Origin of the sequence: Janthinobacterium sp. LPB2021202312-11-4, assembly GCF_037049705.1 — a bacterium.
In the GTDB taxonomy this organism is placed as follows: Bacteria; Pseudomonadota; Gammaproteobacteria; order Pseudomonadales; family Pseudomonadaceae; genus Aquipseudomonas.
The window spans coordinates 1-56,884 of the sequence record NZ_JBAGKV010000008.1 but is presented as its reverse complement, the minus strand read 5'-3'; the positions used below and the strand labels follow the sequence as shown (position 1 = coordinate 56,884).

At 60.1% G+C, this 56,884-nt stretch carries 52 protein-coding genes (1 of these 52 cut by a window edge); 28 read left to right on the top strand and 24 right to left on the bottom strand.

Annotated elements, in window-relative coordinates:
- The 3 genes from V5E99_RS10935 to hrpB all read left to right on the top strand — a co-directional run.
- Window positions 1-735: the 3' portion of a hypothetical protein gene (locus V5E99_RS10935; RefSeq protein WP_499802476.1), read on the top strand. Its footprint begins 267 nt before the window's first position; 735 of the gene's 1,002 nt are visible here — the last part of the coding sequence; the start codon falls outside the window, past its left edge; it ends in the stop codon at window positions 733-735.
- Window positions 729-1,481: a hypothetical protein gene (locus tag V5E99_RS10930; RefSeq protein ID WP_499802475.1), complete on the top strand. Its 753-nt coding sequence runs from the start codon at window positions 729-731 to the stop codon at window positions 1,479-1,481. Before V5E99_RS10935 ends, V5E99_RS10930 begins: the two co-directional genes overlap by 7 nt.
- A 69-nt stretch (window positions 1,482-1,550) precedes the next feature.
- The gene (gene hrpB, locus V5E99_RS10925) at window positions 1,551-4,070 is read left to right on the top strand and encodes an ATP-dependent helicase HrpB (protein ID WP_499802474.1); all 2,520 of its coding nucleotides are present in this window, start codon (window positions 1,551-1,553) and stop codon (window positions 4,068-4,070) included.
- Between the two features lie 78 nt (window positions 4,071-4,148).
- Here the strand turns inward: hrpB and V5E99_RS10920 are convergent, their stop codons facing one another.
- Window positions 4,149-5,228 (bottom strand): endonuclease/exonuclease/phosphatase family protein, encoded by a 1,080-nt coding sequence (locus V5E99_RS10920; protein WP_499802473.1) that lies wholly within the window; start codon window positions 5,226-5,228, stop codon window positions 4,149-4,151.
- A gap of 74 nt (window positions 5,229-5,302) precedes the next feature.
- Window positions 5,303-5,977, bottom strand: coding sequence for a YciC family protein (locus V5E99_RS10915; RefSeq protein ID WP_499802472.1), 675 nt, complete (start codon window positions 5,975-5,977; stop codon window positions 5,303-5,305).
- Between the two features lie 177 nt (window positions 5,978-6,154).
- Between V5E99_RS10915 and V5E99_RS10910 the strand changes: the two genes are divergently transcribed.
- The 6 genes from V5E99_RS10910 (at window position 6,155) to rhlE1 (ending at window position 11,866) form a co-directional block, all read left to right on the top strand.
- Window positions 6,155-6,934 carry a DUF2076 domain-containing protein gene (locus tag V5E99_RS10910; RefSeq protein ID WP_499802471.1) on the top strand — a complete coding sequence of 260 codons (780 nt, stop codon included), beginning with the start codon at window positions 6,155-6,157 and terminating at the stop codon, window positions 6,932-6,934.
- 138 nt (window positions 6,935-7,072) lie between these two features.
- Complete coding sequence (locus tag V5E99_RS10905) at window positions 7,073-7,552, top strand: LabA-like NYN domain-containing protein (protein ID WP_007946629.1); 480 nt, start codon at window positions 7,073-7,075, stop codon at window positions 7,550-7,552.
- Between the two features lie 22 nt (window positions 7,553-7,574).
- Complete coding sequence (locus V5E99_RS10900; protein ID WP_133837620.1) at window positions 7,575-8,186, top strand: 3'-5' exonuclease; 612 nt, start codon at window positions 7,575-7,577, stop codon at window positions 8,184-8,186.
- Between the two features lie 583 nt (window positions 8,187-8,769).
- Window positions 8,770-9,264 (top strand): BRO-N domain-containing protein, encoded by a 495-nt coding sequence (locus V5E99_RS10895; RefSeq protein ID WP_499802470.1) that lies wholly within the window; start codon window positions 8,770-8,772, stop codon window positions 9,262-9,264.
- Window positions 9,265-9,552: 288 nt separating this feature from the next.
- Complete coding sequence (yedA, locus tag V5E99_RS10890; protein WP_499802469.1) at window positions 9,553-10,479, top strand: drug/metabolite exporter YedA; 927 nt, start codon at window positions 9,553-9,555, stop codon at window positions 10,477-10,479.
- Window positions 10,480-10,531: 52 nt separating this feature from the next.
- Window positions 10,532-11,866 (top strand): RNA helicase RhlE1, encoded by a 1,335-nt coding sequence (gene rhlE1, locus V5E99_RS10885; protein ID WP_499802468.1) that lies wholly within the window; start codon window positions 10,532-10,534, stop codon window positions 11,864-11,866.
- Between the two features lie 135 nt (window positions 11,867-12,001).
- Here rhlE1 and V5E99_RS10880 read toward each other — a convergent pair whose 3' ends face one another.
- Window positions 12,002-13,240 carry a TIGR03862 family flavoprotein gene (locus V5E99_RS10880; RefSeq protein ID WP_499802467.1) on the bottom strand — a complete coding sequence of 413 codons (1,239 nt, stop codon included), beginning with the start codon at window positions 13,238-13,240 and terminating at the stop codon, window positions 12,002-12,004.
- Window positions 13,241-13,517: 277 nt separating this feature from the next.
- A complete protein-coding gene (locus tag V5E99_RS10875) occupies window positions 13,518-14,438 on the bottom strand; it encodes a histone deacetylase family protein (RefSeq protein ID WP_499802466.1) in 921 nt (306 codons plus the stop codon).
- An 84-nt stretch (window positions 14,439-14,522) separates the two neighbouring features.
- On the opposite strand from V5E99_RS10875, the gene V5E99_RS10870 reads away from it, so the two are divergent.
- From V5E99_RS10870 to V5E99_RS10860, 3 genes are all read left to right on the top strand, one after another.
- Window positions 14,523-15,092: a GNAT family N-acetyltransferase gene (locus V5E99_RS10870; protein ID WP_499802465.1), complete on the top strand. Its 570-nt coding sequence runs from the start codon at window positions 14,523-14,525 to the stop codon at window positions 15,090-15,092.
- A gap of 104 nt (window positions 15,093-15,196) precedes the next feature.
- Window positions 15,197-16,066 carry an acyl-CoA thioesterase II gene (gene tesB, locus V5E99_RS10865; RefSeq protein ID WP_499802464.1) on the top strand — a complete coding sequence of 290 codons (870 nt, stop codon included), beginning with the start codon at window positions 15,197-15,199 and terminating at the stop codon, window positions 16,064-16,066.
- Window positions 16,063-16,656, top strand: coding sequence for an HAD family hydrolase (locus tag V5E99_RS10860; protein WP_499802463.1), 594 nt, complete (start codon window positions 16,063-16,065; stop codon window positions 16,654-16,656). The genes tesB and V5E99_RS10860 overlap by 4 nt, the downstream gene beginning before the upstream one ends.
- A gap of 118 nt (window positions 16,657-16,774) precedes the next feature.
- Here V5E99_RS10860 and V5E99_RS10855 read toward each other — a convergent pair whose 3' ends face one another.
- Together V5E99_RS10855 and ypfJ are read right to left on the bottom strand one after the other, a co-directional pair.
- Entirely contained in the window at window positions 16,775-17,734 is a 960-nt protein-coding gene (locus V5E99_RS10855) for an alpha/beta fold hydrolase (protein ID WP_499802462.1), read from the bottom strand.
- Window positions 17,735-18,628 carry a KPN_02809 family neutral zinc metallopeptidase gene (gene ypfJ / locus V5E99_RS10850; RefSeq protein ID WP_499802461.1) on the bottom strand — a complete coding sequence of 298 codons (894 nt, stop codon included), beginning with the start codon at window positions 18,626-18,628 and terminating at the stop codon, window positions 17,735-17,737. It abuts the gene before it with no gap.
- A 351-nt stretch (window positions 18,629-18,979) separates the two neighbouring features.
- On the opposite strand from ypfJ, the gene V5E99_RS10845 reads away from it, so the two are divergent.
- A complete protein-coding gene (locus V5E99_RS10845; protein WP_499802460.1) occupies window positions 18,980-19,756 on the top strand; it encodes an IclR family transcriptional regulator in 777 nt (258 codons plus the stop codon).
- A 198-nt stretch (window positions 19,757-19,954) separates the two neighbouring features.
- Window positions 19,955-20,833, top strand: coding sequence for a DMT family transporter (locus V5E99_RS10840; RefSeq protein ID WP_499802459.1), 879 nt, complete (start codon window positions 19,955-19,957; stop codon window positions 20,831-20,833).
- Between the two features lie 49 nt (window positions 20,834-20,882).
- Here the strand turns inward: V5E99_RS10840 and V5E99_RS10835 are convergent, their stop codons facing one another.
- Window positions 20,883-22,184, bottom strand: coding sequence for an MFS transporter (locus tag V5E99_RS10835; protein ID WP_499802458.1), 1,302 nt, complete (start codon window positions 22,182-22,184; stop codon window positions 20,883-20,885).
- A 395-nt stretch (window positions 22,185-22,579) separates the two neighbouring features.
- On the opposite strand from V5E99_RS10835, the gene quiC reads away from it, so the two are divergent.
- Together quiC and V5E99_RS10825 are read left to right on the top strand one after the other, a co-directional pair.
- Entirely contained in the window at window positions 22,580-24,481 is a 1,902-nt protein-coding gene (quiC, locus tag V5E99_RS10830) for a 3-dehydroshikimate dehydratase QuiC (RefSeq protein ID WP_499802457.1), read from the top strand.
- 102 nt (window positions 24,482-24,583) lie between these two features.
- Window positions 24,584-25,261 (top strand): TetR/AcrR family transcriptional regulator, encoded by a 678-nt coding sequence (locus V5E99_RS10825; RefSeq protein ID WP_499802456.1) that lies wholly within the window; start codon window positions 24,584-24,586, stop codon window positions 25,259-25,261.
- A 58-nt stretch (window positions 25,262-25,319) separates the two neighbouring features.
- Here V5E99_RS10825 and V5E99_RS10820 read toward each other — a convergent pair whose 3' ends face one another.
- From V5E99_RS10820 to V5E99_RS10810, 3 genes are all read right to left on the bottom strand, one after another.
- On the bottom strand, window positions 25,320-26,174 hold the full coding sequence (locus V5E99_RS10820) for a shikimate dehydrogenase (RefSeq protein ID WP_499802455.1): 855 nt from the start codon (window positions 26,172-26,174) through the stop codon (window positions 25,320-25,322).
- On the bottom strand, window positions 26,171-26,620 hold the full coding sequence (aroQ, locus tag V5E99_RS10815; protein WP_499802454.1) for a type II 3-dehydroquinate dehydratase: 450 nt from the start codon (window positions 26,618-26,620) through the stop codon (window positions 26,171-26,173). Before aroQ ends, V5E99_RS10820 begins: the two co-directional genes overlap by 4 nt.
- Window positions 26,621-26,794: 174 nt before the next feature.
- A complete protein-coding gene (locus V5E99_RS10810; RefSeq protein WP_499802453.1) occupies window positions 26,795-27,706 on the bottom strand; it encodes a LysR family transcriptional regulator in 912 nt (303 codons plus the stop codon).
- A 240-nt stretch (window positions 27,707-27,946) separates the two neighbouring features.
- Between V5E99_RS10810 and V5E99_RS10805 the strand changes: the two genes are divergently transcribed.
- Together V5E99_RS10805 and V5E99_RS10800 are read left to right on the top strand one after the other, a co-directional pair.
- The gene (locus V5E99_RS10805) at window positions 27,947-28,375 is read left to right on the top strand and encodes a DUF4160 domain-containing protein (RefSeq protein ID WP_499802452.1); all 429 of its coding nucleotides are present in this window, start codon (window positions 27,947-27,949) and stop codon (window positions 28,373-28,375) included.
- A 35-nt stretch (window positions 28,376-28,410) separates the two neighbouring features.
- Entirely contained in the window at window positions 28,411-28,818 is a 408-nt protein-coding gene (locus tag V5E99_RS10800) for a DUF2442 domain-containing protein (RefSeq protein ID WP_499802451.1), read from the top strand.
- 57 nt (window positions 28,819-28,875) lie between these two features.
- Here the strand turns inward: V5E99_RS10800 and trmA are convergent, their stop codons facing one another.
- The gene (gene trmA / locus V5E99_RS10795; RefSeq protein ID WP_499802450.1) at window positions 28,876-29,955 is read right to left on the bottom strand and encodes a tRNA (uridine(54)-C5)-methyltransferase TrmA; all 1,080 of its coding nucleotides are present in this window, start codon (window positions 29,953-29,955) and stop codon (window positions 28,876-28,878) included.
- Window positions 29,952-31,247, bottom strand: coding sequence for an NCS2 family permease (locus V5E99_RS10790; RefSeq protein ID WP_499802449.1), 1,296 nt, complete (start codon window positions 31,245-31,247; stop codon window positions 29,952-29,954). The genes trmA and V5E99_RS10790 overlap by 4 nt, the downstream gene beginning before the upstream one ends.
- 207 nt (window positions 31,248-31,454) lie before the next feature.
- Here V5E99_RS10790 and V5E99_RS10785 point away from each other — a divergent pair, with 207 nt between their 5' ends.
- On the top strand, window positions 31,455-31,916 hold the full coding sequence (locus V5E99_RS10785) for a DUF4879 domain-containing protein (protein WP_499802448.1): 462 nt from the start codon (window positions 31,455-31,457) through the stop codon (window positions 31,914-31,916).
- A 67-nt stretch (window positions 31,917-31,983) separates the two neighbouring features.
- Entirely contained in the window at window positions 31,984-32,535 is a 552-nt protein-coding gene (locus tag V5E99_RS10780; RefSeq protein WP_499802447.1) for a DJ-1 family glyoxalase III, read from the top strand.
- A gap of 6 nt (window positions 32,536-32,541) precedes the next feature.
- Here V5E99_RS10780 and V5E99_RS10775 read toward each other — a convergent pair whose 3' ends face one another.
- From V5E99_RS10775 to V5E99_RS10765, 3 genes are all read right to left on the bottom strand, one after another.
- Entirely contained in the window at window positions 32,542-32,829 is a 288-nt protein-coding gene (locus V5E99_RS10775) for a HigA family addiction module antitoxin (protein ID WP_499802446.1), read from the bottom strand.
- A 14-nt stretch (window positions 32,830-32,843) separates the two neighbouring features.
- Entirely contained in the window at window positions 32,844-33,122 is a 279-nt protein-coding gene (locus V5E99_RS10770; protein WP_499802445.1) for a type II toxin-antitoxin system RelE/ParE family toxin, read from the bottom strand.
- 196 nt (window positions 33,123-33,318) lie between these two features.
- Window positions 33,319-34,557, bottom strand: a complete 1,239-nt coding sequence (locus tag V5E99_RS10765) for an MFS transporter (protein WP_499802444.1) — start codon at window positions 34,555-34,557, stop codon at window positions 33,319-33,321.
- A 449-nt stretch (window positions 34,558-35,006) separates the two neighbouring features.
- Between V5E99_RS10765 and V5E99_RS10760 the strand changes: the two genes are divergently transcribed.
- The 3 genes from V5E99_RS10760 to V5E99_RS10750 all read left to right on the top strand — a co-directional run bounded on the left by V5E99_RS10760 (window position 35,007) and on the right by V5E99_RS10750 (window position 37,690).
- Window positions 35,007-36,446: a cytochrome ubiquinol oxidase subunit I gene (locus tag V5E99_RS10760; RefSeq protein WP_499802443.1), complete on the top strand. Its 1,440-nt coding sequence runs from the start codon at window positions 35,007-35,009 to the stop codon at window positions 36,444-36,446.
- A gap of 2 nt (window positions 36,447-36,448) precedes the next feature.
- Window positions 36,449-37,456 carry a cytochrome d ubiquinol oxidase subunit II gene (cydB, locus tag V5E99_RS10755; protein WP_499802442.1) on the top strand — a complete coding sequence of 336 codons (1,008 nt, stop codon included), beginning with the start codon at window positions 36,449-36,451 and terminating at the stop codon, window positions 37,454-37,456.
- 66 nt (window positions 37,457-37,522) lie between these two features.
- Window positions 37,523-37,690, top strand: a complete 168-nt coding sequence (locus V5E99_RS10750; protein ID WP_499802441.1) for a DUF2474 domain-containing protein — start codon at window positions 37,523-37,525, stop codon at window positions 37,688-37,690.
- A gap of 77 nt (window positions 37,691-37,767) precedes the next feature.
- On the opposite strand, the gene V5E99_RS10745 is transcribed toward V5E99_RS10750, so the two are convergent.
- Window positions 37,768-38,892: a methyltransferase gene (locus V5E99_RS10745; RefSeq protein ID WP_499802440.1), complete on the bottom strand. Its 1,125-nt coding sequence runs from the start codon at window positions 38,890-38,892 to the stop codon at window positions 37,768-37,770.
- A 179-nt stretch (window positions 38,893-39,071) separates the two neighbouring features.
- Window positions 39,072-39,785 (bottom strand): autoinducer binding domain-containing protein, encoded by a 714-nt coding sequence (locus V5E99_RS10740; protein ID WP_499802439.1) that lies wholly within the window; start codon window positions 39,783-39,785, stop codon window positions 39,072-39,074.
- A gap of 352 nt (window positions 39,786-40,137) precedes the next feature.
- On the opposite strand from V5E99_RS10740, the gene V5E99_RS10735 reads away from it, so the two are divergent.
- The gene (locus V5E99_RS10735) at window positions 40,138-40,914 is read left to right on the top strand and encodes a ferredoxin--NADP reductase (protein ID WP_499802438.1); all 777 of its coding nucleotides are present in this window, start codon (window positions 40,138-40,140) and stop codon (window positions 40,912-40,914) included.
- Window positions 40,915-40,959: 45 nt separating this feature from the next.
- Here V5E99_RS10735 and mscL read toward each other — a convergent pair whose 3' ends face one another.
- Window positions 40,960-41,373: a large-conductance mechanosensitive channel protein MscL gene (mscL, locus tag V5E99_RS10730; protein WP_499802437.1), complete on the bottom strand. Its 414-nt coding sequence runs from the start codon at window positions 41,371-41,373 to the stop codon at window positions 40,960-40,962.
- 824 nt (window positions 41,374-42,197) lie between these two features.
- Here mscL and radA point away from each other — a divergent pair.
- On the top strand, window positions 42,198-43,565 hold the full coding sequence (gene radA / locus V5E99_RS10725; protein WP_499802436.1) for a DNA repair protein RadA: 1,368 nt from the start codon (window positions 42,198-42,200) through the stop codon (window positions 43,563-43,565).
- Window positions 43,566-43,713: 148 nt separating this feature from the next.
- Here the strand turns inward: radA and V5E99_RS10720 are convergent, their stop codons facing one another.
- Complete coding sequence (locus V5E99_RS10720; RefSeq protein WP_499802435.1) at window positions 43,714-44,082, bottom strand: PilZ domain-containing protein; 369 nt, start codon at window positions 44,080-44,082, stop codon at window positions 43,714-43,716.
- A gap of 160 nt (window positions 44,083-44,242) precedes the next feature.
- Here V5E99_RS10720 and V5E99_RS10715 point away from each other — a divergent pair, with 160 nt between their 5' ends.
- The 3 genes from V5E99_RS10715 (at window position 44,243) to yjiA (ending at window position 47,615) form a co-directional block, all read left to right on the top strand.
- Window positions 44,243-46,309: a carbon starvation CstA family protein gene (locus V5E99_RS10715; RefSeq protein ID WP_499802434.1), complete on the top strand. Its 2,067-nt coding sequence runs from the start codon at window positions 44,243-44,245 to the stop codon at window positions 46,307-46,309.
- A 15-nt stretch (window positions 46,310-46,324) separates the two neighbouring features.
- Window positions 46,325-46,522: a YbdD/YjiX family protein gene (locus V5E99_RS10710; protein ID WP_499802433.1), complete on the top strand. Its 198-nt coding sequence runs from the start codon at window positions 46,325-46,327 to the stop codon at window positions 46,520-46,522.
- Window positions 46,523-46,643: 121 nt separating this feature from the next.
- Window positions 46,644-47,615 (top strand): GTPase, encoded by a 972-nt coding sequence (gene yjiA / locus V5E99_RS10705; protein ID WP_499802432.1) that lies wholly within the window; start codon window positions 46,644-46,646, stop codon window positions 47,613-47,615.
- Between the two features lie 99 nt (window positions 47,616-47,714).
- Here the strand turns inward: yjiA and V5E99_RS10700 are convergent, their stop codons facing one another.
- The 5 genes from V5E99_RS10700 to V5E99_RS10680 all read right to left on the bottom strand — a co-directional run bounded on the left by V5E99_RS10700 (window position 47,715) and on the right by V5E99_RS10680 (window position 56,222).
- On the bottom strand, window positions 47,715-48,395 hold the full coding sequence (locus tag V5E99_RS10700) for a GntR family transcriptional regulator (protein ID WP_499802431.1): 681 nt from the start codon (window positions 48,393-48,395) through the stop codon (window positions 47,715-47,717).
- 24 nt (window positions 48,396-48,419) lie between these two features.
- Entirely contained in the window at window positions 48,420-49,124 is a 705-nt protein-coding gene (locus V5E99_RS10695; protein ID WP_499802430.1) for a FadR/GntR family transcriptional regulator, read from the bottom strand.
- Window positions 49,125-49,218: 94 nt separating this feature from the next.
- On the bottom strand, window positions 49,219-50,532 hold the full coding sequence (locus tag V5E99_RS10690) for a C4-dicarboxylate transporter DctA (RefSeq protein WP_499802429.1): 1,314 nt from the start codon (window positions 50,530-50,532) through the stop codon (window positions 49,219-49,221).
- A 367-nt stretch (window positions 50,533-50,899) separates the two neighbouring features.
- Entirely contained in the window at window positions 50,900-52,153 is a 1,254-nt protein-coding gene (gene glyA / locus V5E99_RS10685) for a serine hydroxymethyltransferase (protein ID WP_054051411.1), read from the bottom strand.
- A 220-nt stretch (window positions 52,154-52,373) separates the two neighbouring features.
- Entirely contained in the window at window positions 52,374-56,222 is a 3,849-nt protein-coding gene (locus V5E99_RS10680; protein WP_499802428.1) for a sensor domain-containing protein, read from the bottom strand.
- Window positions 56,223-56,884 lie beyond the last annotated feature (662 nt).

Below are 56,884 nucleotides of genomic sequence, written 5' to 3'. Positions count from 1 at the left end.
TCTTTTGAACGCAAACGTCTTATCGAATCCGGTATTGAGTTCGTTGTGCCTGGCAATCAGCTTTTTGCTCCACGACTTGGATTGGATCTACGCGAGTTCTATAGAAGCCGACCGCTCGAAAAAAACGCCCTGAGCCCTGCGAGCCAGGCGTTGCTCATCGGAGCCATTATTCGTGGCTGGGATGAGGATTATTTGTTTCGAGGTGTAGACCTGGCTGATCTGGAGCGGTACTCCAAAATGACCACGTCGAGGGCGATGAAAGAGTTTCAATCGTTCGGGTTGATAGAGCCCGTCGTCAATGAAAAGTCACCGCGCTGGCGATTTGTCGCGCCTGCGAAAACCCTCTGGGAAACAGCCCTGCCCTTGATGCAGAGCCCGGTAAAACGTGTGGTTTATTCCGACTGGCAGCCTTCGGTACAGCGAACAGCCGGGCTATCGGCGCTCAGCAACATGTCCCTGCTGGAAAAGCCGTCGATCCCGGTTATCGCGTTCACTAAAGAAGAATGGGACCTGGAGCTTCGGCGTTCGGGCCGCAAAGAAGTCGACCCGTTCGATAACGCACTATTCAAGATTGAAATCTGGAGTTACTCACCTGATCACAGTCGCGGCGAAACCTGTGTTCCAGTGTCGAGCCAGTGCGTTGATCCCTTCTCTCTCTTTCTCAGCCTGAGGGACGACGCGGACGACAGAGTCCAGATCAGTCTTGATGAAATGATGGAGAAGATCGAATGGTAAAAGGGTTGGATACCTTTCGCGCAGCCTTCGCCGGCTACGGTGATCGATATGTACTCATTGGCGGCGTTGCGGCTAGCCTGACACTTGAAGAAGCTGGCATTACGTTTCGGGCGACACGGGATCTGGACATCGTTCTGATCATTGAGGCTTTGGATAACGTGTTCGGTGCTGAATTCTGGGCGTTTGTAAGACGTGGAGGTTACACGGAACGTCAGGCGCTTGATGGGCCGACCAGGCGCTACAGATTCGGCAATCCCACCGATGACCGCTACCCCGTACTTCTGGAGTTGTTCTCGCGAGCCCCGGAAGGGTTACTGCTGCCAGGAGACGCACATCTGACGCCACTACCAGTAGACGGAGATATTTCCGATCTGTCCGCCATTTTGCTCGACGACGCCTATTACGCATTCATCGTGGCGGGGCGCAATGACACCGAAGATCTTTCCTATATCGGTGCCGATCGACTGATCCCGCTCAAGGCACAGGCATGGAGCAATCTCAGCCGCCCGGAGTGCGAAGAGCCGAATGCTGCTCGCAAGAGCGGTAAACATCTAAAGGACATCATTGTTCTGTCTGGCCTGCTGTCGGCGGAGACTCAAATCGATCTGCCTGAAAGCATCGCGCAAGACCTGCGGCAGTTTCTGAATGTCATGCCTTCCCTGAGCGTTGACCTGAAAGCCATCGGGCTACGTGGAGTGACGTTGGTGGACGTTGCGGGACGGATACGCAGCGCATTCAATCTCTAGTTTCTGAACACCCGGCTGCTTGGGCCGAGTGCTTCGTCGTTATACTGCGCGGCTTGCCTGGGAGCCAGCATGATTTCTTTGCCGATTGACGACGTTTTACCCGCCCTGCGTGAAGCCTTGGCGACACGCCACGAAGCCGTGCTCGAAGCACCGCCCGGCGCCGGTAAAACCACCCGCGTGCCGTTGGCCTTGCTCCATGAGCCGTGGCTGGCGGGGCAGACGATTCTGATGCTCGAACCCCGTCGCCTGGCGGCGCGGGCGGCGGCGGAGCGCTTGGCCAGTGAGCTGGGTGAGAAGGTCGGGGAAACCGTCGGCTATCGCATTCGCCTCGACAGCAAAGTCGGGCCCACCACCCGCATCGAAGTGGTCACCGAAGGCATTCTTACCCGGCGCTTGCAGGATGATCCGGCGCTGGACGGCGTCGGTTTGCTGATCTTCGATGAGTTTCACGAACGCAGCCTCGACGCCGACCTGGCGCTGGCCCTGAGCCTCAATGGCCGGGAACTGTTTCGCGAAGATCAACCGCTGAAAATCCTCCTGATGTCGGCCACCCTGGAAGGCGAACGCCTGGCCGGGTTGCTTGATGACGCGCCGATCCTGCGCAGCGAAGGCCGGATGTACCCGGTGGTGATGCGCTGGGGCCGACCATTCCAGCCCGGCGAGTTCATCGAGCCGCGTCTGGTGCAAACCGTCCTCGAAGCCTTGAATGACGAAACCGGCAGCGTGCTCGTGTTTCTGCCGGGGCAAGCGGAAATCCGTCGCGTGCATCAACAACTCGCCGATGCCTTGGGCGAGAGCACGCAGGTGCTGCTGTGCCCGTTGCACGGCGAACTGGATCTGGCCGCGCAACGCGCCGCCATCGATCCGGCCCCGGCCGGCAAACGCAAAGTGGTGCTGGCCACCAACATCGCCGAGACCAGCCTGACCATCGACGGCGTGCGCGTGGTGATTGACGCCGGGTTGGCGCGAGTACCGCGTTTCGACCCCGGCAGCGGCATGACCCGCCTCGACACCCAGCGCATCTCCCGCGCCAGCGCCACCCAGCGCGCCGGCCGGGCCGGGCGTCTGGAGCCTGGCGTGTGTTATCGCCTGTGGTCGCAGGATCAGCACGAACAATTGGCGGCGTACGCCAGTGCGGAAATTCTTTCGGCGGACCTCGCCGGTCTCGCGTTACAACTCGGTCGCTGGGGCGTCGCGCCGGGGCAACTGGTATGGCTCGACGTACCGCCCGCCGCCGCGTATGCACAGGCGCAGGACCTGCTCGATCGCCTCGGCGCACTGGACGGCGAAGCGCTGACCCGTCATGGCCAGGCCATGGCCGAGTTGCCGGCGCATCCACGGATCGGCCATTTGCTGTTGCGCGGTCAGGCGCTCGGGTTGGCGGACATGGCGTGCGACGTTGCGGCCCTGCTCGGTGAGCGGGATATCTTGCGCGGTGCCGGGGCGGATCTGCACAGCCGATTGGCGCTGTTGTCCGGCGAAGAGCGTGCCGCACGCGGTGCCCAGGGCGGCGTGCAGCGGGCTCGGCAACTGGCGCGGCAATATCGTGGTTACTTGCGCGGTAAGGCCTCGGCGCCGGTCAGCGATCCGGATCACCCGCGTTGGCTCGGCGCATTGTTGGCGTTGGCCTATCCGGATCGCGTCGCGCAGCAGCGGCGGGCCGGTGGCGCGGAGTATCGGTTGGCCAATGGCCGGGCGGCGTTGTTCGCCGAGGCCGACAGTTTGATGAAACAGCCGTGGTTGGTGATTGCCGATCTGGGCAGTCGGCAGGGTCAGCGTGAAGAGCGGATTTACCTGGCGGCGGATTTCGATCCGGCGTTGTTCGATTCGGTGTTGGACGAGCAGGTGCGCTGCGTCGATCAACTGGACTGGGACGAACGCGAAGGCGTGTTGCGGGCCGAGCGGCAGCGCAAGGTCGGCGAGTTGATCCTCAGCCGCGAACCCTTGACCGGCCTCGACGAAACCGCCCGCAGCCAGGCGCTGGTCAACCTGGTGCGGCGCAAAGGCCTGGAGCTGTTGCCGTGGACCCCGGAGCTGCGGCAGTGGCAGGCGCGGGTGGCGTTGTTGCGTCAGCTCGACCTTGGCGCAAAGGCTGAAAGTGAATGGCCGGATGTCAGCGACGCCGCGCTGCTTAAAAACCTCGAACACTGGTTGATGCCGTACCTGGGCAAAGTCTCGCGTCTCAGTCACTTCGCCAATCTGGACCTGTCGAGCATTGTGCATAACCTGCTGCCGTGGCCGTTGCCGCAACGGCTGGATGAACTGGCGCCGCATCATCTGAGTGTGCCGTCCGGTTCATCGATTCGCCTGGACTACAGCGAGCAGCCGCCGATTCTGGCGGTGCGCTTGCAGGAACTGTTCGGCCTGGCCGAAACCCCGCGCATCGCCGGCGGCCGGCAAGTGGTGAAATTGCATCTGCTGTCCCCGGCGCGGCGGCCGGTGCAGGTGACGCAGGACCTGGCGAACTTCTGGCGCAGCACCTACGCCGAGGTGAAGAAGGATTTGAAGGGGCGTTATCCGAAGCATTATTGGCCGGATGATCCGTTGGTGGCCGAGGCGACGGCACGGATCAAACCGCGTAAAAGCTGAAGGTCAAGAGATCGCAGCCTTCGGCAGCTCCTACAGGTATTCGCATGCCATGCAGGCGCTGCCGAAGGCTGCGATCTTTTAGGGCGCGGCAGGCAACAGGAACCGTGCAATCACCGGCAAATGATCGGAGATGCGCAACGTATCGTCCTGCCTCACCGTCGCTTCGACCCGTTTGATCCGAGGGCTGTAGAACAGGTAATCGACGGTGCGGTCCGGGCCGTTCAAACCGGGATCGTTCGGGTAATGGGTCAGCCATTGCGCCCGATCGATACCACTGGCTTCGTTGTTGGTGGGGATCATCGGGTATTTGTCCCACAGCACATGCAGCGCACTGTCGGCGACGTAGGGCGTGCGTTGCTCGGTGGGCAGGCGTCGATACTGGCCCAGCGGCAACAGGTTGAAATCCCCGCCAATCAACCACGGCGTACCGCGACTTTCGTATTTGTCGAGCACCTTGGCCACCGCTGTCACTTGGGCTTGAAGGGTGTCGTCCGGCTGGAGGGCGCGGTCCAGGTGCGTGTTGAGCACCGCAATCTGCCCACCATCGCTTAACGGCAGATAAGTGACCAACAAGGCGTTTTTCGGTTTGAACTGACGGCTGATGAAGTTGGCCGGCGCCACTGGCAATTGCAGGCGTTCGGCATGTTCGACCTGATAGCGACTCAGCGTCGCCAGTTGCCGGCCGACACTGCCGAAAATGTGCGGCTCCGGGACGAAGTCAGCTTTCCAGTCGAAGGCGTGGGCCGTGCATGGATAGAGGTCGGCGACCCGTTCCTGCAACAACTTGAACTGATCCTGGTAATCGCTGGCCTTGGCGCCGTCGTCGAGTTCTTGCAACAGCACAATGTCCGGTTGCTCGTCGCGAATCACCCGCGCCACTTCGTCGAGGCTGAACGCCATGTCTTCCAGCGTGGGTTTTTCGTCGTCGCCCTGGGCCAGGTCGTTCCAGAACACATAGCGTTTGCCCGCCAGGTACTGGACGTTCCAGGTCATGACTTTCAACGCCTGGCCGGGCACCAGGGTCGGTGCCTTGGCGTTGCAACTGACCGGCAACACTTCCTTGGCGTCGGGGCGCCAGGTCACGCTGTAGATCAGCAGGCCGATCAGGCCGAGGACAATCAGCACAATTAACAGGGTGTAGCGCAGTAGACGGGTCATGGCTCGGCTTATAGCGTTACAAAGATGACCCCGAGCATACCCGAGTGCGGCGCCTGCGCCCAACGGCTGCGCGGTCAGGCTGCGCGGTCGTTTTGCTCAGGCTTGTCGCCGATCAGCATAAACAGGCGAAACAGCACCACGCTGGTGAACAGTTGCAGGAAGCTGTGGGCGCTGTCGATCAGCAAGCCGAGCACCGGGTTTTGCGGCTCGGGGTAGACCTCGAAACTGGCGCCCTTGAGCAACCACAACGGCACCATCACACACAGGATGCACAGCAGAATGCGCAGGAAGTGCCCACGGGTCAGGCGCATGCTTTCTTTCATCGCCGCCAGCGGCGCCATGCCGCGCAACACCAGCAGGTACTCGGCGAACGCGAGTGTCACCATCAGCCACAGGCCCGGCAGGAAATACAGCGACAAACCAATCAGGATCAACACGGTATTGAGGGCAGTGAGCAGGGCGAAACGCGGCCACATCGTCGCGGCGGTGCTCAGCAAATCACGAATGCGCGGCGATTCGCCACGGCTGCGGGCGTCGAGAAACAGGATCAGCGCGGCGGTGTACAGCGGATACACCAGCAAACCGACGATCACGCTGTAACCGGGAAACCCCTCGGGGCCGGCGGCGTTGTCCACCAGTTGTTGCAAGAACGCCTCAAGGATCACCAGCGGCAGGCACAGCCGCACGATCTGGCCCAGATTACGCTTGAAGAAATACAAGGAGTCACGCAGTACATCGAACGGATTCATCAGTCGCTATCGCAGGTTAAAAGCAGTGCGTCACTTTAACCGATGATGCGCCGGGGGGCGCAAACGTAAACGTTCGGTAAAGACCATTGAAACATCCTGTATCAGCCCCATTACTGGTGAGCACCTTGTCCACCGTGGATGAGGGCGACGATATTCCCGGCAATCTACGAGGTCGCCATGAACAGCGAAGAACAAACCCTGATCGATGGACTGTTTTCCCGGCTGCAACAGGCCGAAACGGATTCAGCCCCGCGCGACGCCCAGGCCGAGGCGCGGATCAAGGAGCACCTGACTCGCCAGCCTGCTGCGGGCTATTTCATGACCCAGGCGATTCTGGTGCAAGAGGCTGCGATCAAAAGCCTCGATGAGCAGAACAAACAACAGGCCCAGCAAATCCAGCAATTGCAGGCTGACCTTCAACAGGCCAAGGCCCAGGCTTCAGCGCCGGCCCCCAGCGGTGGCGGCTTCCTGTCGAGCATCTTCGGCGGCTCCCGCGATCCGCAACCGGCCCCCACCCAAAGCCCGCCGCCGTCGACCGGCGGCTGGCGTGAACCGGCCCGGCCATCGTTCAATTCGCAACCACCCCAGCAAAACTTCGGTGCGCCGCCACAGAACTACGGCGCCCCGCAGCAGAACTACGCGCCGCAACAGCAAGCCCCGGTGGGCAGCGGTTTCCTCGGCGGTGCGCTGAAAACCGCGGCCGGAGTGGCCGGTGGCGTGATGCTGGCAGAAGGCATCAGCAGCCTGTTCCGCGGCCATCAGCAACCGCAGGAAATCGTCGAAGTCATCAAGGAAGAACCGGCCCAGGTCAACGATCACAGCGGCAATGACTGGGGCAACGACCAGCGCATGGCCGGCAATGACGCCAACGATCAGGGCGGCTTTGCCGACACCGACTACAACAACGATGACAGTTCATCGTTCTTCGGCGGCGATGACGACGACTCCTTCGTCTGACCTGCCACTCGTCCGGGGCGTGCAAGCGCCCCCGGGCTGATTATTCGCAGAACAATCCTCCGCGCTGGCATACTGGGCAACTTTTCGGGCCTGGGGCCTGATCTTGCCCGCGCGCTTGTGCGCTCATGAGGATGCACGGTGAAAAAAATCGCAGTGTTTGCCGACGTCCAGAACCTTTATTACACCGTGCGCCAGGCCTATGGTTGTCACTTCAACTACGCCGCGTTGTGGGCTGATATCAGCAAACAGGGCGAGATCGTCGAGGCCTATGCCTACGCGATCGATCGCGGTGACAGCAAACAGCAGCAGTTCCAGCAGATCCTGCGCAACCTCGGCTTCACCGTGAAGCTTAAGCCCTACATCCAGCGCAGCGACGGCTCGGCCAAGGGCGACTGGGACGTGGGCATCACCCTCGACATCATGGACGCCGCCGATCACGTCGACGAAGTGGTGCTGGCCTCCGGCGACGGTGATTTCGACATGCTGCTGGAGCGCATCATCAGCAAACACGGCGTGCAAGCCGTGGCTTACGGCGTGCCGGGCCTGACCGCCAATTCGCTGATCCGCGCCGCCAGCCGCTACGTGCCGATCGAAGGCGCGTTGCTGCTCAAGAATTGATTTTTACGGAGTAGACACAGGTTTGGAACGCATAGCCGTCATCGACTTTGAAACCACCGGGATCTCCCCGAGCAGCAGTTGCCGGGCCACGGAAATCGCCGTGGTGATCCTCGAACAGGGGCGCATCGTCGAGCGTTACCAGAGCCTGATGAACGCCGGCGTGCGCGTACCGGCCTTCATCGAACAACTCACCGGCATCAGCAACGCCATGCTGCGCACCGCGCCGTCGGCCGAGCAGGTGATGAATGAGGTTAACGAGTTCGTCGGCACCACACCGCTGCTGGCGCACAACGCCGCGTTCGACCAGAAGTTCTGGGACTTTGAACTGGGGCGCATCAAACGCACGCGGTTGCAGAACTTTGCCTGCTCGCTGTTATTGGCGCGGCGGTTGATGCCGGCGGCGCCGAATCACAAACTCGGGACCCTCACGACTTTCGCCAGCCTGCCCAACACCGGCAAGGCTCACCGGGCGATGGCGGATGCGGAGATGGCGGCCAACCTGACGACGCACTTGGCTGAGCAACTGCGCCAACAGCATGGGTTGCGGGAGTTGTCCCATGATTTGCTGGTTAGCTTGCAGAAAGTGCCGGCGGCGAAAATCAATGAGCATCTGAAGCGTCATCGCGGGTTTTAAGGGCAAGATCAAAAGATCGCAGCCTTCGGCAGCTCCTACAGGGGAACGCGTTATCCCGTAGGAGCTGCCGAAGGCTGCGATCTTTTGCGTTTGGCTGGCGGGCCTCTTCGCGGGCAAGCCTCGCTCCTACAGATTTATGGTGTGCTCGACATTCGCGATCGCCTCGAATCTGTAGGAGCGAGGCTTGCCCGCGAAGGCGTCATCCGCCTCACGACCATCCTTCCAGTTGCCCCAACGTGTCCGTTGTGTGGTGTGTTTAACGACGCCTCCGATTCGATGATCGGTCCTACCGAATAATAGGGATTGTCTGTCTTGCCCCTGATCCGGGGCATCGATAACCTTTCGACCGTCGCTGCCAATGCAGTGATCGGGACTGCAAGCCCGCCGAGAGTTTGTTAGGCGCATACAGCGCACCTATAATCGCGTCGCTTTAATTAGTGACCATCGATTTATGGTAGCTGTGTGCGGGAGACCTTCGGGTCTGCCGAGGTGCCTAACACTCGGTCTTGCAGACCTGCACACAGCTGCCACCCATCATCTGCAAGTGATGCCGGTAGCTCCAACTTTTTGTTAGGACATTCGAATGGTCAAAATTACCCCAAATCCCCCAACTCACTTCATCCCCCAAACCTTCATCCGCCATCACATCCAGTTGCGAGCACTTTTACTGCACGCGGAAGCGTGGTTCTGCGCCCGGGATATTGGTCGGTTAATGGGCGTGGATATCAACGGCCGACAAGCCCTCAAACTCGACGCCGATCAGCGCCGCATGATGTGTTTGTCTGGCAACGATGAACCCCAGGAAACCTTGATGCTCAGCGAGTCCGGCGTTTACGCGATGCTGGTCTACCACTACTGCCCGGAGAACCGGCATCTGCGGCGTTGGCTGACCCACCATGTAATGCCGATGCTGCGCGACGGTGCTGGCGCCGTTTCGCATCAAACGCCAAGTCTGCGCTTGATGGAATGGGCGGGCGGAACGTTAAGCCTGCTGCATTGGCGGACAGAACCCTGGGTTCGTTTAAAAGATATGCCGTGCTTGCTGGGCGCCGGATACAGCGGCGTGCGCGGATTCTGACCTCCCCACTGACCCCCCGTAGGAGCTGCCGAGTGAAACGAGGCTGCGATCTTTTGATCTTGATCTTGAAAATCAAAGTCAAAAGATCGCAGCCTCGTTTCACTCGACAGCTCCTACGGGCTCCTGCGGGATCGCTATTTGCCATTTCCTTCCAACGGCCCCGACGGCACGCGCTGATCGGCGCGCGTTGAAAAGTGTACCGGCGCTATAAACAGGTTTTGTAACTTATTTTTACCGCTTGGCCTTTCTAAACTGTCCGGTCTCCTTGTCTTGCCTTTCGAGCTGCCCATGCCTGGCTTACGTCGCTTCCCCTTGCCGTTGATCGCCGCTTTTTTCGCGTTGTACGTGATTTGGGGCTCGACGTATCTGGTCATCCGTATCGGCGTGCAGTACTGGCCGCCGTTGATGCTCGGCGGTATTCGCTTCGTGATTGCCGGGACGTTGATGTACGCGTTCCTGCGCTGGCGCGGGGCGCCGGCACCGACCTGGGTGCAGTGGAAAGCGGCGGGGATGATCGGGATTTTGCTGCTCAGTTTCGGTAACGGCGCGGTGAGCGTGGCCGAGCACACGGGGGTGGCCTCTGGTGTTGCGGCCCTGGCGGTGGCGACGGTGCCGCTGTTTACCTTGCTCTGCGGCTATTTCTGGGGCGCGCGTAATACCCGGCTCGAATGGGCCGGGATTGTGCTCGGGCTGATCGGCATCGCCATGCTCAACCTCGGTTCCAACCTGCAATCGAGCCCGCTGGGCGCGGCATTGTTGGTGTTTGCCGCCGCGACCTGGGCCTTCGGTTCGGTGTGGAGCAAACACTTGCCGCTGCCCCAGGGCGCGATGGCCAGTGCCGTGGAAATGCTGGTGGGCGGCGTCGTATTGCTGATCGGCAGTGCGGTCAGCGGCGAACATCTGGACAGCGTGCCGCCGATGGAAGGCTGGGCAGCGCTGGCCTACCTGATCGGTTTCGGTTCGATCATCGCCTTCAACGCCTACATGTACCTGTTGAAAAATGTGCGTCCGGCGGCGGCCACCAGTTATGCCTACGTCAACCCGGCGGTGGCGGTATTGCTGGGGATTGTGTTTGTCGGCGAAACCATCGGCATCGAGGAGGCGATTGCCATGGCGGTGATCATCAGCGCCGTAGTGTTGATCGGTTTGCCACAGTGGCGGCGAGGGCCTGAGCGACCTGCGGTGGTGGCGCCGACAGAATCCCGTGTGAATTAGGGTAAACTGCGCGCCATTGCACGCCCGCTCCGATTTTTCCTACGGTAATCCCATGACTTTCGCCTCCCTTGGCCTGATCGAACCCTTGCTGCGCTCTCTCGAGACGCTCGGCTACCAGACACCTACGCCGGTCCAGGCGCAAGCCATTCCGGCGGTGCTGGCCGGTCGCGACCTGATGGCTGCGGCCCAGACCGGCACCGGCAAGACCGCCGGTTTCGCGCTGCCGCTGCTGCAGTTGCTGGCCATGGAAGGGCCGAAAGTGGCCTCCAACTCGGTACGCGCCCTGATCCTGGTGCCGACCCGCGAACTGGCCGAACAGGTTCACGAAGCCGTGCGCCAGTACGCCGAGAACCTGCCGCTGACGACTTACGCGGTGTACGGCGGCGTCAGCATCAACCCGCAAATGATGAAACTGCGCAAAGGTGTGGACGTGCTGGTGGCGACCCCGGGGCGTTTGCTCGACCTGTATCGCCAGAAGGCCCTCAAGTTCAATCAACTGCAAACCCTGACCCTCGACGAAGCCGATCGCATGCTCGACCTGGGGTTCTCCGAAGAACTGGGGAATATTTACCGCGTATTGCCGAAGCAACGTCAGACGCTGTTGTTCTCCGCGACGTTCTCCGATGCGATTCGCTTGCTGGCCGGGCAAATGCTCAACGATCCGCTGAGCATCGAAGTCAGCCCGCGCAATGTCGCGGCCAACACCGTCAAGCAATGGGTGGTAGTGGTCGACAAGAAGCGCAAGCCGGAGTTGTTCATTCATTTGCTGCGCAAGGGCAAGTGGAAGCAGGTGCTGGTATTCGCCAAGACCCGCAACGGCGTGGACGCGCTGGTGGAAAAACTCCAGGGCCTGGGCATCAACGCCGACGGCATCCATGGCGATAAGCCTCAAGCGACCCGTCAGCGGGCGCTGGATCGGTTCAAGGCCAGCGAAATTCAGATTCTGGTGGCCACCGACGTCGCGGCCCGTGGTCTGGACATCGAAGACTTGCCGTTGGTGGTCAACTTTGACCTGCCAATCGTGGCCGAGGACTACATCCACCGCATTGGCCGTACCGGTCGTGCGGGTGCTACCGGCGAGGCAATTTCCCTGGTGTGCGCCGATGAAGTGAATCAGCTGTCGGCCATCGAGATGCTGACCCGTCAGACGTTGACCCGTCAGACCGAACAGGATTTCGAACCTGAACACCGGGTGCCGGATACCGATTCCACTGGCCAGGTTGTCAAGAAACCGAAAAAACCGAAGAAGCCCAAGACCTCCGGTGGCGGCAAGCGCAACCTGGGCAAATGGGTAGAGAGCGGGGATGCCTCGGCGGTAGAACCTTCGCTCAAGCCTGTACGAAAAGTGCCGGTGTTTAACACGGGGCCGCGTAAGAAGAAGCCTTGATGATGGTCGGCGTCTGTTAAGGCGCCTTCGCGAGCAAGCCCGCTCCCACATGGGGTCTTTTGTGAACACATTATTTGTGAACACCCGAGATCCAGTGTGGGAGCGGGCTTGCTCGCGAAGGCCGCGCCGCAGTCTTCAGCCCTTACGCCGCAGCCACTCCGCCATCCCCAGCCCCGCCGCCCGCCCGCTGGCAAAACACCCCGTCAGCAAATAGCCGCCCGTCGGTGCTTCCCAATCCAGCATTTCCCCCGCGCAGAACACGCCAGGCAGTTGCTTGAGCATCAAGCGCTCATCCATCGACTCGAACGTCACACCGCCCGCAGTGCTGATGGCTTCGTCCAGTGGACGGGTTTTCACCAGCGTCAGTGGCAACGCCTTGATCGCTTTGGCCAACAAGGCCGGATCGGCAAAGCATTCGGCGTCGGTCAGCTCTCTTAGCAATGCCGCTTTCACCCCGTCGAGCCCGATTTGGCTGTGCAGGTGTTTGGACATCGAGCGCGAGCCGCGCGGTTTTCTCAGCGCCGCCTCAACTTTATCCACAGGCCGGCCCGGCAACAGGTCGATGTGCACCGTCGCTGAACCGTGGCGATTGATCGCTTCGCGGATCGGGGCGGAGAGGGCGTAGATCAGGCTGCCTTCAATGCCTGTGGCGGTGATCACACACTCCCCAAGACGCGGGATGTCGTCGTTCAACCCAATGGCGATATTTTTCAGCGGCGCTCCGGCGAATTTTCCGACCATCAATTCGCTCCAGGCCTGCACCTCGAAGCCGCAATTGCTCGGCTGCAGCGGCGCCAGTCCTACGCCGCGTTGTTCCAGTGGCTGCATCCAGGCGCCGTCCGACCCCAGGCGCGACCAACTGCCGCCGCCGAGGGCGAGCAGGGTGGCGTCGGGTTTGATGGTGATTTCGCCTTCGGGGCTGTCGATGCGTAACTCGCCGTGGTCATTCCAACCTAGCCAGCGATGGCGGGTGTGGATAACGACGCCGCCATCGCGCAGGCGTTTGAGCCAGGCACGCAGCAGGGGCGCGGCTTTCATGTCGGTAGGAAAAACCCGCCCGGAGCTGCCGACAAAGGTTTCAATACCCAAGTCGTGAATCCACTGGCACAACGCCTCGGCGCCGAAGGACCGTAGCAGCGGGGCGATCTGTGGCGCGCGTTCGGCGTAGCGCGAGAGGAACGCCGGGTAGGCTTCGGAATGAGTGATGTTCATGCCACCGACCCCGGCCAGCAGGAATTTTCGCCCCACTGAGGGCATGCCGTCGTACAAATCGACTTTGATCCCGGCCCGGCTCAGCACCTCGGCGGCCATCAGGCCGGCGGGGCCGCCGCCGATGATGGCGACGTGAGGGGGGAGGGCGGCGGATTGGGTCATGGCGAGAGCTGCGGCGTGGCGGAATAAGCGGCGCATTCTATCAGCACACATTCCCTGTGGGAGCGGGCTTGCTCGCGAAGGGGGAGTGTCAGTCGACATCTGTGTTGCCTGATATACCGTATTCGCGAGCAAGCCCACATTGGATTTGTGATGTGTTCAACAGAGTGATCAAAAAACAACCAGCACTCTGCACGCTATACGCAGCATGGGCTGTAGGCCCTTTCACTCAGGTTATCCACAGGCCGTTCCACAGGCATTGTGGGTAAAGATTCATACATCAATGACAACCTGATGACTGCCAGACCCGTTGCGCGCTGTGATGGAGGATGCCGTGGCGACGGGCCAGGGCCTGGCGGTCCTTGCTGTAGCCACCGCCGATCACCCCGACCACCGGGATGTCCCGACCCAGGCAATGACGCATCACGCTTTCATCCCGGGCGGCGACGCCTGCGTCGGTAAGCTTCAGGTAACCCAGCGCGTCATCCTTGTGCACATCGACCCCGGCGTCATACAGCACCAGGTCCGGTTGGTAGAGCGGCAGCAAATAGTTGAGCGCATCATCGACGACTTTCAAGTATTCGGCATCGCCCATGCCCTTGGGCAGTGGAATGTCCCAGTCACTTTCGGCTTTGCGTGCAGGAAAATTCTTTTCGCAGTGCAGGGAAACGGTCACCGCGTCCGGGGTGTTGTGCAGGATGCGTGCAGTCCCGTCGCCCTGGTGCACGTCGCAATCGAAGATCAGTACCCGATTCACACGACCGCTTTCCAGCAGGTAATGGCTGATCACCGCCAGGTCGTTGAAGATGCAGAACCCGGCCGGGTAGTCGTAATGGGCGTGATGCGTGCCGCCGGCCAAGTGGCAGGCCAGCCCGTGTTCCAGTGCCTGCTCCGCTGCCAGCAACGACCCACCGACCGCCCGCACCGTGCGCCGGGCCAGGGCTTCGTTCCAGGGCAGGCCGAGGCGCCGCTGGTCTTCGCGGGACAACTCGCCGCTCATGTAGCGTTCGATATACGCAGGGTCATGTGCGAGGGCGAGAATCTCTGCCGGGCAGAGCTCCGGTCGCAGCAGGTCGGCGTCCCGGACCAGGCCGCTGTCCACCAGGTGATCGCGCAGCAGGCGAAACTTATCCATGGGGAAGCGGTGCTCCGCCGGGAACTCGGGGCTGTAGTCTTCGTGGTAGATCAACGGCAGGGGCATGGCTGATTTATCTGAGATGCCTGTAGGAAAGAGTGAAGGATGCTACCAGCGATGTAGACTCGCGGCATGGAATTGGAGGGGAACATGGAGCCGATACTCGAACTCGAAAGCGCGCGACTGCTGTTGCAGCAATGGCGCGATGAGGATTTGCCGGCGTTTGCGGCGATGTGTGCCGACCCGCAGGTGATGCGTTATTTCCCGGCGGCGTTGAGTCGCCTGGAAAGTGCGTCGCTGATCGGGCGGATTCGCGGGCATTTTGCCGAGCATGGTTTCGGCTTATGGGCGCTGGAGCGCAAGGACACCGGCCAGTTCATCGGGTTTACCGGGTTGGCGGTGGTCACGTTCGACGCGCCGTTCGTCCCGGCCATCGAAATCGGCTGGCGCCTGGCGCGTGAACATTGGGGCCTGGGTTATGCCAGTGAGGCGGCGTGGACCGCTCTGCGCTGCGGCTTTGACCGATTGGCCTTGAAAGAGATCGTGGCCTTCACCACGCTCAGCAATCTGCCGTCGGAGAAAGTCATGCAGGCCATCGGCATGCAGCATGATTCAGCCGATGACTTTGACCACCCCAGGCTCGCGGCCGATCATCCGTTGCGCCACCATGTTTTGTACCGCATCACCCGTGAGCAATGGCTGCAAACCTTGCATGGATAAGCCGGCGCGGACGTTTACAATGGCCGCCATTGGCCTGAGCCATTAATTGAGTCGACCGCCGCAGCCAAGACTGCGCGGCATTGCGTTGTGTGAGGAGAGCCTGAATGAGCCAAGTGTTGGAAGATCTTGTCGACCTGCTGACCCTGGAACCGATTGAAGAAAACCTGTTCCGCGGCCGCAGCCAGGACTTGGGGTTCCGTCAGTTGTTCGGTGGCCAGGTGCTCGGCCAGTCCCTGTCGGCGGCCAGTCAGACCGTTGAAGAAACCCGCCATGTGCACTCGATGCACGGTTATTTCCTGCGCCCGGGCGATGCCAAGTTGCCAGTGGTGTATCAGGTGGACCGGGTGCGCGACGGCGGCAGTTTCAGTACCCGTCGGGTGACGGCGATCCAGAAGGGCAACCCGATTTTCACCTGCAGCGCGTCCTTCCAGTACGACGAAGAAGGCTTCCAGCACCAGACCCAAATGCCCCAAGTGGTCGGCCCGGAAAACCTGCCCTCGGAACTGGAACTCACCCAGCAGCGCGCGCATTTGATTCCCGAGCACATGCGCGAAAAACTGCTCTGCCCGAAACCGATCGAAGTCCGCCCGGTGACCGAGAAAGACCCTTACAACCCGCAAGCGGCGGATCCGATCAAATACGTCTGGTTCCGCGCCGACGGGGCATTGGCCGACTCACCGGCGCTGCACAAATACCTGCTGGCCTACGCCTCGGACTTCGGCCTGCTGACCACCTCGCTGCTGCCCCATGGCAAATCGGTGTGGCAGAAAGACATGCAGGTCGCCAGCCTCGACCACGCGTTGTGGTTCCATTCGGACCTGCGCGCCGATGACTGGTTGCTCTACGCGATGGACAGTCCGTGGGCCGGCAATTCCCGTGGTTTCTCCCGTGGCAGCGTGTTCAACCGCGCCGGGCAACTGGTGGCGTCGGTCACTCAGGAAGGCCTGATTCGCCATCGCAAGGATTGGGCATGAGCCTGGCCGAGGTGCGGCACTGGGTGTTCGACATGGACGGCACCCTGACGGTGGCCGTGCATGATTTCGCGGCGATCCGCGTGGCGCTGGCGATCCCGCCCGAAGACGACATCCTGACCCACCTCGCTGCATTGCCGGCCGAAGAAGCCGCCGCCAAACATGCGTGGTTGCTGGAGCATGAACGGGACCTGGCGTTGGGTTCCAAACCGGCGCCCGGAGCCGTGGAACTGGTGCGCGAATTGGCCGGGCGTGGTTATCGCCTGGGCATTCTTACCCGCAATGCGCGGGAGTTGGCTCACGTGACACTTGAAGCCATCGGTCTGGCCGACTGCTTTGCGGTGGAGGATGTTTTGGGCCGTGACGAAGCACCGCCCAAGCCGCATCCCGGTGGTTTGCTGAAACTGGCCGAAGCCTGGAACGTGCCAGCGAGCGAGATGGTGATGGTTGGGGATTACCGTTTTGACCTGGATTGCGGTCGAGCGGCAGGGGCGCGGACGGTGTTGGTGAATTTGCCGGATAACCCGTGGCCGGAGTTGGCGGATTGGCATGCGGTTGATTGCATGGCGTTGCGGGAGATGCTTTCGGCTTGAGTAGTTTGTTGTCTGTTTAATCGCCTTCGCGGGCAAGCCTTGCTCCTACAGGGGAATGCATTCCCAACTGTAGGAGCGAGGCTTGCCCGCGAAGGCGTCAGCCCATGCAACAAAAAACTCACTGACTGAACAGAACCTTCTGCCCCTCAGGCGAAGTAAACATCCCATCCCCGTTATGCCCGACCCCAGGCACTTCGACCAGGCGCTGATTCACCCCTTGTGGATTCCGCCGCAGCAGATAATCGAAAAAGTTGTGTCCGCGAACCAGGCGATAAGCCCCTTGTGCCTCCGCTTCGCAACCCTTGTCCAGCGCCGGATGCTGCGGGTCGGTATCCTGCTGCCCCAGCAGATAAATCACCTCACGCTTGATGTAAACGCTTTCAATCTGCTGAGGCGTTTGCCCTCCGGCATAGATGGGCAGGTCTGTCAGACCATACTTCCAGCGATTGAAACCGGTGCACCGCGCATGATCGAACGCCACGGGCCGCTGCTCATTGAAGTAGGCGTAGGACGACGGGTTGGCCACCACGTAACGGATTTTCACCCCGGCGGCGGTGAGCGCCGGTTGTTCGTGGGCCAGCAGTGCGTAGCGCTGAACCACCTGGCCGCCACCGGAGTGACCGGCGATGACGATTTGCTTCACGTCCGGGAATTGTTTGCGATCGCTGATCCGCTCGATGATTTGATCGAGGGCCGCGTAAGCACTCAGCGGGAACGGACCGGTGGATAACCCGCCGGCCATCCAGTCATTGCCGTGCCAGCGCAGTACGCTGTCCGGCATCGGATGGCGGGCGATGTCCGTTTCATTGAGAAACTGCGGGGCGATCACCAGCGTCGTAGCGCTTTGCCCGGCTGCTTCAGCCGCTTTCTCGCCGCTGCGAAGATAGGTTTCGGCGTTGCGTAATCGACCATGGATGATGATCAGCACCCGCTCGATTTTCGTTGGCGCCGGGCCCAGGCCCACCGCCATCTCACCTTCCTTCAACAGTAATCGCCCGGGGCTGACCTCTTTGACCCCGTGCTCGTCAGCCTGGGCACTTGCGCAGGCGATCAACAACACCAGCAACCATCTATGCATTTATAAATTTTTCGCTGCAAAGGTATCGCACTGGCCGACCTGGCCCTGGGCGAAACCGGTTTTGAACCAGCGCACCCTTTGCGCTGACGTGCCATGGGTGAAGGAGTCCGGTACGACGCGACCCTGACCTTGTTGCTGCAAGCGGTCGTCGCCAATGGCATTGGCGGCGTTCAAGGCTTCCTCGATGTCACCGGGTTCCAGCCAGTTCAGGCGTTTCTGCGCGTTATTGGCCCAGACCCCGGCCAGGCAATCGGCCTGGAGTTCCTGGCGCACCAGTAAACCACCATCGCCTTCCATCTGCCGACCTTGCTGGCGAGCGGTCTGAATTTTCGCGGAAACACCGAGCAACGTCTGAACGTGGTGTCCGACTTCATGAGCGATCACGTAGGCCTGGGCGAAGTCGCCCGCCGCCGAAAAGCGTTGTGACATCTCCTGGAAGAACGCCATGTCCAAATACACTTTCTGGTCGGCCGGGCAGTAGAACGGCCCGGTTGCTGAAGTGGCCAAACCGCAGGCCGAGTTCACGCGGTTGCTGAACAGCACCAGGGTCGGGTTGCGGTATTGCTTGCCGGCCTGCTGAAAAATCTGGCCCCAGGTGTCCTCGGTATCACCGAGGATCGAGCGCACAAACTCGGCCTGTTCATCATTGGCCGGTGGTGCCTTGCGGGTCTGGGTGGTGGCCGGCGCCGACTGATCGCCAACTTGTCCGGCCAGTTGTCCGAGGATCTGCATCGGGTCCTGGCCAGTGATCCAGCCGATCCCGACGATCAACAAAATCGCCGTGAGACTCAGGCCCTTGCCGCCGCCAAAGCGCATCCCGCCGCCCCCACCGCCGACATCATCACCCCGGGCGTCGACCACGTTGTCACTGCGTCGGCCTTTTTTCCATAGCATGTGGGAATCCTCTTTCTTTACCGGGTGAAGAAGCGTGGTGATGAGTGTTGTTGGTGGTCTGGCGTGGCGCCAGTCCGGTCGTCAGACAGCCTTTAACGGCGCCGGTTCTGTGCCCTGTGCAGACATTAGCTGTTTCATCGGCGCGAGGGTATTACGGCGCTTCATAGATGATTGGGCGTCTAGGAGTAGCCGCACTGGCAAAACGCTGTCGGGAAATGTGTATTAGAGGTGGTAAGTCAGGTTCGTGTGGTTGAGGGTGTTTTTGGAATTTAATTCCAGAAAGTACCCTTCCAGATTTCCCGTTCAGCCGTTTGTCTTCTAGAATCGGCCAAATTGTGTTGGGAGCCTTCCATGGCCGGCAGTCAGATTGAACGGGTTTTCAGCGTGCTGGAAAGCCTCACCAGCGACCCTCGCGGGCTGCCGATGCAGACGCTCGCCGAGCAGCTGGATATCCCCAAAAGCGCGACCCATCGTCTGTTGGCCGAACTGATTCGGCTAGGCTACGTCAGACAGAATCAGGAGACATTGCGCTATCACCTGTCGACCAAACTGGTGGCGATGGGGTTTCGTTACCTGTCGAGCAGCGGCGCGGATATCGTCCAGCCCGTGCTCGATCGCCTGGCTCAGGAAACCGGCGAGTTGGTGCGTCTGGGGGTGATCGAAGGTGAACGCCAGACCTGGATCGCGAAATCCCAGGGCGCCCGTTCCGGCCTGCGTTATGACCCGGACATGGGGCGTGATGCGCCGTTGTTCTACACCGCGTCCGGCCATGCGTGGCTGGCCTGCATGAGCGATGCCGAGGCGTTGTCATTGGTGGAGCGCCAAGGGGCGGAGCAGCCGAAGGATTTGGGCCCGAATGCGCCGCGCTCCAACATTGAATTGCTGGAGCGACTGCGCCTGGCGCGGGAGCAAGGGTACGCCTGGGTGGAGGAGAGTTCGGCGGTCGGGACCTCGGCGATTGCAGCGGTGGTGCGGCGTCCGGGCGATGGGCGGGTGATCGGTGTGCTCAGCGTTGCCGGGCCGAGCGCGCGAATGCCGGGCGCGCGGTTGCATGAGCTGGCGCCGCTGTTGTTGAAGTTTGCCGAAGAGTTGGCGGCGGCGAGCCTGGCGTCAGAACTGTTCACCTGAGTGGCATCACCCCGTAGGAGCAAAGCTTGCTCGCGATGAACGATAACGCGGTCCGACTGCCACTACCGCGTAGTGACCATCGCGAGCAAGCTTTGCTCCTACGCAAGTTGTGCGTTGTTCGAACACTATTCGCGTTCTCTTCTGTGAGAATCTGGAACCAGGTTCTAAATTAGTGGAATTAGATTCCAAAGGATTGCCATGACCATCAGCACCCCACTGTCCGGTGTAAACAAACCCTTCAAAGGGATTTTGCTGATCGTCGCCGCGACGTTCCTGTTTTCCAGCCATGACGCGTTGTCGAAATACCTCTCCGGGTTTTACCCGATCATCATGGTGGTCTGGGCTCGTTACCTGGTTCACACCTTGTTGATGGCCGGGATTTTTCTGCCGCAATCGGGGCTAAGCGTCCTACGCACCAAGCGGCCATTGCTGCAGTTGGCGCGGGCGTTGTGCCTGTTGGGCACCAGTCTGTTTTTCACCACCGGTTTGCTGTACATCCCCTTGGCCGAAGCCACGGCGGTCAACTTTCTTGCGCCGGTGCTGGTCACCGCGCTGTCGGTGCCGCTGCTCAAGGAACACGTCACCCGTGGCCAGTGGATCGCGGTGATTTGCGGCTTTATCGGTGTGCTGATCATCGTTCACCCCGGCGGCGAACTGTTTACCCCGGCGATTTTGCTGCCGTTCTGCTCGGCGATGTTTTTCTGTTTCTATCAGTTGCTCACCCGCAAGCTCAGCCAGATCGACAGCCCGACCACCAGCAACTTCTTCGCCGGGTTGTGCAATACCCTGGTGATGAGCGCGCTGGTGCCGTTCTTCTGGCAGGTGCCGACTTTGGGCCATGGCGTGTTGATGCTGGCGCTGGGCAGTTGCGGGATGACCGCGCATTTGTTTCTGACCCAGGCGTTCCGCTACGCCGCGCCCGCCCTGCTGGCGCCGTTTGGTTATTGTCAGATTGTGTTTGCCGGGCTGCTGGGCTGGTTGCTGTTTTCCCACACGCCGACCCTGACCACGGTGGTCGGGATCGCGGTGATTTGCTGCAGCGGGCTGGCGGCGGCGTGGCAACAGAGTCGGCGCTAGGAAAAGTACGACGGCAGGCCTGGAATCAGGCCTGCCGGGGGAGGGGACTTTACTCGGTAACGGTCGGGATTTTGCGCGGTGCCATGAAGTACATCCAGGTCAGCGCAATGAAATACATCGCCGGAATCAGGGTGAACAGCACGGTGTAGTTGTTATTGGTCACCGTCAGAATGTGGCCGACCAATTGGGTCATGAACATCCCGCCAATCGCCGCGCACATCCCACCGAAACCAAACACCGTGCTCATCATGTGTTTAGGCGTGTAGTCCATCACCAGGCTCCAGATGTTCGCGGTCCAGGCCTGGTGCGCGCCGATGGCCAGGGAGATGGCGAATACCGCGACCCACAAGCTGCTGGAACCGGCCGCCATGATCACACCGATGATGCAGCAGGCGAACAGGAACATCGACATCAGCCGCGCCTTGATCGGGTTGATCCCGCGACCGATCAGGAACGAGGACAGAATCCCGCCACCGACGCTGCCGAAATCCGCTGTCAGGTAAATGATGATCAGCGGGATACCCATTTGGGTCACGTTGATGCCCAGGTTGTATTGCTGATTGAGGAACGGTGGCAGCCAGTAAAGGTAGAACCAGAACACTGGCGCGGTCATCGAGTACGCCAGGGCGAAAGCCCAGGTGCCACGCATGCGCAGGATTTTCGAGAACGGCACGCGGGATTGTTCCGGCTCGACTTCCTGTTGGATGTAGTCCAGTTCCGATTGCTTAACGCTCGGATGTTCTTCCGGGTTGAAGTACTTCAAGCCCCAGCACACCAGCCAGATCCCGCCCAGTGCCGACATGCACAGGAACGCGGCTTGCCAGCCCCACGCATGGAGGATCAGCGGCAGCAGCATCGGCGTGAACATCGCCCCGACGTTGGTCCCGGCGTTAAAGATGCCGGTAGCCACGGCGCGCTCGCCGGCCGGGAACCACAACCGGGTGGTTTTCACACAGGCCGGATAGTTCGCGGCCTCGGTCAAACCGAGAATAAACCTACAGACCATGAAGCCTGCGGCCGACGTCGCCAGGCCATGGGCGCCGGTGGCCAGGCTCCAGAGCAGCACCGCGCAGAAGAACACACGCTTGACGCCGACCCGGTCGATCAACCTGCCTTGCAGCACGAAGCGAATGGCGTAGCCGACCTGGAACCAGAAGTTGATATTGGCGTAGTCCATCGCCGTCCAGCTCATTTCCTTGGCCAGGATCGGCTGCATGACGCCGAGGGCGGCGCGGTCGATGTAGTTCAGGGTGGTGGCGAAAAATACCAGGGCCAGCATGCCCCAGCGGGTTTTGCCGACGGCCATGGCGCCACGGATTTTGTCGCCGATGCCGCCGCTGGCAGGAGTCATGGAGGAACGCTCCATGGGAGAGCTTTGAGAAGGAGTCATGTAGGCCACCCGATTATTTTTATGTGGTGTTCTAGGTCTTTGGTAACCGAGCCTGGGGTTGATGACCGGACTCAATGTGGAGTGGATGTTGGGCAGCGGACAAAAAATCGTCAATTCGCCAACGGCTGTTGTGTTCGATAATCGCACATAAAACTAACTGGCTAGTACACTTTGAATTGCTGTGTAGGCGTTGGGAGCCAATAATTTACCCCAAGAAAAAACGCGATCCCTGTAGGAGCTGCCGAGAGAAACGAGGCTGCGATCTTTTGACGTTGGTTTTTAAGATCAAAAGATCGCAGCCTCGTTTCTCTCGGCAGCTCCTACAGAGAGATCGTGCAATCACCGGGAGTCGATATATGCAGCGTTCCATTGCCACCGTTTCCTTGAGCGGCACCCTGCCGGAAAAACTCGAAGCCATCGCCGCCGCCGGGTTCGACGGGGTCGAGATTTTCGAGAATGACCTGCTTTATTACGACGGCAGCCCCCGTGAAATTAAACAGATGTGCGCCGACCTCGGAATCGCCATCACGCTGTTTCAACCCTTCCGAGATTTCGAAGGCTGCCGCCGCGAGCGCCTGCCGCGCAACCTGGAACGGGCCGAGCGCAAGTTTGACCTGATGCAGGAGCTCGGCACCGACCTGGTATTGGTGTGTAGCAATGCGTCGGCCGATTCGCTCGGCGATGAACAAATCCTGATTGATGATTTACACCTGCTGGCCGAACGCGCCGGCGCTCGTGGACTGCGCATCGGCTATGAAGCCCTGGCCTGGGGCCGGCATGTAAACACTTATCAACAGGTGTGGAATATCGTCCGTCAGGCCAATCACCCCAGCCTCGGCGTGTTGCTGGACAGTTTTCACACGCTGTCACTCAAGGGTGACCCGAGCGCCATCGCCGAGATTCCGGGCGAGAAGATTTTCTTCGTGCAAATGGCCGATGCGCCGATCCTGGCCATGGACGTGCTGGAATGGAGTCGGCATTTCCGTTGCTTCCCGGGCCAGGGCGAATTCGATCTGGCGGGGTTCCTCGCGCCGATCATCAAGAGCGGCTACACCGGGCCGCTGTCCCTGGAAATCTTCAACGATGGCTTCCGCGCAGCACCGCCACGGGCCAACGCCGCCGACGGTCTGCGTTCGTTACTGTATCTGGAAGAGAAGACCCGTCAGCGTCTGGCGCAGGAAGCAGCACCGGCGGCCAACGTCGATATCCTGTTCGAAACCCCGAAGGCCAGCGAGTACAACGGCATCGAGTTTCTCGAATTCGCGGTGGATGAAAGCCTCGGCGCCAAGCTCTCGCATTGGCTGGAGCGACTGGGGTTCATCAAGGCCGGGCAGCATCGTTCCAAGAGCGTCAGCTTGATGCGTCAGGGCGATATCAACCTGATCCTCAACTCCGAACCGTATTCGTTTGCCCACAGTTTTTTCGAGGCCCACGGCCCGTCACTGTGCGCCACCGCCGTGCGGGTCAAGGACAGCGCCAGTGCCCTGGCGCGTGCCGTCGCTTACAAAGGTCAGCCCTATCGTGGGCTGGTCGGCCCCAACGAATTGGAGTTGGCGGCGGTGCGCGCACCGGACGGCAGCCTGATTTACCTGGTGGACCAGGACGCCGATGTCTACGGCACCGATTTCAATCTGCAACCGACCGCCACCGCCAGCGGCGGCCTCAAGCGCATCGACCACATGGCCATGGCGCTGCCGGCAGACAGCCTCGACAGTTGGGTGCTGTTCTATAAAAGCCTGCTGGATTTCGAGGCGGACGACGAGGTGGTGCTGCCCGATCCCTACGGCTTGGTGAAGAGCCGGGCGCTGCGCAGCCGTGACAGTTCGATCCGTTTGCCGCTGAACATTTCCGAGAACCGCAACACCGCCATCTCACACGCGCTGTCGAGTTATCGCGGCTCGGGGGTGCATCACATCGCCTTCGACTGCGACGACATTTTTGCCGAAGTCAGCCGTGCGAAAGAGGCGGGTGTGCCGCTGCTGGACATCCCGCTCAACTACTACGATGACCTGGCCGCGCGGTTTGATTTCGATGACGAGTTCTTGAGCGAACTGGCGTATTTCAATGTGCTTTACGACCGCGATGCTCAGGGTGGCGAGTTGTTCCATGTGTACACCGAGCCGTTCGAAGGGCGGTTCTTCTTCGAGATCATTCAGCGCAAAAATGGCTATGCCGGTTACGGTGCGGCGAACGTCGCGGTGCGTCTGGCGGCGATGGCAAAATCCCGAAGTGGTGCCGTACGTCAGACAAAGTTGTAGGAAAATCGTAAACACGGCGTGAAACCGCAGCCGCGCGACTTCCTTCACTGTGCGGCGCGGCCCATAATCGCCAGCCTGTGCAGTAATGGCCGTGAGCCCGCAATGACAATAACTTCAGAACTCCCCGTAGCCCCCGACGAAAAGCTTGTCGAGCCTCGCAAGAGTCGCAAGAACAACCCGGAAAAGACCCGCGAAAACATCCTGCAAGAGGCGATTGTCGAGTTCGTCCAGCAAGGGCTGTCCGGCGCTCGCGTCGATGCGATCGCCGATCGCATCCACACCTCAAAACGCATGATCTATTACTACTTCGGCAGTAAGGAGCAGTTGTACGTCGAGGTGCTGGAGAAACTCTACGGCGATATCCGCAGCACCGAAAACCGTCTGCACCTGGCCGAACTGGCACCGGTGGAAGCGATTCGGCGCCTGGTGGAATTCACCTTTGATCACCATGATCGCAACGTCGATTTCGTGCGCATTGTCAGCATCGAGAACATTCACAACGCCGAGTACGTGAAGCGCTCCGATGCGATCAAGGCAATGAACAACACCATTCTCGATTCGCTGAATGAGATCCTGCGTCGCGGCGCTGAAGAGGGTGTGTTCCGCGCCGGGCTGGAGCCGCTGGATGTGCATTTGCTGATCAGTTCGTTCTGCTTCTATCGCGTCTCGAACCGCCATACTTTTGGTGAGATTTTTCAGATTGATCTGCCGGACGAAAGCGTCAAGCAGCGTCATCGGGCGATGATTTGCGAGTCGGTTTTGCGGTATTTGCAGGCCTGAAGTTTTTTAAAGATCGCAGCCTTCGGCAGCTCCTACAGAGGCTGCGATCTTTTGATCTTCACCCATCCATGCTCTGAAAATGCGCCAGCATTCGCGACGCATCCGGCACCACGCCACTGAACAATTCAAACGCCTTTACTGCCTGAAACACCGCCATGTTGCCGCCATCCAGTGTCCGGCAACCCAAGGCGCGGGCGCCTCTCAGCAGTTCGGTTTCCAGCGGAAAGTAAACAATCTCCGCCACCCACAACTCAGGCCTCAATAGCTCCATCGGCACCGGCGTGCCCGGTAGTTTTTTCATGCCCATGGGCGTGGTGTTCACCAGGCCTTCGGCCACGGCCAGGGTACTCGCCAGATCATGCCCGGCCACGGCACGGCGCGGCCCGAAATGCTGATTGAGGTTGTTGGCTAACGCCTGGGCACGGCTGTCGTCCATGTCGAAAATACTCAACTGCCGTACGCCTTCACTTAGTAACGCGTGGGCCACCGCCGCACCTGCGCCGCCGGCGCCCATTTGGACTACACGCTCACGGGCAACGTCCTGCAAGCCTCGGCGAAAGCCTTCGGCAAACCCCAGGCAGTCAGTGTTGTGGCCGATGCGTTTGCCGTCCCTGAGCACCACCGTGTTGACCGCGCCAATGCTCCGGGCCTCCGGGGACAATTCGTCAAGCAGCGGGATGATTGCCTGCTTGCACGGGAAGGTAATGTTCAGCCCGGTGAAGTTCATGCGCTCGGCGGCCATCAGCAGATCGGGCAGGGCATTGCTGTCGAGTTGCAACTGATCGAGGTCGATCAGGCGATAGAGGTAACGCAGGCCTTGGGCATCGCCTTCATGCTCGTGCAGCGCCGGGGTGCGGGACGCCTGGATGCCGGCGCCGATCAGTCCGGCCAGTACAACGTCGTGCTGAGTCATGCTGTGCACCCCTTCAAGCGGTGGCTGAAATGCTCCAGCGCCAGACGATAGCCGTGACTGCCGAAACCGGCCATGACCGCCGTGGCGATGGCCGAGACAAAGGAATGATGGCGGAACGGTTCGCGGGCGTGGACGTTGGACAGGTGGACTTCGATCACCGGCAGCTCGCTGGCAATCAGCGCATCGCGGATCGCGACCGAGGTGTGGGTCCAGGCTGCCGGGTTGATCACGATCCCGGCGCAACGGCCACGGGCGGCGTGAATCCAGTCGAGCAATTCGCCTTCGTGGTTGGTCTGGCGAAACTCCACCGCCAGGCCGAATTCTTCGGCGGCACGCCCGCACAACGCGGAAATGTCAGCCAGGGTTTCGTGGCCGTAGGTCGCCGGTTCGCGGGTGCCGAGCAGGTTCAGGTTCGGGCCGTTGAGCACCAGAACGATAGGGGGCATCGAGGTTTCTCCACTTCTTATTTTTGGTCTTGGCTGCAGGTTTCAGCCTGTGGAGATAAATTGTACTAGCTGGTTACTTTGGTCAAATGAAGAGGGCTTTTGCGGGGTTTTAGTGTGCGGTGATCGAACATCAAAAGATCGCAGCCTTCGGCAGTTCCTACAGGTGCGATCTTTTCAGCGCGGTAATTTTTCCACCAGAAAGTCGATAAAAGCCCTCAACCGCAACGGTACATGACGGCTTTGCGGGTAGAGCAGGGTGAAGGGTCGTGAGCGTCCGCTGTAAGGCTTGAGCACTTCCACCAGCGAACCGTCGGCCAACTCCTTTTCGACGATAAAGCGGTAAGTCTGAAACAACCCCGCGCCATGTCTTGCCAGGGTCACGCCACCGAGCACGTCGTCCGAACAACTGAGATTGCCCTCGGCGAGAATCTCCCGCTCCACGCCGTCGTCATTGAACAACCAGGCAATCCGCCGGCCGCTGCTGGGCAGTTCGTACTGGATGCATTCGTGCTGGCCGAGATCGTCCAGGGTTTGCGGCGTGCCGGCACGTTTCAGGTAGTCGGGGCTGGCAATCATCACCAGCGCCGCGTCTTCCAGGTGCCGGGCGATCAACCCGGAATCCGGAATCGCTCGCACGCGGATCGCCATGTCATAGCCTTCGCCGACAAAATCGATGTTGCGATTGCTGATGTGTGCCTCGACTTTCACCGCTGGATAGCGCGCGCGAAACGCCGGCAGCAACGGCAGGATTCGGTGATGGGCGTACGTTGTAGGAATACTGATGCGCAGGGTGCCGGACGGTTCCTGCTGTTGGCCCATGACCTCGCGCTGGGCCTCGACCAATTGCGCCAACGCCTCGCGGCATTCCTCGTAATAGCGCCGGCCACTGTCGGTGAGCTTGACGCTGCGGGTGGTGCGGGCGAACAAGCGCACGCCCAGGCGTTCCTCCATGCGCGACACCGAGCGGCTCACGGCGGCGGGCGTCACCCCGGCCACCAGCGCGGCGGCGGTAAAACTGCCGGCCTCGGCGGCCAGGCAAAACAGTTCGATGCTGCCCAACTGAAGATCGTCGAAATGCCGCTGCATGATTGATAACACCGGGGATCAAATGAAGGGTCGAGCCCTGTATTTATCAAATGTCTGCGCATTAATACAGCCTGTTACTGCGAAAGGTTTGTTAACGATTTTCAGGCGCCGTGGGCAGGGCGCGCGCGCTCTCGAACGCTAGGCTCAGTTCAGGTGGTTGATTCGGGGAGTCAGCGCCAGTTATCGGAATTTCAAGGAATGTCGAGTCTTGGGACTCATTAACCTAACGGATGGGTTAGCATGAGATTATTCAGCTACAAAGGGTTTTCGATGGTGATCATGTTGCGCGATGAACACTGCCCGCCCCACGCGCATGTGGACGCCGGAACCTGGAGTGCGCGCTTCAAATTCAGCTTCTGGCACAACACTGTCGAGTTGTGGGACGTGGTGCCGTATTTGTCTCGCCCGCCGGCGTCGGTGCTGGAAGGATTGCGTCAGGCGCTCAGGCAACCGGCCCACTTGCGTCGGGCGCGGGGCATCTGGTGGGACAAGTTGCACACCGCCTGCCTCGACAACCAGTTGTGGGATTGGGAAAGCAACGAAGTCGTGGTGATGAAACGGCTCACCAGCACGACTTACATGATTGGCTCTGCATGTTACGAGCCTGAGGACAACAAGACCCTGCTGGCGCTGATGGGGGCGCCGGAGGGCGTGGAGATCGAATTATGAAAACGATATCGGCAAAACTGCAGGTGGATAAACCAGTGACCGAAACGGTGCTGGACGAGGCTATCAAACGGGGGCAGTTCCGCCACAAAAGTGGCGTGCAGGCGACGGCGGTGACGTTTCAGGAGGCGTGCCTGACGATCCGCTTCGAGGACGGCACCGGCGTGTTGTTACCGGTGAAGCTCTTCCCGGAATTCGATGATTTTGAGCCCGAGGATTTTGCCGGTCTGAGCGTCGGTTTTTCGGGCACCGCACTTCGCCATGAGGGAAAGGACCTGCACCTTTCCATCGCCGGGATGATTTCCGCCAGCAAGCCGCTGATGAACATGGCAGCCTCGGTCATCTCCTCACGCAATGGTCGCCAAAGCAGCGCCGCCAAGGCCGAAGCCGCACGGGCCAACGGCAAAAAGGGCGGGCGGCCGCGCAAGGTCGAAGGGGGCCAGTAAACAGCGCCCACAAAAAAGCCGTCATCTAGACGGCTGATTTGTTTTTCCAGGCTGCAATCAACGACGGGTCAGCAACACCCCGGATTCCATGTGATGCGTCCACGGAAACTGGTCGAACACCGCGCATTGGGTAATGCGGTGGGTGTCGTGCAACTGGGCGATGTTGTCCGCCAGAGTTTGCGGGTTGCAGGAAATGTAGAGGATGTTGTCGAAGCGTTGGGTCAGTTCGCAGGTGTCCGGGTCCATGCCGGCACGCGGCGGGTCGACGAACACGCTGCCGAACTCGTAGCTCTTGAGGTCGATACCTTGCAGGCGTCGGAACGGCCGCACTTCGTTCAGGGCTTCGGTCAGTTCTTCGGCGGACAAACGCACCAGCGTGACGTTATCCACAGCGTTTTCACTGAGGTTGCTCAACGCCGCGTTGACCGAGGCCTTGCTGATTTCGGTGGCCAGCACTTTGCCCACGCGGGTAGCGAGGGGCAAGGTGAAGTTGCCGTTGCCGCAGTACAACTCCAGCAGGTCGTCAGTGCGATCCCCCAGGGCATCGTACGCCCAGTTGAGCATCTTCTGGTTCACGGTGCCGTTGGGCTGGGTGAACGCGCCTTCCGGCTGACGGTAGCTGAACGTGCGGCCGCCGACGTCCATCTGCTCGACCACGTAATCCTGGCCGATGACTTCGCGTTTGCCCTTGGAGCGACCGATGATGCTGACGTTCAGGTCCGCCGCCAGTTTCGACGCGGCGGTGTGCCAGTGCTCGTCCAGCGGACGGTGATAGCACAGCGTGATCATCGCATCGCCGGCCAGGGTGGTCAGGAACTCCACCTGGAACAGCTTGTGGCTCAGGGCCGCACTGGCTTGCCACGCAGCCTTGAGTTGCGGCATCAGTTCATTGATGCGCAGGCTGGCGATCGGGAATTCTTCGATCAGGATTGGCGTGCGTTTGTCGTCTTGAGCAAACATCGCGTAGTGACGGTCGCCGCCTTCGCGCCACAGACGAAACTCCGCGCGCAGGCGAAAGTTCTTCAGTGGCGAATCGAACACGGCCGGTTCTGGCGCGCTGAACGGGGCCAGCAGGTCACGCAAACGCGTGACCTTTTCTTCGAGCTGTACGGCGTAGGCCTGGGAATCAAAAGTCATGCGTTGAACCAACCCAACTTGATCACAAACAGAATCGACAGAATCACCAGCGCCGGGTTCAGCTCACGGGCACGGCCGGACAGCAACTTGATCACGGTCCAGGAAATGAAACCGAAGGCGATGCCGTTGGCGATGGAATAGGTGAACGGCATGGCCAGCGCAGTGACCACGACCGGTGCGGCCACGGTGATGTCGTCCCAGTCTATTTCCGCCAGGCCGGATGTCATCAGCACGGCGACGAACAGCAGGGCCGGCGCGGTGGCGAAGGCTGGAACGCTGGCGGCCAGTGGCGAGAAGAACAGCGCCAGCAGGAACAGAATCGCCACCACCACGGCAGTCAGGCCGGTGCGGCCACCGGCGCTGACGCCAGCGGCGGATTCGATGTAGCTGGTGGTGGTCGAGGTGCCCAGCAGCGAGCCGGCCATGGCCGCGGTGCTGTCAGCGATCAGTGCCCGGCCCATTTTCGGCATGTGGCCGTCCTTGCCCATCAGGCCGGCGCGCTTGGCGACGCCGATCAAGGTGCCGGAGTTGTCGAACAGGTCGACGAACAGGAAGGCGAAGATCACGCTGACCAGACCGATGTCCAGTGCGCCTTTGATGTCCAGTTGCAGGAAGGTCGGGGCCAGCGAAGGAGGCATCGACATCACGCCGCCGAACGGCGTGAAACCCAAGGCGATGGAGGCGATGGTTACCACCAGAATGCCGATCAGTACCGCGCCGCGAACCTTCAAGGCTTCGAGGGCGACGATCAAGGCAAAGCCCAGGGTCGCGAGGATCGGCGCTGGTTGCTTCAAGTCACCGAGGCCAACCATGGTCGCCGGGTTGCTGACCACGATACCGGCGTTGTGCAGGGCGATCAGCGCCAGGAACAGGCCGATCCCGGCGGCAATCGCCGAACGCAGGGGCAGCGGGATGCTGTTGATGATCCATTCGCGGATGCGGAAGATCGACAGCATGAAAAACAGCACCGCCGAAATAAACACCGCACCCAGCGCCACTTGCCAGGTATGGCCCATGTGCAGGACCACGGTGTAGGTGAAGAACGCGTTCAAGCCCATGCCCGGCGCGAGTGCGATCGGGTAGTTGGCGATCAGGCCCATCACCGTCGAGCCGATGGCGGCGGCCAGGCAGGTCGCGACGAACACCGCGCCTTTGTCCATGCCGGTCTCGCCGAGGATGCTCGGGTTGACGAACAGAATGTAGGCCATGGCCAGGAAGGTCGTGACGCCCGCAAGAATCTCGGTGCGCACATTGGTGTTGTGTGCCTTGAGTTGAAACAGCCTTTCCAGCATGTCTGCTCCCCGTGGCGCGCAGTGCGCCGTGAATGTATCGACCTCAACAGCAAAGCACAGACCGCCCAAGGCGCCCGGGAATTTTCTGTGGGTCGGAAAAAGCCGCGCATCATACCAGCCGCGTGGGGGAATGGCTGCGATCGTCGGCGATGTTTTGCCATTAAGCGAACTGCGCCATACTGCGCGCCTGTTTTGGGGGGAGTCGTCATGGTTTGCAACAAGCGCAACGTTGTTTGGTCGTTGGGTCTGTTTTTCGCCTGCCTGGCCAGTGTGCCCGCAGTGATGGCGGCTTCGGCGCCGCCGTTGACCAGCGTTCAGGTGCTCAAGGTTCAGTCGGCGACGTGCGGGATTGAAAACATCTCCGCCGGGCAAGAAAAGACCCAGTGCGATCACGGCGGGGCGAACATCAAGGTCTATGTGCTGGAGATGGGCTACGGACGCGCACCTCGTGCGGCGCTCGATGGTTTCAGCGTCGCCGGGATGCAGCAGGCCAACGTCTGCGCCTACGACAACGGCAACCCGACGCAATGCACCAGCACGCAGACGCGGATTGTCGGCAAGCTCTACGTCTTTGACCTGGGCGACAAGCAGGAAGGGACGTTCACCTTCAGCAACACCTCGATCAACGCGCCGGGCAACACGCTATCGACGCAGCTTTACATCAAGTAACGACCGGGCGCGAACCGGGGTCAATAAAGCTGACTACGCTTTAAGGACCATCCTGTGGATTGTGCCCATGACCTTTAGAGCCCTGATTACCCTCGCCGAGGGCATCGATGACCTGCAATGCGTGACCCTGATCGACGTGCTGCGCCGCGCTCAAGTCGAAGTGGTGGTGGCCAGCATCGAGGGCCGGCGCATGCTTACTTGCGCCCGTGGCACTCGCTTGACCGCCGACGCGATGCTGGTGGACTTGCTGGCTCAGCCGTTCGACCTGATTGCCTTGCCCGGCGGTGCCGTTGGCGCACAACACCTGGCGGGCCATCAACCGCTCGAACAACTGATCAAGGACCAGGCTGCCGCCGGACGCCTGTTCGCCGCCATCGCCGAAGCCCCGGCCCTGGCGCTGCAAGCCTTCGGTGTGTTGCGCCAGCGCCGCATGACTTGCTTGCCGGCCGTCAGCAACCAATTGTCGGGTTGCAACTTCATCGATCAACCGGTGGTGGTCGATGGCAACTGCATCACCGCGCAAGGTTCGGGAGCTGCGCTGCCGTTTGCGCTGGCGCTGGTGGAACAGCTTTGCGGTAAGGCCGCAAGGGCAACGGTGGCGAAGGAGTTGATGGTTTGACGCCGATCAGGCGTGAGCGGTAATGGGTTCGATAGCCGGTTGTTCACGATGCTCGGCTTGCCAGAGGTCGTAGTCAGTTTGAACACCTAGCCACATTCTGGCTTTACCGATACCCGCCCGCTCAAGACGTACCGCCAGGTCTGGGCTGATCGGAGCGTGACCATGCAGCACGCGAGAAAGGTGTGGGCGCGCGAATCCCAGATGGCGAGCCAGTTCGGTGACGCTGATGCCTAAATCGGGCAACACATCCATCAACAGCGTTTCACCGGGGTGTGGCGGGTTGTGCATGGGCATGATCCTGCCTCCTGTCAGTGATAGTCCAGATAGTCGACCAGTTCGATATCCGAGCCAATAAAACGAAAAATAACCCGCCAGTTCCCTGAAACGCTGAGAGCCCAATACTCGGTCAGCTCTCCCTTTAGCCGATGTAACCGCCATCCCGGAAGATCGAGGTCGCCGGGTACCACCGCGCGGTCCATGAACTGCAGCATTCGAGACAGACGTTTCGCATGGTCTGCGCGAATCCCACGAGTCGAACCTGTTTCATAGAAGCCTTTAAGGCCTTTGTGCTGAAAGGATTTGATCATGGGGAGAGTGTAAGGCGATACATTACACTCGATGCGGTATCTATGTATCGCACTTGGTCGGCCGGCATGTGCTTGGTGCGGAACGACGCCGCGGCTCAATTCCCAAAGGCGTTGCGTAAATCGGCATCGTCGGCGTGGCGGTGAACGTCATTTACCACGCTGCTGGCAAACGGATACGGGGATTTCCCAAGCGGTTCTAGACCTTCGCTTCTTCCACCGCGACGTGCATACGATCGCGGTTGGCCAGGGTCGGGAACAATTTGATCCAGGTCCCGGTCACCACCAGCGTGCCGATGCCGCCCATGACCACGGCCGGCACGGTGCCGAACCAATGGGCGGTCAGGCCGGATTCGAATTCACCGAGCTGGTTTGAAGCGCCGATGAACAATCCGTTCACGGCGCTGACCCGGCCGCGCATTTCGTCGGGGGTTTCCAGTTGCACGAAGGACGCGCGGATCACCATGCTGATCATGTCCGCCGCGCCCAGCACCACCAGCACCGCGAGGGAGAACCAGAACGAGGTGGACAGGCCGAAGGCGATGGTCGCGACACCGAAGATGCCCACCGCCGTGAACATCACCCGTCCGACTTTGCGTTCCACGGCAAATCGCGCCAGGAACAACGACATCAACAGCGCGCCCACCGCTGGCGCCGAACGCAGCAGGCCCAAACCCCACGGGCCGGTCAGCAAAATATCCTTGGCAAACACCGGCAGCAGCGCGGTGGCGCCACCCAGCAGTACGGCGAACAGGTCGAGGGAAATCGCCCCGAGGATGTCCGGGCGGCTGCGGATGAATCGGATGCCGGCCAGCAACGAATCCATGGTCGCCTTGCCTTTGTTCAACGGCGTTTGCCGGGCGGGGAGGTTGAGCATCAACGAGCAGGCGATGATGTACAGCACCACCGTCGGGCCATAGACCCAGACACTGCCGAAGGCGTACAGCAAACCGCCCATCGCCGGGGCGACGATGGTGGCGGACTGCTGCGCCGATTGCGCGGCGGCCACGGCCCGGGGGAAGAGTGCGCTGGGCACGATGCTGGGCAGCAGGGCCTGGGTGGTCGGCATCTCGAAGGAGCGGGCGGCACCGAGCAGGAACGCGAGGATGAAGATCATTTCCCGGGTGACGTGATCGGTGGCGCTGCCAATCGCCAGGGCCAGGGCAATCAGGGCCTGCAACGACTGGCAGATCGCCGCGACCTTGCGCCGGTCATAGCGGTCCGCGACATGCCCGGTGTGCAGCATGAACAGCACGCGCGGGGCGAACTCGACCAGCCCCACCAAACCCAGGTCCAGCACATTGCCGGTCAATTGGTACAGGTTCCAGCCGATGGCCACCGTGAGCATCTGAAAACCGCTCGCGGTGAACACCCGGGCCAGCCAGAACGCAATGAAAGGACGGTGATGACGTAACAGCAGGGGCGTTTGGCTGGGCATCTGACGGCAGGTCTTGAGCGAGGGGAGGGCCGAGGTTATCACCAAGCTGTAACAAAAAGTGACGCTGACAAAAAATTTAGGTAGCTAGACACCTATCCAAAAAAATAGCACCGATCTCCTGTGGTGAGGGGGCAAGCCCCCTCGCCACAGTAAGTGCGTTCAGCACCGGGAATGTGTTTCAGCGCGTGAGCAACGCGCTGAGGCAACCTGTCACGCGGCAATAGACCACACCGTCCCGCTTCAAAAATCGGACTACTCTTTCAACGTTGCTTGATCCAGATCAATACCCATCCAGGAATCGATCCGGCGGCCAAACGGCCAGACTCCCTACGTTGTGATGTTTTTAAAAAAAGAACGAATTGAAATTCGCCACACTCCATATCCGTGGGGGCAGAGTGGGTGCAGGGTCACAAGCCCCGCAGCCGGTATTACCTGACAGAGGAAGACTTATGTTCGGTTTGGAGGCACTTGATCTCGCCCGGATGCAGTTCGCGTTCACCATCTCGTTCCACATCCTGTTCCCGGCGATCACCATTGGCCTGGCGAGTTACCTGGCGGTGCTCGAAGGCTTGTGGCTGAAAACCCACAACGATACCTACCGCGATCTGTACCACTTCTGGTCGAAGATCTTTGCCGTGAACTTCGGCATGGGCGTGGTTTCCGGCCTGGTCATGGCCTATCAGTTCGGCACCAACTGGAGTCGTTTCTCAGACTTCGCCGGCGCCGTCACCGGGCCGCTGCTGACTTATGAAGTGCTCACTGCCTTCTTCCTCGAAGCCGGTTTCCTCGGTGTGATGCTGTTCGGCTGGAACAAGGTCGGGCGCAACCTGCACTTTTTCTCCACCGTGATGGTGGCCATCGGCACGCTGATCTCGACGTTCTGGATTCTCGCCTCCAACAGCTGGATGCAGACGCCACAAGGCTTTGAAATCATCGACGGCCGAGTCATCCCGGTGGACTGGCTGGCGGTGATCTTCAACCCGTCGTTCCCCTACCGCTTGATGCACATGGCAACTGCGGCGTTTGTCGCCACCGCGTTCTTCGTCGGTTCCTCGGCGGCGTGGCACTTGCTGCGCGGCAAGGACAACCCGGCAATCCGCACCATGCTCTCGATGGCCATGTGGATGGCGCTGATCGTCGCGCCGATCCAGGCTGTCATCGGTGACTTCCACGGCCTCAACACCCTTGAGCACCAACCGGCGAAAATCGCCGCGATTGAGGGCCACTGGGAAAACGTTGGCGATGAGCCGACCCCGCTGATCCTGTTCGGCTGGCCGGACATGAAAGCCGAGAAAACCAAATTCGCCGTTGAGATTCCGTACCTGGGCAGCCTGATCCTGACCCACTCCCTGGATAAACAGGTGCCGGCGCTCAAGGACTTCCCGCCTGAGGATCGGCCGAATTCGACCATCGTGTTCTGGTCGTTCCGGGTCATGGTTGGCTTGGGCTTCCTGATGATCTTCACCGGTTTGTGGAGCCTGTGGCTGCGTAAACGCGACAAGCTCTACACCTCGCGGCCGTTCCTGTACCTGGCGTTGTGGATGGGCCCGTCCGGCCTGATCGCGATTCTCGCCGGTTGGTTCACCACTGAAATCGGCCGTCAGCCGTGGGTGGTCTACGGGTTGATGCGCACGGCGGATGCGTCCTCCAATCACAGCTTCATGCAGATGAGCATTACCCTGGTGCTGTTTGTGGTGGTGTATTTCGCGCTGTTTGGCGCCGGTCTCGGCTACATGATGCGCCTGGTGCGCAAAGGGCCGAAGATCGACGAAGGCAAGGAAACCAACGATGGTGGTCCCGGCCAGAAACGCACGCCGTCCCGTCCGCTGTCCGCCGCCGACGATAGCGGCGACCACGATCACAGCCCCAGCCTGACCAAGGAGATTTGAACATGGGTATCGATCTTCCGCTGATCTGGGCCGTGATCATCATCTTCGGCATCATGATGTACGTGGTTATGGACGGCTTCGACCTGGGGATCGGGATTCTCTTCCCGTTCATCCCGGGCAAGACCGACCGCGACGTGATGATGAATACCGTCGCACCGGTCTGGGACGGCAATGAAACCTGGCTGGTGCTCGGTGGCGCGGCGTTGTTCGGCGCGTTCCCGCTGGCCTATTCGGTGGTGCTGTCGGCGTTGTACCTGCCGTTGATCCTGATGCTGATCGGGCTGATCTTTCGCGGTGTGGCGTTCGAGTTCCGCTTCAAGGCCAAGGACGACAAGCGTCACCTGTGGGACAAGGCCTTTATCGGTGGCTCCATCACGGCGACGTTCTTCCAGGGCGTGGCGTTGGGCGCGTTCATTGATGGCATTCCGGTGGTCAATCGCCAGTTTGCCGGTGGTTCACTGGACTGGCTGACGCCGTTCACGCTGTTCTGCGGTCTGGCGCTGGTGGTGGCTTACGCGCTGCTGGGCTGCACCTGGCTGATCATGAAAACCGAAGGCAAGTTGCAGGAACAAATGCACGACCTGGCGCGGCCCTTGGCGTTCGTGGTGTTGGCGGTGATTGGTATCGTCAGCATCTGGACCCCGCTGGCCCACGCCGAGATCGCGGCGCGCTGGTTCACCTTGCCGAACCTGTTCTGGTTCCTGCCGGTGCCGATCCTGGTGTTGGTGACCATGTACGGTCTGATCCGCGCCGTGGCCCGCAACGCGCACTACACGCCATTCCTGTTGACGCTGGTGCTGATCTTCCTCGGCTACAGCGGCTTGGGCATCAGCCTGTGGCCGAACATCGTGCCGCCGTCGATCTCGATCTGGGACGCCGCCGCGCCGCCGCAAAGCCAGGGCTTCATGCTGGTGGGCACGCTGTTCATCATCCCGTTCATCCTGGGCTACACCTTCTGGAGCTACTACGTGTTCCGCGGCAAGGTCACCCATGAAGATGGTTACCACTAGCAGGAGCAAAGCTTGCTCGCGATGGCGCCCGTACCGGCGCCATCCAACTCAAGAGAGGAATGAGTGATGTCCACCAAACCATCCCTGCACGACATCGAACAAGCCGAAAAAAAGCCGCTGTTGCAGCGGCTCGGCTGGCTGGCACTGATTTGGGTCGGCAGCGTCGGCGCGTTGTTTATCGCCGCGAGCCTGATGCGCCTGTTCATGAATGCCGCGGGTTTGACCACCCACTGAAACACCCGAGATTCCCATCCCGTTGCCTCGCGGCACGGATTCATAACCCTCCGGTTGGAGGGTTTTTTTTGCCCGGCTTATTTGCGGGCCTTGAGAATGACGAATTTCGGCGTGGCCGCCACTTGCTCGACGCCACGGAACAGCCGTGCCAGTTTGCTGTGATAACCCAGGTGACGGTTGCCGACGATGTACAGCGCGCCGCCCACCACCAGTGCTTCCCGAGCCTGCTGGAACATCCGCCAGGCAAGAAAGTCACCGACCACTTGTTGCTGGTGAAACGGCGGATTGCACAGCACCACGTCCAGGGATTGCGCCTCCTGACCGGCCAGGCCATCACCGGCCCGCACGATCACTTCGCGCTCACCCAGTGCCGCACGCCAGTTGTCGTGGGCCGATTGCACGGCCATGAACGATTCGTCCACCAGCGTGTAATGCGCCTCTGGGTTTTGCAGGGCGCTGGCGATGGCCAGCACACCGTTGCCGCAACCCAGATCCGCCACCCGCGCCGCGCCGAGGTTCTTCGGCAGATGCGGCAGGAACGCCCGAGTGCCGATGTCCAACCCTTCGCGGCAGAACACGTTGGCGTGGTTGAGCAGTTCGATGGCCGGCTCGTCCAGTCGGTAGCGGGACGGGTAGGGCGAGGTGGCCGGTGTTTTCGGTTCCGCAGTGGCGATCAGCAACCGGGCCTTTTTCACCGCCAGCGACGCTTGTACCGGGCCGATGTAACGCTCCAGCAAATCCCCGGCGGCGCGGGGCAGGTGCTTGACCATCGCCGCAGCAATCACCTGGGCGCCCGGTGCCAATTGGCCTTGCAGGCGAATCAGTTGTTCCTCCAGCAACGCCAGGGTTTTTGGCACGCGAATCAGCACCCGGTCGAACGGCCCGACGAAGGCTTCATTGGCCGGCACGCCCACCACGGCGTCGAACGCCTGACCGTTGCGGATCAGATTTTTTTCCAGGCCCTGAAACGCCAGGAACGAGTCGCCACTGCTGGTGACCTGAACCTTACCCACCAGGCTGGCCGCCAGTGCGCCAAAGCTGTCGTTGAGCACCAACACGCGAACATCCGCCATCGGTTGCTGTTCGGCCAGGTGATTGAGCAGGTATTCGTCGGCGGCATCGAAAGCTTGCAGCGGTTCGTCTTGCTGTTCGGGCTGGCGGATCAGGTCGAGTCGGGCGAAGGATGTTTCGAGCAGGGGCATGGGGCGGGGCTCTGGAGGGTCAACGGGTATCCCGCTGCCCAAGGGCGTTGTGGCGGGCGGAACCTGCCGAGTGGACTGCGACGTGAACGTGTAGACGTCATCACTCAGGAAGGATCGCAAATGGTACGTTTTTTTGCTTTGGATTACTCGCAGGTTTTCCTTCAATCACAGGCGCGGCTTCAGATAGCGCCGGCCCTGGCGGCGGCGATCACCGCGGCAATCTTGTTGCAGACCCCCAGTTTCTGGATGGCGCTGTGCACATGAAAATTCACCGTACGCTCCGACACACTAAGGATCATTCCAATTTCACACGCCGTCTTGCCATCGGCCGACAGGCTCAAGACCTCGCATTCTCGGGGAGACAAATGCGGCAGGGGTGGTTTCGGTACTTTCGCAGGCAGCGTCTTGGCGGCCAGGGCATGCAGATGACGACTGATGAACACCGTAAAACCTAGATTTTCATACAGTTCATAGGCCGTAATCGGGCAATGGCTTCTGGCCAGGCTCAGGATGCTGCACAAACCGTTCTCTTCATCATGTATCGATTGCGACCAACCATGCTGCAAGCCCTGTTGTTGCAAGGCTTCCCATAGCCAGGGTGTTCTGGAAAACACCTCTTCAGTCCAAAGGATCGGCTGCATTGACTGATTGCAGTGAGCCACTACGGGGTCGATGGCGCTAAATTTGTTTTGTTCATATTCGGTATTCCAATCGGTCGGGAAGTTGTTCAGGTTAAAGCGGCTGCTGTTAGTGCCGGTTGTTCTAGAAGTTACTGAAAAAGCACAGAATTTAAAACCAAGGTTCTTAACGAAATTAAGCGCAATCTGGTAGGCGATCTCTATTTCTTTGGCATAAGACAGTTGTGTTAACTGTGACTCCTTCCATATTTCCATTTCAGCTCTCCATTTATGTGTTTCTCTGGGGTGCTCCTTGGATCCATGACCCGGCACGCCAAGAGTGTAGGATTATTCCTACTTTGGCGCTCCGATTTTTTTGATATGGATTTCTTCGGTATGTGAATAACAAGTTCTTAGTAGGTGTAACGCGAGTGTGACGGTTTGGGTATTAAAAAATCAGTGTCTATAGGTTTAAGGTGTTGTTTTAAACTGCTGGCCATTTAATGGTATTCGTTAATTGTTTGATTAGATAAGAGTAAGAGGCGTCAAGCAAAGCCACTACAAACCACCGGTGTTTAAGTCGCCTGCTTTGCGGGACACTGGTGCGACCTGTTCGATGGAGCGCCCCATGACCGCCAGTGCAGAAAAATTCACACGCCAGACCCTGCTTGATGTCCAGCCGCTGACCCCGAGCCTGTTCACCCTGCGGACCAACAGGGATGCCGGCTTTCGTTTTCGTGCGGGGCAATTTGCCCGGTTGGGGGTGAGTAAACCGGACGGCAGCACCGTATGGCGTGCCTATTCGATGGTTTCGTCGCCCTTTGACGAGTTTCTGGAGTTCTTCTCCATCGTCGTGCCGGGGGGCGAGTTCACCAGTGAGTTGAGCCGCCTGCAAGTGGGGGACACATTGCTGGTCGAGCGGCAGGCCACGGGTTACCTGACCCTGGACCGTTTCGTCGATGGTCGTGATCTGTGGTTGTTATCCACAGGTACCGGGGTGGCGCCGTTTCTGTCGATCCTGCAGGATTTCGAGGTATGGGAAAAATTCGAGCGCATCATCCTCGTCTACAGCGTGCGCGAAGCCAAGGAACTGGCCTATCAAGCACTGATTGCCGGGTTGGCGCAGCGTGACTATCTGGCGGAACACGCGCACAAACTGCACTTTATCCCCACGGTGACCCGCGAGCACACGCCAGGCGTGCTGCATGGCCGGATTACCACCCTGATAGAAAATGGTGAACTGGAGCGCGCGGCGGGGTTGGCGCTGACGCCTGAGCATTCGCGGGTGATGATCTGTGGCAATCCGCAGATGATCGACGACACCCGCCAGTTGCTCAAACAGCGGAATATGAACCTGAGCCTGAGCCGACGACCCGGCCAAGTGGCGGTGGAAAACTATTGGTAATAAAAAACGGCGCTCGGAGGCGCCGTTTTTAATGAAGTGCAGCCTTCAAGGTCGATTGTTCTGAGCCTTGAGCAGGTCGCGGATCTCGCCCAGCAGCTCTTCTTCTTTGGTCGGGACCGGCGGCAGGGTCGGTGCTACGGCCTCTTCGCGCTTCAAACGGTTGATCGCCTTGACGCCCATGAAGATCGCGAACGCAATGATCACGAAGTCGATCATGCTCTGGATGAATTTACCGTACGCCATGACCACCGCCGGGACGTTACCGTCGGCGGCCTTGAGGGTAATGGCCAGGTCGCTGAAGTCCACCCCACCGATCAGCAGACCGATCGGCGGCATCACCACGTCGCCGACAAACGACGAAACGATTTTGCCGAAAGCGGCGCCGATGATGATACCGACGGCCATGTCGACCACATTGCCTTTGACCGCGAAGGCCTTGAACTCGTTAAGCACGCCCATAGGTTATTTCCTTGTTACAGATGAGGTTGGTGAACGCAGTGTAAATCAGCAAAACGCTTCCTGCTCGACACAACTGCTTACATCGCTTGCCTGCTATCGACCCAGCGAAGGGATAAAAGTTTACAAAAGGCCACCATTGGCGCGGATTCGCCTCTCTAGATCGGGCATCCGAATATCGTCCAGCGACTTGCCGGTTTGGTGTTTCCATCGAGTCATTGGATAGGGGGCCGTCCTTCGAACCTGATTCGCCGACCGACTTTGGCGGTTTGGATTTCTTCTCCTCTGTAGCGCCCGTCGATGATTGGAAGTGCGATGGAAATGCTTCATATCTGAACGTTGGTGAGGGCCGCAGGAGTAGTGCGAGTGCTGTGAAAACTCTTTGGAATAGCAGGCGATGGATGAGCTGTTTCGATCTGTAGATAATCGTCTAACTTTAAAGTCAAGATGACAATTGCAAGGCTAACGATTTGGTTAATTCTGAAATGCACTGGCGAATTTCCATCAAGGAACTTGTACGCTCATGTTGTAAATTATAAAGACGTGTACAAATTTAAGTTCAATGCTTTGGGTACTTCCAGTATTTAACTCGGTACTTCCCGGGCGGAAACTTGGACAAGGGTTGAATGGCAATTGGGACACTGTATTTCGGAAAAACGAATAAATAGCCAGGGCACCCCAATGCTCAGCGCAGTGGCTGGCGATGTTATCGCTCATTTAGGCAGAAGGAGGGCGCCGCGTGTCTGGCCAATAGTGGAATCCGCAACGCAGTGTCGCGCTGATCCGGCGTGGCTGAGCTATCATCGCGGTTTTTGCCGGGAGTTCAGATGGCCAAGGCCAAGCGCATGTACGGCTGCACCGAGTGCGGCTCCACCTTCCCCAAGTGGGCTGGCCAGTGCGGCGAGTGCGGGGCCTGGAACACGCTGACCGAAACCATGGTCGAGAGCGGCGGTGCAGCGGCCCCGAGCGGTCGCACCGGGTGGACCGGCCAGCAGGCGCAGATCAAGACCCTGGCGGAAGTCAGCGTTGAAGAGATTCCACGTTTTTCCACGGCCTCCAGCGAACTCGATCGGGTGCTGGGCGGCGGTCTGGTGGACGGCTCGGTGGTGTTGATCGGTGGTGATCCGGGGATCGGCAAATCGACCATTCTGTTGCAAACCTTGTGCAACCTCGCCAAGAGCATGCCGGCGCTGTACGTCACGGGTGAAGAGTCCCAGCAACAAGTGGCCATGCGCGCCCGTCGCCTCGGCTTGCCTCAGGACAAACTGCGGGTGATGACTGAAACCTGCATCGAAACCATCATCGCCACGGCCCGGCAGGAAAAGCCCAAGGTCATGGTGATCGACTCGATCCAGACGATTTTCACCGAGCAACTGCAATCGGCACCCGGCGGCGTGTCCCAGGTGCGCGAAAGTGCGGCGCTGCTGGTGCGTTATGCCAAGCAAAGCGGCACGGCGATTTTCCTGGTGGGCCACGTCACCAAGGAAGGCGCATTGGCCGGCCCGCGTGTTTTGGAGCACATGGTCGATACCGTGCTGTATTTCGAAGGCGAATCCGATGGGCGTTTGCGTCTGCTGCGGGCGGTGAAAAACCGGTTCGGCGCGGTCAACGAGTTGGGCGTGTTCGGCATGACCGACAAGGGCCTGAAAGAAGTCTCCAACCCTTCGGCGATTTTTCTGACCCGTGCTCAGGAAGAAGTCCCGGGCAGTGTGGTGATGGCGACGTGGGAAGGCACCCGACCGATGCTGGTGGAAGTGCAGGCGCTGGTGGATGACAGTCACTTGGCCAATCCGCGCCGGGTGACGCTGGGGCTGGATCAGAACCGCTTGGCGATGTTGCTGGCGGTGCTGCACCGTCACGGCGGCATTCCGACCCACGATCAGGACGTGTTCCTCAACGTGGTCGGCGGGGTCAAGGTGTTGGAGACGGCATCCGACCTGGCGCTGATGGCCGCGGTGATGTCGAGCCTGCGCAACAAACCGCTGCCCCATGATCTGCTGGTGTTTGGTGAGGTCGGGTTGTCCGGTGAAGTGCGTCCGGTGCCGAGCGGTCAGGAGCGCCTGAAAGAAGCCGCCAAGCACGGCTTCAAGCGCGCCATCGTGCCCAAGGGCAACGCCCCGAAAGAAGCACCGCCGGGTTTGCAGATTATCGCCGTGACCCGACTGGAACAGGCCCTCGACGCCCTCTTCGAATAAACCGCCAATCCCCGTAGGAGCTGCCGAAGGCTGCGATCTTTTGATCTTTGGCGGCAGTCGCATCGCTGAAGATCAAAAGATCAAAAGATCAAAAGATCAAAAGATCAAAAGATCAAAAGATCGCAGCCTTCGGCAGCTCCTACGTTGATTAAACTTCGATCAATGCACCCAGTTCGCGTTCCAGTTCCTCTGGATCGCCCAGGTTGAACTCAATCAACCGCCGCAAGCGTTCGATGGATTCCAGGCTGATGTGCTTGCAGACGAACCCGAGCTGACCACGGTCATCGTGGGTCAGCACCACGTCCATCTTGATCGCGACTTCATCAGTCAGGTGAATATCAACGCAAAAGTGATGCTCCCGATTACCGAGCCACGGCTCCGGTTTCTCGATCAGCAGCCCTTTGAGTGACAGGTCGATCAGCTTCACCGGCCAGATGAATTCCCCTTGGCTCAGCTCGGTGCGGGCATCAAATGCAATACGTTTGAAGCGGCGGCGCTCGGCAGGGTGCTCGCTCATGGCGCAATCCTCTGGAAGGTTCGCTGACTATAGACCCGCATCGTCAACGGCTGCCAGCAAAGTGCTGGCGCTCGACGAATGTCGGGGTATGGCCTTTGCCGTCAGGAGAGCTAAACTCGGGGTGGCTGTCTTTCTTGTCCACCCTGGCTGGAATAAAAAAATGAAAAATAATAATAGCCTGCTACGCCACCTACCCTGGCTGCTGCTGGCAATCGTAGGAGCGTGCGCCCTGGGCGTAGTGGCCTTGCGCCGAGGCGAGGCGATCAACGCCTTGTGGATTGTGGTCGCTGCCGTGGCCATTTATCTGGTTGCTTACCGTTACTACAGCCTGTTCATCGCTAACAATGTGATGCAGCTCGATCCGCGCCGGGCCACCCCCGCCGTGCTCAACAATGATGGCCTGGACTACGTCCCGACCAACAAACACATTCTCTTTGGTCACCACTTCGCGGCAATCGCTGGCGCCGGGCCTTTGGTCGGTCCGGTCCTGGCCGCGCAGATGGGTTACCTGCCCGGCACGCTGTGGCTGATTGCCGGTGTGGTGCTGGCCGGTGCGGTGCAGGACTTTATGGTCCTGTTCATGTCCACCCGTCGTAACGGTCGCTCCCTGGGCGATATGGTCCGTGAAGAAATGGGCCGCATCCCCGGCACCATCGCGCTGTTTGGCTGCTTCCTGATCATGATCATCATCCTCGCGGTGTTGGCGCTGATTGTGGTGAAAGCCCTGGCCGAGAGCCCGTGGGGCATTTTCACGGTGATGGCGACCATCCCGATTGCGATGTTCATGGGCATTTACATGCGCTACATCCGTCCGGGGCGCATCGGTGAGATCTCCGTGGTCGGCGTGTTGCTGCTGCTCGGTTCGATCTGGCTGGGCGGGCAGATTGCCGCCGATCCGGTGTGGGCCAAGGCGTTCAGCTTCACTGGCGTGCAGATTACGTGGATGCTGGTGGGTTACGGTTTTGTCGCCGCCTCGTTACCGGTCTGGCTGATTCTGGCGCCCCGTGACTACCTCTCCACCTTCCTGAAAATCGGCACCATCATCGCGTTGGCCATCGGCATCCTGGTGACCATGCCCGAGCTGAAAATGCCGGCCCTGACCCAATTCATCGACGGCACCGGGCCGGTGTGGAAGGGCGGTCTGTTCCCGTTCCTGTTCATCACCATCGCGTGCGGTGCGGTCTCGGGTTTCCACGCGCTGATCTCTTCCGGCACCACGCCGAAGCTCTTGGATAACGAAGTCAATTCCCGCTACATCGGCTACGGCGCGATGTTGATGGAGTCCTTCGTCGCCATCATGGCCATGGTCGCCGCTTCGGTGATCGAGCCAGGCGTGTACTTCGCCATGAACAGCCCGGCCGCCGTGGTCGGTGGTGACGTGGTAGCGGTTGCGCAAACTGTCAGCAGTTGGGGTTTTGCAATCACCCCGGAAGCCCTGCAAGCAGTGGCCCATGACATCGGCGAAACCACCATCCTCGCCCGCGCCGGCGGTGCACCGACCCTGGCGGTCGGCATCGCGCAGATCCTGCACAGCGTGTTGCCGGGTGAAAACACCATGGCGTTCTGGTACCACTTCGCGATCCTGTTTGAGGCGTTGTTCATCCTGACGGCAGTGGACGCCGGCACAAGGGCTGGACGCTTCATGCTCCAGGACTTGCTCGGCTCCTTCGTTCCGGCGCTGAGACGCACGGAATCCTGGACCGCCAACCTGATCGCCACCGCCGGTTGTGTGGCGATGTGGGGCTGGTTGTTGTACCAGGGCGTGATCGATCCGCTGGGCGGCATCAACACCTTGTGGCCGCTGTTCGGCATCTCCAACCAGATGCTCGCCGGTATCGCGCTGATGCTCGCCACGGTTGTGCTGATCAAAATGAAACGCCAGCGCTACATCTGGGTGACCATGCTGCCGGCGGTGTGGCTGCTGATTTGCACCACCACGGCGGGTTTCATCAAGCTGTTCGACGCCAATCCGGCGATCGGCTTCCTGTCCCTGGCGAAGAAATACAGCGATGCCCTGGCCAACGGCCAGATCCTCGCCCCGGCCAAGGACATTACGCAGATGCAGCACGTAATCTTCAACGCCTACACCAACGCAACGCTCACCGCGCTGTTCCTGTTCGTGGTCTTCAGCATCCTGTTCTACGCGCTCAAGGTCGGGATTTCCGCCTGGGGCAGCAAGGAACGCACGGATAAAGAAGCGCCATTCCAGGCTGTGCCGGACGCGTAATCGAGGATTGCCACGATGTTCAATGACCTGAGTCGCCTCGGTAAATACCTCGGTCAGGCCGCGCGCCTGATGGTCGGCATGCCCGACTACGACAACTACGTCGAGCATATGCAAAGCAAACACCCGGACAAACCGGTGATGACCTACGAGATGTTCTTCAGGGAACGTCAGGAGGCACGTTACGGTGGCAAGGGTGGGCCGAAGTGCTGTTGATGCACGCGGTCTAGGTAACACACCACTGTAGGAGCACGGCTTGCCGGCGATGGCGATCTTTCGGACGCCATCGCGGGCAAGCCTTGTTCCTACGGTTTTTTTGCGTTTGGGAGACCTTATTTTGTCAGCGCCAATCCCCGTCACGATTCTCAGCGGCTTCCTCGGCGCTGGCAAAACCACGTTGTTGCGTCACCTGCTCAAAGCCGAGCACGGCCTGAAGATCGCCGTGATCGAAAACGAATTCAGCGATGCCGGCATCGACACCCAGTTGCTGGGCGACGAGCCGGTGCAAGTGATGACGCTGTCCAACGGCTGCGTCTGCTGCACCATTCACACCGACCTGACCAAAGCCCTGTACCTGTTGCTCGAACGCCTGGACAGCGGCGAAATCGCCTTCGACCGCCTGGTGATCGAATGCACTGGCCTGGCCGACCCGGCGCCGGTGGCGCAAACCTTTTTCATCGATGAAGACCTGCGCGAACGCTACCTGCTCGACGGCATCATCACCCTGGTGGACGCGGCCCACGCCGACACCCACCTGACCCAGACCATCGCCCAGGCGCAGATCGGTTTTGCCGATCGCTTGCTGGTGAGCAAACGGGATCTGGTCGATGAAGCGACCTTCACCGCCCTTAGCGAACGCCTGACCCGGATCAACCGCCGCGCACCGATTCGTGTGGTCGATCACGGCAACATCGACCTCGCCGAGTTGCTCGACGTGCGCGGTTTCAATCTCAACGCCGACCTCGGTGGCGGCGTGAGTTTGCGGCCGGTGAGCAAAGCGCCGTCCATCGACCGGATTTCCAGCCTGGTGCTGCGCACCGACCGGCCGCTGGATATCGACAAGCTCAGCGAGTTCATGAATGAACTGCTGGAAGACCACGGCAAGCAACTGCTGCGCTACAAGGGTGTGTTGAACATCGTGGGCGAGCCGCGACGGATGGTGTTTCAGGGGGTGCTGAAACTCTACGGTTTCGACTGGGATACCGAATGGGCGGAGGGCGAGGCGCGGGAAAGCGTGATCGTGTTTATTGCCGATGATTTGCCGGAAGAGAAGATTCGCGAGGGGTTTGCGCGGGTGGCGGCGGATTGAAGTTTTTCGTTTGTTTGTGATGACGCCTTCGCGGGCAAGCCTCGCTCCTACAGGGGCGGCGACATAGCTGCAGGAGCGAGGCTTGCCCGCGAAGGCGATTCAACCAGCAACACGATTTTGGCTGAATATCGGTGTGGGGTTCAGCAACACGGCTTCCAAATGATCCAGATGCCGGCCTAGCAGTTTGACCGCCATGACCGAATCCCGCCGCTCCACCGCATCCAGAATCCCCTGATGCACCTGCCAATCGCAATAACCCAGCGGTTGTGCGTAAAACTGCGCAATCGCCAACGACGTCAGCGGCACCAGGCTGCCGAGAAAATGCGCCAACGGTGCATTCCCCGCCATTTGCGCGAGCCGTAAATGAAACTCTCCCGATAAGCGAATGGCCGGGCCACGGGCGGTGCATTGACGCTCGCTTTCGATCAATTCGCGCAGCGGTTGCAGCGCTTGCGGTCGCTGACAGGCCAGTCTCACTAGCGTGAGCTCAGTCAGGCGCCGGGCGTGCAGCGTTTGTCGGGTCAATTCGGCATCAGGCGCCGCCACACGGGGCCGATGATTGGCCCGAAGCACGATGACGTGCTCGTGGGACAGTCGCGTCAGTACGCCACGAATGTCGCTGCGTCGAACATTGAACATCTGCGCCAGGCTTTCTTCGGTAAAGCGGCTGGTCGCCTCGATACGCTGTTCGAGAATGGCATCGAAGACCCGCGAATAAAGATCCTCCGCCGGCGCAAAGGGCAGGGCGGTAAGCGTCTGCGGTGAGGCGAAGCTGTTCATGGCGGTCTCCAGGTTGAAGAGGGCTCAACTGCCGAGGTTGTCGTCCGGAATGTTCATTTCGATGCCCATGCGCTGGGCTTCGCGCAGGATGTGCCGACGCATTTCGGCGCTGGCCTGGGCGCTGTTCTTGCTGCGAATCGCCCGCACCACGGCTTCGTTTTCTTCCAGGCGCTCGGCCAAGTGTTCCGGCGAATTGCGCAGTACCTCGGCGCTTTGCTTGAGGGCGTTGCTGGTTTGTTGCACCACGCTCTGGAAGATCGGGTTGGAGGTCAGGGTGAACAGTTCTTCGTGGAACGCGATGTAGGCGTTGACCCCGGCTTCGCTGTCGTTGGCCTCCAGGGCTTCGCGCATGTCCATCAGGGTCAGGCGCAGTTGCCCGACTTCCTTACTGCTGATCGATTGCGCAACGAGGCCGACGATAAACGGCTCCAGGGTGTAGCGCAGTTGCAGCACGTCTTCCAGGCTCGCGCCGGCCACCGCGCTGTCGTGGTGTTGGCTGTCGCTGAGGTTGGCGTCCAGTACCACCACGCCTTTGCCCGGCATCGAGCGCACCAGCCCGAGGGTTTCGAGCACGATCACCGCTTCGCGCAGGCTCGGGCGGCTGATGCCCAGTTGTTCGGCCAGTTCGCGCTGCCCCGGCAACATATCGCCGGAGCGCCACTGGCCCCGGGCCAACGCGGCCCTGAGTTTTTCTACGACTGAAGTGACGACGGTTGATGTGGTGATCACTGTTCGCTCCGTGAGCATCGAGAGTAACGGTTGAAGTGCCGAGAGGCAGGATCAAAAGATCGCAGCCTTCGGCAGCTCCTACAGGTGTTGTGAGTTAGAAGTCTTGTTGGTGGGCGCCGGCCACCGGTTTTCTCGGCTGGAAGGTGTAACCCTGCTGGCCGGACAGTACTTTGTTCGCCCGCTGGATATCGATGTCTTTTTCCCAGCGTGCGATGGCCACGGTGGCGACGCAGTTGCCGATCAGGTTGGTCAGCGCCCGGCCGATGCCCATGAACCAGTCCACTGCCAGCACCAGCACCAGGCCGACCACCGGAATCGCCGGGATGGCGGTCAGGGTTGCCGCCAGAATCACCAGCGCCGAGCCGGGAATCCCGTGGGCACCTTTGGAGGTGATCAGCGACACCAGCAAAATGGTCAGCAAATCGGTCATGGCCAGCGGCGTGCCGGTGGCGTTGGCGATGAACACGATGGCCAGGGTCAGGTAGATCGAGAAACCGTCGAGGTTGAACGAGTAACCGGTCGGAATCACCAGCCCGACGGTCGAACTGCCGATGCCCAGGTGTTCGAGCTTGCGCATGATTTGCGGCAGCACGGCGTCGGAAGAGGCGGTGCCCATGACGATCAACAGTTCTTCGCGCAGGTACTTGAGCAGCGGCCACATCCGCAGGCCGGACAGGCGCATCACCAGGCCGAGAATCAACGACACGAACGCGGCGCAGGTCAGGTAGAACAGGCCGACCAGGCTGCCCAGGTGTTGCAGCGAATCCAGGCCATATTTGCTGGTAGTGAACGCGATGGCACCGAACACGCCAATCGGCGCCAGGCGCACGATCATGCCCATGATGCGGAAGATCACGTGGCTGAGTTCGTTGATCAACCGGGAAATGCCCGAGGCCGCTTCGCCCACCAGGTTCAACGCGCTGCCGAACAGCACCGAAAACAGCAGGACCTGGAGGATGTTGTTGTCGGCAAAGGCGCCGATCACCGAGGTCGGAATCAGGTCCATCAGGAATTGCGTGGTGGTGTGCATTTGCTGGCCACGCTGGGCCAGATCACCCATGTCGGCCTTGGCCAGTTGCTCCAGATGAATGTTCGCGCCGCTGCCGATGCCGGTGCTGAACGCGAACACCAGACCGATCACCAGGGCGATGGTGGTTAGCACTTCAAAGTAGATGACCGATTTGAGGCCGATGCGCCCGACCTTTTTCAGATCGCCCGCGCCGCTGATGCCGCTGACCACCACGCAGAACACGATCAGGCCGATGAGCATCTTGATCAGTTTGATAAAGCCGTCGCCCAAGGGTTTGAGCTGTGCGGAGTATTCGGGAAGGGTCAGCCCGCAGACGATGCCGAGCACCAGTCCGAGAACCACTTGGAGGAAGATTGAACGCGAGCACCATCTGAGCATGGGAGGAATCCTGGTCGGTGTCCTGGCTGCCGTGCGCGATGCGCATCAGATTCAGGACTTAATTATTGTGGTCTTACCGGTATGTCCAGTGCAGGCGCAGTCTACGCTCGGTTTTTTCGGGATTACAAGTGAAAACATCAAAATTGGCATGACCGGTCTGACCAGCGGCCAAAGCCGCGTAGGGGCTGCCGAAGGCTGCGATCTTTTGATCTTGTTTTTGATCTTCATCGGTCTATCAAACGCCAAAGTCAAAAGATCGCAGCCTTCGGCAGCTCCTACAGGGGGAATGTCGTGCAGGGGAAATATCGTGGGCGAAAAAAACCGGCCATCGCTGGCCGGTTTTCTTCACTGCGATTTAGCGGGGCAATTAAGCGCCGTACACCGGCAGTTTCTTGCAGATGGCTTTGACTTTCTCACGAACGGCGTCGATCACCGCTTCGTTGTTCAGGTCAGCCAGGATGTCGCAGATCCAGCCGGCCAGCTCTTTGCACTCGGCTTCCTTGAAGCCACGAGTGGTCACGGCTGGGGTACCGAAACGCAGACCGGAGGTCACGAACGGGGAGCGTGGATCGTTTGGCACGGAGTTCTTGTTCACGGTGATGAAAGCCTTGCCCAGAGCGGCGTCGGCGTCTTTACCGGAGATTTCCTGCTTGATCAGCGACAGCAGGAACAGGTGGTTTTCAGTACCGCCCGACACCACGTCGAAACCGCGCTCGATGAACACGCCGGCCATGGCCTTGGCGTTCTTCACCACTTGTTGCTGGTAAGTCTTGAACTCAGGCTGCAGCGCTTCCTTGAAGCAGATCGCTTTGGCGGCGATTACGTGCTCCAGCGGGCCACCCTGGGCGCCCGGGAAAACGGCGGAGTTCAGCTTCTTCTCGATGTCGGCGTTGGCGCGCGCCAGGATCAGACCGCCACGTGGACCGCGCAGGGTCTTGTGGGTGGTGGTGGTCACGACGTCAGCGAATGGCACCGGGTTCGGGTAGACGCCAGCTGCGACCAGACCGGCCACGTGGGCCATGTCGACGAACAGGTAAGCGCCTACCTTGTCAGCGATTTCACGGAAACGCGGGAAGTCGAGGATCTGCGAGTAGGCAGAGAAACCGGCCACGATCATTTTTGGCTTGTGCTCAACGGCCAGACGCTCGACTTCGTCGTAGTCGATCAGGCCATTGGCATCGATACCGTACTGGACGGCGTTGTACAGCTTGCCGGAGGACGAAACGCTGGCGCCGTGGGTCAGGTGACCGCCGTGGGCCAGGCTCATGCCCAGGATGGTGTCGCCGGCTTGCAGCAGGGCCAGGTAAACGGCGCTGTTGGCTTGGGAACCGGCGTGCGGCTGAACGTTGGCGTAATCGGCGCCGAACAGCTCTTTTGCACGGTCGATGGCCAGTTGCTCAACCACGTCGACGAACTCGCAACCACCGTAGTAGCGCTTGCCCGGGTAGCCTTCGGCGTACTTGTTGGTCAGTACCGAGCCTTGAGCTTCCATCACCGCAGGGCTGGTGTAGTTTTCCGAAGCGATCAGCTCAATGTGCTCTTCCTGGCGCTGAGCTTCTTGCTCCATGGCGGCAAAGAGATCGGCGTCGTACTTGGCAATAGTCAAATCACGGCTGAACATGGCGGTCCTCAAGGATCGGGGCAGAAAAGGGGGGCATTCTACCCCAACGGGTTTTAGATGGCATATGAAAGGACATCATGTCGCAGACAAGTGGGCTTCATGACGGGATCAGCGGTGATTGTGCTGGCCTCTTCGCGGGCAAGCCTCGCTCCTACAAGGGCGCAAAACCTGTAGGAGCGAGGCTTGCCCGCGAAGGCGTCATGACAGGCGCCCAACAATCTCAATCAAACATGAAGAGCGCATCATTGCTGAACTGCGCCTCAAACCGGCTCGCCGGCATCGGCCGCCCGAACAGATACCCCTGAACCTCATCGCAGCCATGCTCGCGCAGGAAGTCGAGTTGCTCGTGGGTTTCCACGCCCTCGGCGATCACCGCCAGGTTCAGGCTGTGGGCCATGGCGATGATCGCCCGGGCAATCTGCGCATCCTGTTCACCCGACGGCAGACCATCGACAAAGGTGCGGTCGATTTTCAGCACATCGATCGGGAATTGCTTGAGGTAGTTGAGCGATGAATAACCGGTGCCGAAGTCATCGACCGCAATGCTCAAGCCAAGGTTTTTCAACCCGGCGAGAATCTGCATCGCCTCGCTGACTTCGCGCATCAGGATACTTTCGGTCAGCTCCAGCTCCAGGCACGCCGGCGGCAGGCCGGTTTCCTTGAGGATATTGGCGATGCGGTTGCCGAGTTGACCATCGGAGAACTGCCGCGCCGAAATGTTTACCGACACTTTCGGCACGCGCACCTTGGCCTGATGCCAGCTCTTGAGCTGACGGCACGCCTCGCTGATCACCCAGTCGCCGACATCCACTACCAGCCCGAGCTCCTCGAGCACCGGAATGAAATCCCCCGGCGGCACCAACCCGCGACGGGGATGGCGCCAGCGCAGCAAGGCTTCGGCGCCGGTCAGGCGTTTGCCGTCGCCGCTGAACTGCGGCTGGTAATACAGCACGAATTCGTCCTGCTCCAGGGCATGGCGCAAGTCGCTTTCCAGTTCCAGGCGCTCCAGGGCGCTGGCGTTCATGTCCGCCTGATAGAACTGGAAGTTGTTCTTGCCGCGTTCCTTGGCGTGGTACATCGCGGTGTCGGCGTTCTTCATCAACTGGCTGAGTTCGTTGCCATCCTGCGGGCTCAGGGCGATGCCGATACTGGCGGTGACGAAAAACTCACGGCCCTCCAGCACAAACGGTTTCACCAGGCTGGCGAGGATTTGTTCCGCCACATGAATCGCGCGGTTCAACGCCACTTCACGGTTGATGCGCGGTTGCAGGAGCAAGGTGAATTCGTCACCGCCCATGCGCGCCACGGTGTCGTCATCGTCGACGCAGCCGAGCAGGCGCGTGGCCATTTCCTTGAGCATGCGGTCGCCGGCGGCGTGGCCCAGGGAGTCGTTGATCGGTTTGAAACGGTCCAGGTCGAGGAACATCAACACCACCCAGGACTTCTGCCGCTCCGCCGATTGCAGCGCGGTGTGCAGGCGATCCTGGAACAGCGTGCGATTGGGCAGGTGGGTCAGGGCGTCGTAATAGGCCAGGCGATGAATCCGCTGTTCGCTGGCCTTGCGCTCGCTGATGTCGCTGAAGAAGCACACGTAACTGGCCAGATCGCCTTCGTCGTCGAGCACCGCCGTAATGCCGACCCACGCCGGGTAATGTTCGCCATTGCGACGCTTGAGCCAGACCTCGCCTTCCCAGGTGCTGTGCTGATGCAATTGCTTGAGCACATAACGCAGGTGCGCTTCCTGTTGCTCGTCGACGGTGAGCATGTTCGGTAACTGGTCGAGGACCTGGGACACCGCGTAACCGCTGACGCGACTGAATGCCTCGTTGGCCTGGACGATGTAGCCGGCCGGGTCGGTGATCAGGATCGCCGAGGTCGAGTGTTCGAATACGGTGGCCGCCATGCGCAGGTCTTTCTCGGCACGGCGTTGCTGGCTGATGTCGCGACCGACCCCGAGCACGCCTTCGAAGGCACCGTGTTCGTCCCAGACCAGCACCAGTCGCAGCTCGATCGGGATCTTGCGCCCGTCGGCCCGCAGGCAGTCGAACAGGAACAGTTGGGTCTTCACCTGAGTGCGCAACAACGCCAGTTGATCAGGTTTATCCAGGGCTTTGCTGACCCGGTCCATCAAGCTGTAAATGCCGGTCAATTGTTGCGGGTTGGCGATGGTCGATTGCCAGCCGTTCTGGAAAATCCAGTCGACGTCATAACCCAGCACCGATTGAACGGACGGGCTGACGTAGTTGAGCGACATTTTGTTATCGGTGGAGAAAATCACATCGCTGATGCTTTCGGCGAGCATCCGGTAGCGTTGCTCGCTGTCGCGCAAGGATTCACTGGCTTCAATCTGCTCGGTGATGTCCTTGGCCACGCCGATGATGCGCGTCACCTGATTGTGTTTGTCCCGCGCCAGGGCCTGTTCACGAATGTCGAAACGCCGCCATTGGCCATTGCGATGACGGAAGCGCAACTGGCATTGCAGCAATTGCGCGTAACCGGCCTGGCGCTGGTTCTGGCGCGAGCGGTGGTAATAGTCGGCATCTTCGGGGTGCAGCAGGATTTCCCAGAAGTACTCGCCCATCTGGTGCAGTTCGGTGCGGTTGTAGCCCAGCGTCTGCCCCAGGTGGTGGTTGCTGAAAATCATCCGCTGGCTGATCACATCCTGCACATACAGATGATCCGGCACGGTGCGCACCACGTCGGACCAGAACCCTTCGCGCTCCAGCAGCGAGAGTTCGACGAGTTTGCGGCTGGTGATGTCGTTGATGCTCAGGATCACCGCTTTGTAGTCGTGCTGCTCTTGCGGCAGGCGCAACACCAGCCACAAGTGCTGGTCGCGGCCATGGGTGTCCTGGAGTTTGATTTCCAGCTCGATTTGTTTTTGCTGGTTGAGTACCGCCTCCAGCACCTGGTTGCCGATGGCGGTGCCGTCCTGCGGACAGCCCTCGATCAGCAGCTTCCAGGCCTGTTCGCAGGAGTTGACGTTGAGCAGTTGCAGGGCGACCTGGTTGACCTCGGTGATGCGCAACTCCTGGAGCAGTTGTTGACGCTGCTCCGGGACTTCGAGCCAGGCCTTGAGTTGTTCGCTGTTGTCGATCTGGGCTCTGTCGAAAAAGCTTTTCAGCCCGGACAGGTCGAGCACGCACAGGGCCACGCCAGTGCCGTCGAAAATGTCCTGATAGCGGCGGCGCCCTTCATGCAACTGGTGCTGACGGCGGCGCATGTTCAGCAGCGCGATAAACGGCAGCAGGGAGAAGGCCAGCCCCAACAGACATTTGCCGATGAACGCCGGGAGCAGTTGTTCGATCACCTGTTGGCGGTCGAACAAGCCGCGCAGTTGCCAGTCGCTGCTGCTCAGGGGCACGGTCAGCACGCTGTTGGCCAGGTCTTCATCGCTGAGGGTGCCCGGCCGAGTGGCGGGCAGGGCGTCGTCGCGGCTGATGATTTGATGATTGATGCGGTTTTCCACCAGCCACAGTGGCCGGATACCGGTTTCGCCTTGTTTGGTCAGCGAGGAGAAAAACGTCGGGGTCAGGCGCAAGGCCCAATAACCGCGAGTGCTGCCGCTGGCCTGATGCAGCAACAGATGCACCATCGAGCCGTCGTCGGCGTTGCTGAAATAGTGGGCTTGCGAATGGCTGCGGCGCACCAGTTCGCTCAGGTAGTCGGCGTCCTGGCTGTCGGCGGCGCTGTCGCTGAGGATTTTTCCGGAGGGGCTCAGTAACGCAAGGCTGCGCAGGTCGGGCAGCGACTGCTGCAATTTGCGCAGCAGCGCCTGCTGTTCGTCGGCTGATTGCGGCTGTTCGACGATCGGTAGCAGGTTAAGGGCGATTTGCGCGTTCAGCGCCATGTTCAGACTGACCTGGGAGGCCAGGTCGGCGGTGTAGTCGATGGTGTACTGACGCTGGTTTTTCTGGGTCTCGCCCAACTGATCGAGCAATTGCCAGAACAGCAGCGCAAGCAGCAGCAACACCAGGGTGGCCAGCGCGCCTTTCAAGGTTCCGCGCAGGGGGGAGCCGAGCGCGGCAGCCGGGGCACGGGTAGGAAGAGGCGGCGTGACATTGGACAAACTGAAATCCTGCGGTTTGGCTGGACTGGCGCGACGTGCACTATAAGCCGGACGCCCGGAGGGCGGCTAGCATGCCTTGAGTTGTGGCGAAGTGCCAGCCCCTCGCGGCTGGACTGCCATCGGTCATTCAGGTAGCTTTGCCGGTTACGCGGGAGCGTTCCAGCTCCTAGAATCAGGTTTTTTCAGCGCGCCACGCCTTTCAAGCGACGACGCGCACAGCCTGGCCGGGCATCGCCTGCGCTCCAATCATTCATCTGTCACTGACCCAAGGTTCTCCATGGGGCCTTCTGGGGATGTATATTGTCAATAAACTTGACGGCATCGATAACCTCCTAATTACACGACTCTTTTTGGAAGTTGTTTCAGTTTTTTACCACCCTGCGGCGTGAGATTGTCAATAAAACGCGATTTCGAGCGGGTTTATTTACATTTTTGTTTAGAGCATCGTGCGAAAAAGGCTTTGGATCTTTAGCCAATTAGGAGACCTAAGTCGGGAGAAAAAGTACTTGTCAAAGTCGCCTACGAGCCAACCGCGAGTCTGAGAGGCAGCCTATCGTTGACTGGATTGGTCTCGAGAGTTCACGCGCGGAATGGTGCATTTTGTTCAGGCAGATTTTTCGCCCATTCGATCCGACTGACCACGCTGAAAAGCACTTCCATCT

Excerpts from the sequence above, each read along its gene's own strand:
- V5E99_RS10930 (WP_499802475.1), top strand. The coding sequence starts at position 729 with ATGGTAAAAGGGTTGGATACCTTTCGCGCAGCCTTCGCCGGCTACGGT.
- hrpB (WP_499802474.1), top strand. The coding sequence starts at position 1,551 with ATGATTTCTTTGCCGATTGACGACGTTTTACCCGCCCTGCGTGAAGCC.
- V5E99_RS10920 (WP_499802473.1), bottom strand. The coding sequence starts at position 5,228 with ATGACCCGTCTACTGCGCTACACCCTGTTAATTGTGCTGATTGTCCTC.
- V5E99_RS10915 (WP_499802472.1), bottom strand. The coding sequence starts at position 5,977 with ATGAATCCGTTCGATGTACTGCGTGACTCCTTGTATTTCTTCAAGCGT.
- V5E99_RS10910 (WP_499802471.1), top strand. The coding sequence starts at position 6,155 with ATGAACAGCGAAGAACAAACCCTGATCGATGGACTGTTTTCCCGGCTG.
- V5E99_RS10895 (WP_499802470.1), top strand. The coding sequence starts at position 8,770 with ATGGTCAAAATTACCCCAAATCCCCCAACTCACTTCATCCCCCAAACC.
- yedA (WP_499802469.1), top strand. The coding sequence starts at position 9,553 with ATGCCTGGCTTACGTCGCTTCCCCTTGCCGTTGATCGCCGCTTTTTTC.
- rhlE1 (WP_499802468.1), top strand. The coding sequence starts at position 10,532 with ATGACTTTCGCCTCCCTTGGCCTGATCGAACCCTTGCTGCGCTCTCTC.
- V5E99_RS10880 (WP_499802467.1), bottom strand. The coding sequence starts at position 13,240 with ATGACCCAATCCGCCGCCCTCCCCCCTCACGTCGCCATCATCGGCGGC.
- V5E99_RS10875 (WP_499802466.1), bottom strand. The coding sequence starts at position 14,438 with ATGCCCCTGCCGTTGATCTACCACGAAGACTACAGCCCCGAGTTCCCG.
- V5E99_RS10870 (WP_499802465.1), top strand. The coding sequence starts at position 14,523 with ATGGAGCCGATACTCGAACTCGAAAGCGCGCGACTGCTGTTGCAGCAA.
- tesB (WP_499802464.1), top strand. The coding sequence starts at position 15,197 with ATGAGCCAAGTGTTGGAAGATCTTGTCGACCTGCTGACCCTGGAACCG.
- V5E99_RS10860 (WP_499802463.1), top strand. The coding sequence starts at position 16,063 with ATGAGCCTGGCCGAGGTGCGGCACTGGGTGTTCGACATGGACGGCACC.
- V5E99_RS10855 (WP_499802462.1), bottom strand. The coding sequence starts at position 17,734 with ATGCATAGATGGTTGCTGGTGTTGTTGATCGCCTGCGCAAGTGCCCAG.
- ypfJ (WP_499802461.1), bottom strand. The coding sequence starts at position 18,628 with ATGCTATGGAAAAAAGGCCGACGCAGTGACAACGTGGTCGACGCCCGG.
- V5E99_RS10845 (WP_499802460.1), top strand. The coding sequence starts at position 18,980 with ATGGCCGGCAGTCAGATTGAACGGGTTTTCAGCGTGCTGGAAAGCCTC.
- V5E99_RS10840 (WP_499802459.1), top strand. The coding sequence starts at position 19,955 with ATGACCATCAGCACCCCACTGTCCGGTGTAAACAAACCCTTCAAAGGG.
- V5E99_RS10835 (WP_499802458.1), bottom strand. The coding sequence starts at position 22,184 with ATGACTCCTGCCAGCGGCGGCATCGGCGACAAAATCCGTGGCGCCATG.
- quiC (WP_499802457.1), top strand. The coding sequence starts at position 22,580 with ATGCAGCGTTCCATTGCCACCGTTTCCTTGAGCGGCACCCTGCCGGAA.
- V5E99_RS10825 (WP_499802456.1), top strand. The coding sequence starts at position 24,584 with ATGACAATAACTTCAGAACTCCCCGTAGCCCCCGACGAAAAGCTTGTC.
- V5E99_RS10820 (WP_499802455.1), bottom strand. The coding sequence starts at position 26,174 with ATGACTCAGCACGACGTTGTACTGGCCGGACTGATCGGCGCCGGCATC.
- aroQ (WP_499802454.1), bottom strand. The coding sequence starts at position 26,620 with ATGCCCCCTATCGTTCTGGTGCTCAACGGCCCGAACCTGAACCTGCTC.
- V5E99_RS10810 (WP_499802453.1), bottom strand. The coding sequence starts at position 27,706 with ATGCAGCGGCATTTCGACGATCTTCAGTTGGGCAGCATCGAACTGTTT.
- V5E99_RS10805 (WP_499802452.1), top strand. The coding sequence starts at position 27,947 with ATGAGATTATTCAGCTACAAAGGGTTTTCGATGGTGATCATGTTGCGC.
- trmA (WP_499802450.1), bottom strand. The coding sequence starts at position 29,955 with ATGACTTTTGATTCCCAGGCCTACGCCGTACAGCTCGAAGAAAAGGTC.
- V5E99_RS10790 (WP_499802449.1), bottom strand. The coding sequence starts at position 31,247 with ATGCTGGAAAGGCTGTTTCAACTCAAGGCACACAACACCAATGTGCGC.
- V5E99_RS10785 (WP_499802448.1), top strand. The coding sequence starts at position 31,455 with ATGGTTTGCAACAAGCGCAACGTTGTTTGGTCGTTGGGTCTGTTTTTC.
- V5E99_RS10780 (WP_499802447.1), top strand. The coding sequence starts at position 31,984 with ATGACCTTTAGAGCCCTGATTACCCTCGCCGAGGGCATCGATGACCTG.
- V5E99_RS10775 (WP_499802446.1), bottom strand. The coding sequence starts at position 32,829 with ATGCCCATGCACAACCCGCCACACCCCGGTGAAACGCTGTTGATGGAT.
- V5E99_RS10770 (WP_499802445.1), bottom strand. The coding sequence starts at position 33,122 with ATGATCAAATCCTTTCAGCACAAAGGCCTTAAAGGCTTCTATGAAACA.
- V5E99_RS10765 (WP_499802444.1), bottom strand. The coding sequence starts at position 34,557 with ATGCCCAGCCAAACGCCCCTGCTGTTACGTCATCACCGTCCTTTCATT.
- V5E99_RS10760 (WP_499802443.1), top strand. The coding sequence starts at position 35,007 with ATGTTCGGTTTGGAGGCACTTGATCTCGCCCGGATGCAGTTCGCGTTC.
- cydB (WP_499802442.1), top strand. The coding sequence starts at position 36,449 with ATGGGTATCGATCTTCCGCTGATCTGGGCCGTGATCATCATCTTCGGC.
- V5E99_RS10750 (WP_499802441.1), top strand. The coding sequence starts at position 37,523 with ATGTCCACCAAACCATCCCTGCACGACATCGAACAAGCCGAAAAAAAG.
- V5E99_RS10745 (WP_499802440.1), bottom strand. The coding sequence starts at position 38,892 with ATGCCCCTGCTCGAAACATCCTTCGCCCGACTCGACCTGATCCGCCAG.
- V5E99_RS10740 (WP_499802439.1), bottom strand. The coding sequence starts at position 39,785 with ATGGAAATATGGAAGGAGTCACAGTTAACACAACTGTCTTATGCCAAA.
- V5E99_RS10735 (WP_499802438.1), top strand. The coding sequence starts at position 40,138 with ATGACCGCCAGTGCAGAAAAATTCACACGCCAGACCCTGCTTGATGTC.
- mscL (WP_499802437.1), bottom strand. The coding sequence starts at position 41,373 with ATGGGCGTGCTTAACGAGTTCAAGGCCTTCGCGGTCAAAGGCAATGTG.
- radA (WP_499802436.1), top strand. The coding sequence starts at position 42,198 with ATGGCCAAGGCCAAGCGCATGTACGGCTGCACCGAGTGCGGCTCCACC.
- V5E99_RS10720 (WP_499802435.1), bottom strand. The coding sequence starts at position 44,082 with ATGAGCGAGCACCCTGCCGAGCGCCGCCGCTTCAAACGTATTGCATTT.
- V5E99_RS10715 (WP_499802434.1), top strand. The coding sequence starts at position 44,243 with ATGAAAAATAATAATAGCCTGCTACGCCACCTACCCTGGCTGCTGCTG.
- V5E99_RS10710 (WP_499802433.1), top strand. The coding sequence starts at position 46,325 with ATGTTCAATGACCTGAGTCGCCTCGGTAAATACCTCGGTCAGGCCGCG.
- V5E99_RS10700 (WP_499802431.1), bottom strand. The coding sequence starts at position 48,395 with ATGAACAGCTTCGCCTCACCGCAGACGCTTACCGCCCTGCCCTTTGCG.
- V5E99_RS10690 (WP_499802429.1), bottom strand. The coding sequence starts at position 50,532 with ATGCTCAGATGGTGCTCGCGTTCAATCTTCCTCCAAGTGGTTCTCGGA.
- glyA (WP_054051411.1), bottom strand. The coding sequence starts at position 52,153 with ATGTTCAGCCGTGATTTGACTATTGCCAAGTACGACGCCGATCTCTTT.